40 protein-coding genes, 1 pseudogene and 1 riboswitch (1 of these 42 running past the window's edge) are annotated in these 57,671 nt (G+C 72.6%); of the genes and pseudogenes, 20 read left to right on the top strand and 21 right to left on the bottom strand.

Annotated features, from left to right (window positions below; all coding sequences use genetic code 11):
• Together AB0G74_RS09280 and AB0G74_RS09275 are read right to left on the bottom strand one after the other, a co-directional pair.
• A protein-coding gene (locus AB0G74_RS09280; RefSeq protein WP_361142393.1) for an enhanced serine sensitivity protein SseB crosses the window boundary here: on the bottom strand, nucleotides 1-103 show its start. 737 nt of this gene lie to the left of the window's left edge; 103 of the gene's 840 nt are visible here — the first part of the coding sequence; its start codon is at nucleotides 101-103; its stop codon lies off the left edge, out of view.
• 142 nt (nucleotides 104-245) lie between these two features.
• Nucleotides 246-917: an AAA family ATPase gene (locus AB0G74_RS09275; protein ID WP_361142390.1), complete on the bottom strand. Its 672-nt coding sequence runs from the start codon at nucleotides 915-917 to the stop codon at nucleotides 246-248.
• A gap of 394 nt (nucleotides 918-1,311) precedes the next feature.
• Nucleotides 1,312-1,405: riboswitch (glycine riboswitch) on the top strand.
• A gap of 172 nt (nucleotides 1,406-1,577) precedes the next feature.
• On the opposite strand from AB0G74_RS09275, the gene gcvT reads away from it, so the two are divergent.
• The 8 genes from gcvT (at nucleotide 1,578) to AB0G74_RS09235 (ending at nucleotide 10,207) form a co-directional block, all read left to right on the top strand.
• Nucleotides 1,578-2,693: a glycine cleavage system aminomethyltransferase GcvT gene (gene gcvT / locus AB0G74_RS09270; RefSeq protein ID WP_361142387.1), complete on the top strand. Its 1,116-nt coding sequence runs from the start codon at nucleotides 1,578-1,580 to the stop codon at nucleotides 2,691-2,693.
• Between the two features lie 133 nt (nucleotides 2,694-2,826).
• The gene (gene gcvH / locus AB0G74_RS09265) at nucleotides 2,827-3,204 is read left to right on the top strand and encodes a glycine cleavage system protein GcvH (RefSeq protein WP_358826251.1); all 378 of its coding nucleotides are present in this window, start codon (nucleotides 2,827-2,829) and stop codon (nucleotides 3,202-3,204) included.
• Between the two features lie 20 nt (nucleotides 3,205-3,224).
• Complete coding sequence (gene glyA, locus AB0G74_RS09260) at nucleotides 3,225-4,499, top strand: serine hydroxymethyltransferase (protein ID WP_361142384.1); 1,275 nt, start codon at nucleotides 3,225-3,227, stop codon at nucleotides 4,497-4,499.
• 224 nt (nucleotides 4,500-4,723) lie between these two features.
• Nucleotides 4,724-6,091: an L-serine ammonia-lyase gene (locus AB0G74_RS09255; RefSeq protein WP_361142382.1), complete on the top strand. Its 1,368-nt coding sequence runs from the start codon at nucleotides 4,724-4,726 to the stop codon at nucleotides 6,089-6,091.
• Between the two features lie 284 nt (nucleotides 6,092-6,375).
• Nucleotides 6,376-6,648 carry a hypothetical protein gene (locus tag AB0G74_RS09250; protein WP_361142379.1) on the top strand — a complete coding sequence of 91 codons (273 nt, stop codon included), beginning with the start codon at nucleotides 6,376-6,378 and terminating at the stop codon, nucleotides 6,646-6,648.
• Nucleotides 6,645-7,037, top strand: coding sequence for a PIN domain-containing protein (locus AB0G74_RS09245; protein ID WP_361142376.1), 393 nt, complete (start codon nucleotides 6,645-6,647; stop codon nucleotides 7,035-7,037). Before AB0G74_RS09250 ends, AB0G74_RS09245 begins: the two co-directional genes overlap by 4 nt.
• Before the next feature lie 523 nt (nucleotides 7,038-7,560).
• Nucleotides 7,561-8,766, top strand: a complete 1,206-nt coding sequence (locus tag AB0G74_RS09240; RefSeq protein WP_361142374.1) for a cytochrome P450 — start codon at nucleotides 7,561-7,563, stop codon at nucleotides 8,764-8,766.
• Between the two features lie 49 nt (nucleotides 8,767-8,815).
• The gene (locus tag AB0G74_RS09235) at nucleotides 8,816-10,207 is read left to right on the top strand and encodes a glutamine synthetase (protein WP_361142371.1); all 1,392 of its coding nucleotides are present in this window, start codon (nucleotides 8,816-8,818) and stop codon (nucleotides 10,205-10,207) included.
• A gap of 36 nt (nucleotides 10,208-10,243) precedes the next feature.
• On the opposite strand, the gene AB0G74_RS09230 is transcribed toward AB0G74_RS09235, so the two are convergent.
• Nucleotides 10,244-11,740: a cytochrome P450 gene (locus tag AB0G74_RS09230; RefSeq protein WP_361142368.1), complete on the bottom strand. Its 1,497-nt coding sequence runs from the start codon at nucleotides 11,738-11,740 to the stop codon at nucleotides 10,244-10,246.
• Between the two features lie 372 nt (nucleotides 11,741-12,112).
• Nucleotides 12,113-12,328 carry an EF-hand domain-containing protein gene (locus AB0G74_RS09225; protein ID WP_361142365.1) on the bottom strand — a complete coding sequence of 72 codons (216 nt, stop codon included), beginning with the start codon at nucleotides 12,326-12,328 and terminating at the stop codon, nucleotides 12,113-12,115.
• A gap of 104 nt (nucleotides 12,329-12,432) precedes the next feature.
• Between AB0G74_RS09225 and AB0G74_RS09220 the strand changes: the two genes are divergently transcribed.
• Nucleotides 12,433-13,083 (top strand): GNAT family N-acetyltransferase, encoded by a 651-nt coding sequence (locus AB0G74_RS09220; protein WP_361142362.1) that lies wholly within the window; start codon nucleotides 12,433-12,435, stop codon nucleotides 13,081-13,083.
• A gap of 145 nt (nucleotides 13,084-13,228) precedes the next feature.
• Here the strand turns inward: AB0G74_RS09220 and AB0G74_RS09215 are convergent.
• The 3 genes and pseudogenes from AB0G74_RS09215 to AB0G74_RS09205 form a co-directional block, all read right to left on the bottom strand.
• Nucleotides 13,229-13,885, bottom strand: a pseudogene (locus AB0G74_RS09215) (ADP-ribosyltransferase); the annotation flags it as partial.
• Between the two features lie 153 nt (nucleotides 13,886-14,038).
• Nucleotides 14,039-15,229, bottom strand: coding sequence for a M20/M25/M40 family metallo-hydrolase (locus AB0G74_RS09210; RefSeq protein WP_361142359.1), 1,191 nt, complete (start codon nucleotides 15,227-15,229; stop codon nucleotides 14,039-14,041).
• Nucleotides 15,230-15,394: 165 nt separating this feature from the next.
• A complete protein-coding gene (locus AB0G74_RS09205; RefSeq protein ID WP_361142356.1) occupies nucleotides 15,395-16,948 on the bottom strand; it encodes an AbgT family transporter in 1,554 nt (517 codons plus the stop codon).
• Between the two features lie 115 nt (nucleotides 16,949-17,063).
• On the opposite strand from AB0G74_RS09205, the gene AB0G74_RS09200 reads away from it, so the two are divergent.
• A complete protein-coding gene (locus AB0G74_RS09200) occupies nucleotides 17,064-18,095 on the top strand; it encodes an Lrp/AsnC family transcriptional regulator (protein ID WP_361142353.1) in 1,032 nt (343 codons plus the stop codon).
• A gap of 96 nt (nucleotides 18,096-18,191) precedes the next feature.
• Here AB0G74_RS09200 and AB0G74_RS09195 read toward each other — a convergent pair whose 3' ends face one another.
• From AB0G74_RS09195 to AB0G74_RS09160, 8 genes are all read right to left on the bottom strand, one after another.
• Complete coding sequence (locus AB0G74_RS09195) at nucleotides 18,192-19,430, bottom strand: YncE family protein (RefSeq protein ID WP_361142350.1); 1,239 nt, start codon at nucleotides 19,428-19,430, stop codon at nucleotides 18,192-18,194.
• The gene (locus tag AB0G74_RS09190) at nucleotides 19,430-20,272 is read right to left on the bottom strand and encodes a polysaccharide deacetylase family protein (protein WP_361142347.1); all 843 of its coding nucleotides are present in this window, start codon (nucleotides 20,270-20,272) and stop codon (nucleotides 19,430-19,432) included. Before AB0G74_RS09190 ends, AB0G74_RS09195 begins: the two co-directional genes overlap by 1 nt.
• Before the next feature lie 442 nt (nucleotides 20,273-20,714).
• Nucleotides 20,715-21,233 (bottom strand): ATP-binding protein, encoded by a 519-nt coding sequence (locus AB0G74_RS09185; RefSeq protein WP_361142344.1) that lies wholly within the window; start codon nucleotides 21,231-21,233, stop codon nucleotides 20,715-20,717.
• Nucleotides 21,234-21,451: 218 nt separating this feature from the next.
• Complete coding sequence (locus tag AB0G74_RS09180) at nucleotides 21,452-22,276, bottom strand: enoyl-CoA hydratase/isomerase family protein (protein ID WP_361142341.1); 825 nt, start codon at nucleotides 22,274-22,276, stop codon at nucleotides 21,452-21,454.
• A gap of 76 nt (nucleotides 22,277-22,352) precedes the next feature.
• Nucleotides 22,353-23,588 (bottom strand): Ig-like domain-containing protein, encoded by a 1,236-nt coding sequence (locus AB0G74_RS09175; protein ID WP_361142339.1) that lies wholly within the window; start codon nucleotides 23,586-23,588, stop codon nucleotides 22,353-22,355.
• 133 nt (nucleotides 23,589-23,721) lie between these two features.
• Nucleotides 23,722-24,429 carry a response regulator transcription factor gene (locus tag AB0G74_RS09170; protein WP_361142336.1) on the bottom strand — a complete coding sequence of 236 codons (708 nt, stop codon included), beginning with the start codon at nucleotides 24,427-24,429 and terminating at the stop codon, nucleotides 23,722-23,724.
• Entirely contained in the window at nucleotides 24,422-25,801 is a 1,380-nt protein-coding gene (locus AB0G74_RS09165; protein WP_361142333.1) for a sensor histidine kinase, read from the bottom strand. The genes AB0G74_RS09170 and AB0G74_RS09165 overlap by 8 nt, the downstream gene beginning before the upstream one ends.
• Nucleotides 25,802-26,055: 254 nt before the next feature.
• Complete coding sequence (locus AB0G74_RS09160) at nucleotides 26,056-27,066, bottom strand: ATP-binding cassette domain-containing protein (protein ID WP_361142330.1); 1,011 nt, start codon at nucleotides 27,064-27,066, stop codon at nucleotides 26,056-26,058.
• A 563-nt stretch (nucleotides 27,067-27,629) separates the two neighbouring features.
• On the opposite strand from AB0G74_RS09160, the gene AB0G74_RS09155 reads away from it, so the two are divergent.
• From AB0G74_RS09155 to AB0G74_RS09135, 5 genes are all read left to right on the top strand, one after another.
• The gene (locus AB0G74_RS09155) at nucleotides 27,630-29,570 is read left to right on the top strand and encodes an ABC transporter ATP-binding protein (protein ID WP_361142328.1); all 1,941 of its coding nucleotides are present in this window, start codon (nucleotides 27,630-27,632) and stop codon (nucleotides 29,568-29,570) included.
• A gap of 95 nt (nucleotides 29,571-29,665) precedes the next feature.
• The gene (locus AB0G74_RS09150; RefSeq protein WP_361142573.1) at nucleotides 29,666-31,519 is read left to right on the top strand and encodes an ABC transporter ATP-binding protein; all 1,854 of its coding nucleotides are present in this window, start codon (nucleotides 29,666-29,668) and stop codon (nucleotides 31,517-31,519) included.
• Between the two features lie 674 nt (nucleotides 31,520-32,193).
• Nucleotides 32,194-34,227, top strand: coding sequence for a M4 family metallopeptidase (locus AB0G74_RS09145; RefSeq protein ID WP_361142326.1), 2,034 nt, complete (start codon nucleotides 32,194-32,196; stop codon nucleotides 34,225-34,227).
• Nucleotides 34,228-34,327: 100 nt separating this feature from the next.
• On the top strand, nucleotides 34,328-35,029 hold the full coding sequence (locus AB0G74_RS09140) for a response regulator transcription factor (RefSeq protein ID WP_361142323.1): 702 nt from the start codon (nucleotides 34,328-34,330) through the stop codon (nucleotides 35,027-35,029).
• Between the two features lie 332 nt (nucleotides 35,030-35,361).
• Nucleotides 35,362-37,098: a histidine kinase gene (locus AB0G74_RS09135; RefSeq protein WP_361142320.1), complete on the top strand. Its 1,737-nt coding sequence runs from the start codon at nucleotides 35,362-35,364 to the stop codon at nucleotides 37,096-37,098.
• A gap of 16 nt (nucleotides 37,099-37,114) precedes the next feature.
• Here the strand turns inward: AB0G74_RS09135 and glgP are convergent, their stop codons facing one another.
• The 6 genes from glgP to AB0G74_RS09105 all read right to left on the bottom strand — a co-directional run bounded on the left by glgP (nucleotide 37,115) and on the right by AB0G74_RS09105 (nucleotide 47,876).
• Nucleotides 37,115-39,727, bottom strand: a complete 2,613-nt coding sequence (gene glgP, locus AB0G74_RS09130) for an alpha-glucan family phosphorylase (RefSeq protein ID WP_361142317.1) — start codon at nucleotides 39,725-39,727, stop codon at nucleotides 37,115-37,117.
• Nucleotides 39,728-40,344: 617 nt separating this feature from the next.
• Entirely contained in the window at nucleotides 40,345-41,643 is a 1,299-nt protein-coding gene (locus AB0G74_RS09125) for a flavin-dependent oxidoreductase (RefSeq protein WP_361142314.1), read from the bottom strand.
• Nucleotides 41,640-42,911 (bottom strand): monodechloroaminopyrrolnitrin synthase PrnB family protein, encoded by a 1,272-nt coding sequence (locus AB0G74_RS09120; RefSeq protein WP_361142311.1) that lies wholly within the window; start codon nucleotides 42,909-42,911, stop codon nucleotides 41,640-41,642. Before AB0G74_RS09120 ends, AB0G74_RS09125 begins: the two co-directional genes overlap by 4 nt.
• A gap of 133 nt (nucleotides 42,912-43,044) precedes the next feature.
• The gene (locus AB0G74_RS09115; protein WP_361142308.1) at nucleotides 43,045-45,048 is read right to left on the bottom strand and encodes an MFS transporter; all 2,004 of its coding nucleotides are present in this window, start codon (nucleotides 45,046-45,048) and stop codon (nucleotides 43,045-43,047) included.
• A gap of 224 nt (nucleotides 45,049-45,272) precedes the next feature.
• Nucleotides 45,273-46,799 carry a 4-hydroxyphenylacetate 3-hydroxylase N-terminal domain-containing protein gene (locus AB0G74_RS09110; protein ID WP_361142305.1) on the bottom strand — a complete coding sequence of 509 codons (1,527 nt, stop codon included), beginning with the start codon at nucleotides 46,797-46,799 and terminating at the stop codon, nucleotides 45,273-45,275.
• A 90-nt stretch (nucleotides 46,800-46,889) separates the two neighbouring features.
• Nucleotides 46,890-47,876 (bottom strand): AraC family transcriptional regulator, encoded by a 987-nt coding sequence (locus AB0G74_RS09105; protein WP_358826276.1) that lies wholly within the window; start codon nucleotides 47,874-47,876, stop codon nucleotides 46,890-46,892.
• Between the two features lie 119 nt (nucleotides 47,877-47,995).
• On the opposite strand from AB0G74_RS09105, the gene AB0G74_RS09100 reads away from it, so the two are divergent.
• The 5 genes from AB0G74_RS09100 to glgB all read left to right on the top strand — a co-directional run bounded on the left by AB0G74_RS09100 (nucleotide 47,996) and on the right by glgB (nucleotide 57,497).
• Nucleotides 47,996-49,036, top strand: a complete 1,041-nt coding sequence (locus tag AB0G74_RS09100; protein WP_361142302.1) for an NmrA family NAD(P)-binding protein — start codon at nucleotides 47,996-47,998, stop codon at nucleotides 49,034-49,036.
• Nucleotides 49,037-49,508: 472 nt separating this feature from the next.
• Nucleotides 49,509-51,497 carry an alpha-1,4-glucan--maltose-1-phosphate maltosyltransferase gene (locus AB0G74_RS09095; RefSeq protein WP_361142299.1) on the top strand — a complete coding sequence of 663 codons (1,989 nt, stop codon included), beginning with the start codon at nucleotides 49,509-49,511 and terminating at the stop codon, nucleotides 51,495-51,497.
• Complete coding sequence (treS, locus tag AB0G74_RS09090) at nucleotides 51,494-53,230, top strand: maltose alpha-D-glucosyltransferase (protein ID WP_361142296.1); 1,737 nt, start codon at nucleotides 51,494-51,496, stop codon at nucleotides 53,228-53,230. The genes AB0G74_RS09095 and treS overlap by 4 nt, the downstream gene beginning before the upstream one ends.
• Nucleotides 53,231-53,498: 268 nt before the next feature.
• Nucleotides 53,499-54,899: a maltokinase gene (locus AB0G74_RS09085; protein ID WP_361142293.1), complete on the top strand. Its 1,401-nt coding sequence runs from the start codon at nucleotides 53,499-53,501 to the stop codon at nucleotides 54,897-54,899.
• A gap of 312 nt (nucleotides 54,900-55,211) precedes the next feature.
• Nucleotides 55,212-57,497 (top strand): 1,4-alpha-glucan branching enzyme, encoded by a 2,286-nt coding sequence (gene glgB, locus AB0G74_RS09080; RefSeq protein ID WP_361142570.1) that lies wholly within the window; start codon nucleotides 55,212-55,214, stop codon nucleotides 57,495-57,497.
• Nucleotides 57,498-57,671 lie beyond the last annotated feature (174 nt).

The following is a 57,671-nucleotide window of genomic DNA, read 5'->3' as shown; positions in this document are numbered from 1 at the left end:
TGTCGGGCTGTTCGGCGGGCGGGCCGCCGGTGGGTGCGCCGTACGGCTCGGGGTTGGTCCCGTCGTACTGCTGCCGCGCGTCCAGTCGCTCCGGCGTGTTCATCCCTGTTCGCCCTCTCCCCCGGACCGCCCGGGTCCCCTTTTGTGGTCCGGGACGACAATAGGGCCTGCGGTACGGATCGGTTCGGGGCGGCGGGTTTTGCCTCCGGGCCGGTCCGGCGGTCCGCCGGGGGTGTTGTGGGGTGTTATCGGGGGGTGAAGCCGATCCGGGCGAGGGCTCCGGCGGCCGGGCGGTCGAGCAGGATCACGGAGGCGCAGCCGGTCGGGGCGCGGCCCGCCTCGGCGTCGGAGATCAGCCGTCCGGCGGCTCTGCGGTGCCGGGCGAAGGCGTAGCCGGAGACGCCTCGGCCGCGTTCGCGCTGGCCCTGGCGGGCGACGGCGGGTGGGACGTCGAGCAGGATGAGGTGGAGGCCGGTGCCCCGGCGGCGGGCTTCGCGGGCGAGCCAGCGGCGGACCCAGGTCTGGGTGCCGCAGTCGTGGACGACGACGCTTTCGCCGGAGCGGAGGGCGCGGCGGAGGCCGGTGTAGTGGGCGAGGCGGACGAAGGGCCGGTAGAGCGCGTAGGGCAGCAGCCGGGGCATGTCGGCGTCCCAGCGGTCGCGGGTGTCCTGGGAGTCTATGGCGGCGGCCGCGGCGGTCCGTTTGATCAGGGTGGACTTTCCGCTTCCGGGCAGTCCGGAGACGACCACGAGGTCGCCCGCGGCGAAGGTGAGTCCGCGCGGGCCTCGCCCTTCGCGGGCTCGCAGATCCCGCAGTACCGGCGGCGCGGCCGCTCGGAGCCGTTCGCGCGTGGGCGCCTGTGGCTGGGCCGGCACCCCCGCGGTCGTGGCGTAGGCGCCGGAGCGCTGCAACGTCATCACACCCTCCTCCCCCATGTCGGGTCACCCACACCTATGCCCATGGAGCGTCAACGGACCGTAAAGAAATGGTAATGAGATCCGAGCGTTTTTTCCGGCATTTCCCTTCTGTTTCCGGCCATTGCGTCGTGCGCCCCGGGCGTGCGCCGGGTACGTGCCTCCCCCTGGAGGACCCCTTCGGCCGGGGCCGCGGTTCCCCCGGGCCGCCCGGAGCGGTCCGCCGGCGGTCGGCGCCCGGCCCCCTGTCCGGCCCGGCAGTCGGCCTCTCCCCCGTTTCCCCCGTTCTCGTACGCGACCGTGACCAGGTGTCCACGCAGGGGAACAACGCCGCCGGGGCTCCCGTACTTCCCGGTCCGCGTGTAATGATGTGGCCGCCAACTTCATACCGGCCGTTTGAATCCGCGCGGGAGAGACCCGGACTCCGCTCCGGGCGCCGAAGGAGCAAGCTCCTCCCTTGAATCTCTCAGGCCCCGTACCGCGCGCGATGAGGCAGATCTGAAAAGCGGGCCGGTTTCCACCGGCTCCACCCAAGGTGCAAGTCACGACCGTCCGTACGGCCATCCGTGCGACGCTCGCGACGAACCTCTCAGGTTCCGATGACAGATGGGGAGGAACGTCCTCGTCGTCATGTCTTCCGCCATGCCCTGGGAGTAACCGTCCATGAGCACCGTCCCCCGCCGTACCGCCCTCGACGCCCTGCACCGCTCCCTGGGTGCGACGATGACCGATTTCGCGGGCTGGGACATGCCGCTGCGGTACGCCAGCGAGCGGGAGGAGCACCAGGCCGTCCGGACCCGGGCGGGCCTCTTCGACCTCTCCCACATGGGTGAGATCACCGTCTCCGGCCCCGGGGCCGCGGCCCTGCTGGACCACGCCCTGGTCGGCAATATCTCCACCATCGGCCCCGGCCGGGCCCGCTACACCATGATCTGCCGTGAGGACGGCGGAATCCTGGACGACCTGATCGTCTACCGCACCGGCGGCAACGAGTACCTGGTGGTCGCCAACGCGGGCAACGCGCAGATCGTGCTGGACGCGCTGATCGAGCAGGCCGCGGGCTTCGAGGCCGAGGTCCGCGATGACCGGGACGCCTACGCCCTGCTGGCGATCCAGGGCCCCGAGTCGCCCGGGATCCTGGCCTCGGTCACGGATGCCGACCTCGAAGGACTGAAGTACTACGCGGGCCTGCCGGGCACGGTCGCGGGGGTCCCGGCGCTGATCGCCAGGACCGGCTACACCGGCGAGGACGGCTTCGAACTCTTCGTCGCCCCGGAGCACGCCGAAGGGCTGTGGCGGGCGCTGACCGAGGCGGGCGCGTCCGCCGGTCTGGTGCCGTGCGGCCTGTCCTGCCGCGACACGCTCCGGCTCGAAGCGGGCATGCCGCTCTACGGGAACGAGCTGACCACGGCGCTCACCCCGTTCGACGCCGGTCTCGGCCGGGTGGTGAAGTTCGAGAAGGAGGGCGACTTCGTCGGCCGCAAGGCGCTGGAGGCCGCCGCCGAGCGGGCCGCGGACAGCCCGCCGCGGGTTCTGGTGGGCCTGGTCGCCGCGGGCCGCCGGGTGCCGCGGGCCGGGTATCCGGTGCTCGCGGACGGCGCGGTGATCGGCGAGGTCACCTCCGGCGCCCCCTCTCCCACCCTCGGCAAGCCGATCGCCATGGCGTACGTCGACGCGGCCCACGCCGGGCCCGGCACGCCGGGGGTCGCGGTCGACATCCGGGGCGCCCAGGAGTCGTACGAGGTCGTGGCGCTGCCGTTCTACCGGCGGCGGAAGTAGCCCGGCGGCTGCCCACCGGCCCGCCGCTCCCTTCCTCTCCCCAACCCGTTTCCCCGCCTGACGTGACCAGACGCACGTCCCGGCGTACCCCGTCCGTTCATCCGCACCGTCCGCGTACAGGAGAATTCATCCCATGAGCAACCCCCAGCAGCTGCGCTACAGCAAGGAGCACGAGTGGCTGACGGCCGCCGAGAACGGCGTGTCGACGGTCGGGATCACCGAGTTCGCCGCCAACGCGCTCGGTGACGTCGTCTTCGCCCAGCTCCCCGAGGTGGGTGCGACGGTCACCGCCGGTGAGTCCTGCGGCGAGCTGGAGTCCACCAAGTCGGTGAGCGATCTGTACTCCCCGGTGACGGGTGAGGTCACCGAGACCAACCAGGGCGTCGTGGACGACCCCTCCCTGGTGAACAGCGCACCCTTCGAGGGCGGCTGGCTGTTCAAGGTGCGGGTGGCGGAGGAGCCGGACGATCTGCTCTCCGCCGACGAGTACGCCGAGTTCACCAAGAGCTGACGACAGGAATATCTGCCGATATGTCGCTTCTCAATTCCTCTCTCCACGAGCTGGACCCCGATGTCGCCGCCGCCGTCGACGCCGAGCTCCACCGCCAGCAGTCCACCCTCGAAATGATCGCCTCCGAGAACTTCGCCCCGGTGGCGGTCATGGAGGCCCAGGGGTCGGTCCTCACCAACAAGTACGCCGAGGGCTACCCCGGCCGCCGTTACTACGGCGGCTGTGAGCACGTCGACGTGGTCGAGCAGATCGCCATCGACCGGGTCAAGGACCTCTTCGGCGCCGAGCACGCCAATGTCCAGCCGCACTCGGGCGCCCAGGCCAACGCGGCGGCGATGTTCGCCCTGCTGAAGCCGGGCGACACGATCATGGGTCTGAACCTCGCCCACGGCGGGCACCTGACCCACGGCATGAAGATCAACTTCTCCGGCAAGCTCTACAACGTGGTCGCCTACCACGTGGACGACGCCACCGGCCAGGTCGACATGGCCGAGGTCGAGAAGCTGGCCAAGGAGTCCCGGCCGAAGCTGATCGTCGCGGGCTGGTCCGCCTACCCGCGTCAGCTCGACTTCGCCGCCTTCCGCCGGATCGCGGACGAGGTCGGCGCGTACCTCATGGTCGATATGGCCCACTTCGCGGGCCTGGTCGCGGCCGGGCTGCACCCCAACCCGGTGCCGCACGCCCATGTCGTCACCACCACCACGCACAAGACCCTGGGCGGTCCGCGCGGCGGCGTGATCCTCTCCACCGCCGAACTGGCGAAGAAGATCAACTCCGCGGTCTTCCCCGGCCAGCAGGGCGGCCCGCTGGAGCATGTGGTCGCGGCCAAGGCGGTCTCCTTCAAGGTCGCCGCGTCCGAGGAGTTCAAGGAGCGCCAGCGGCGCACCCTGGAGGGCGCGAAGATCCTGGCCGAGCGCCTGGTCAAGGACGATGTCACCGAGCACGGCGTCTCGGTGCTCTCCGGCGGTACCGATGTCCATCTGGTGCTGGTCGACCTCCGCCACTCGGAGCTGGACGGCCAGCAGGCCGAGGACCGGCTGCACGAGGTCGGGATCACGGTCAACCGGAACGCGATCCCGAACGACCCCCGGCCGCCGATGGTCACCTCGGGTCTGCGGATCGGTACGCCGGCCCTGGCCACCCGCGGCTTCGGCGCCGATGACTTCCGCGAGGTCGCGGATGTGATCGCGGAGGCGCTCAAGCCGTCGTACGACGCGGCGGCGCTGCGGGCCCGGGTCACGGCCCTGGCCGATAAGCACCCGCTGTACCCGGGCCTCACGCCCACCCAGCCGTAACCGTACATTCGTACGATTAACACGCTGGTGTCCTGGTACGGACCCCGGGGGCATCGCGCACACTGAGAAGTGAGCCGGTGCCCCCGCCGTACGCCCGGGATCCACCGGATCCCGCCCTCCGCCCCCGTTCGCCCTTCGTCGTCACCATCGGTCCACAACACCGGTCCCACCCGCACCACCCCACGCGGCAGACAACGGCGTCTCCCCACCCTCAGGAGTTTCTCGTGGCCATCTCGGTCTTCGACCTGTTCTCGGTCGGCATCGGCCCGTCCAGCTCGCATACGGTCGGCCCCATGCGGGCGGCGCGGATGTTCGCCCGGCGGCTGAAGAACGAGGGACTGCTGGCCCCCACCGCCGCGATACGGGCCGAGCTGTACGGCTCCCTCGGCGCCACCGGCCACGGCCACGGCACGCCCAAGGCGGTCCTGCTCGGCCTGGAGGGCGACTCGCCCCGTACCGTCGACGTGGAGTCCGCCGACGAGCGGGTCGAGCGGATCAAGGAGTCCGGCCGGATCTCCCTGCTGGGCGCCCACGAGATCGCCTTCGACTTCGACGAGGACCTGGTCCTGCACCGCCGGGAGACCCTGCCGTACCACGCCAACGGAATGACGATCCGGGCGTACGACGCCGACGGCGGCACGGTCCTGGAGAAGACGTACTACTCCGTCGGCGGCGGCTTCGTGGTCGACGAGGACGCGATCGGCGAGGACCGGATCAAACTAGACGACACCGTACTGAAGTACCCCTTCCGCACCGGCGACGAACTGCTCCGGCTCACCTCCGAGACCGGCCTCTCCATCTCGTCCCTGATGCTGGAGAACGAGAAGGCATGGCGGACCGAGGACGAGATCCGGACCGGGCTGCTGGAGATCTGGCGGGTGATGCAGGCATGCGTGGCCCGCGGACTCTCCCGCGAGGGCATCCTCCCCGGCGGGCTGAAGGTACGCCGCCGGGCCGCGAAGACCGCCCGCCAGCTCCGCGCCGAGGGCGACCCTGCGGCCCGCGCCATGGAGTGGATCACCCTCTACGCGATGGCCGTCAACGAGGAGAACGCGGCGGGCGGCCGGGTCGTCACCGCCCCCACCAACGGCGCAGCGGGCATCATCCCGGCCGTACTCCACCACTACATGAACTTCGTCCCCGGCGCCGACGAGGACGGCATCGTCCGCTTCCTGCTGGCGGCGGGCGCGATCGGCATGCTCTTCAAGGAGAACGCCTCCATCTCCGGCGCCGAGGTCGGCTGCCAGGGCGAGGTGGGCTCCGCCTGCTCGATGGCCGCCGGAGCGCTGGCCGAGGTACTCGGCGGCACACCGGCACAGGTGGAGAACGCGGCCGAGATCGGCATGGAGCACAACCTCGGCCTGACCTGCGACCCGGTCGGCGGCCTGGTGCAGATCCCGTGCATCGAACGGAACGGCATGGCGGCGGTCAAGGCCGTCACGGCGGCGAAGATGGCGATGCGCGGCGACGGCAGCCATCTGGTCTCCCTCGACAAGGTCATCAAGACCATGAAGGAGACCGGCGCGGACATGTCGGTGAAGTACAAGGAGACGGCCCGGGGCGGGCTCGCGGTGAACATCATCGAGTGCTGAGGCTCTCGTGATGAGCAGGCCCTGAACAGCGCTGTTGTTTCTTTCGGCGCTGTCAGGGCCTGCCCTCCTCGCACGGCGGAAAGTCCCTGGATCGGCCCTGGGACGGACGTGAAAGTCCCTGGGAAATCCTTCATGGATCGGCGTCTGACCTGGGGTTCCTCGCATCTGCTCGACGTCGACCCCTCCCCTTGACACCGTTCGAGCAGTTCGGCAGGCGATACCTGCACTGGGGGCCGGGCCCGGACGGCGCCTCTGAATAACAAGAGTTTTGTTAAAGTGGCCGCATGGTTACCCCCGCCGCCCCCGGCGAAGGCCCCGTCCGTCCGGTCTCCGTCTCCCTCCACGAAGGCACGATCGCCGCCCTGAAGGCACGTACCGGCAGGCGAGGCATGTCCGCCTACGTCGAAGCGCTCATCCAGCGCCAGCTTGAGCGGGACCTGCTGCGCGAACTCATCGAGGACGCGGAAGCCGAACACGGCCCGGTGGACCGGGCAGCGGTCGAGTCCAAGCGAGCAATCCTCCGCGGTGACACGGCCGAATCGGCGGACGCGGCGTGAGCGGGACGCTCGTCCTGGACTGTGAGGGATTGTCCAAACTCGTACGACGCTCCCCTGAAGTCACCGAGTGGCTGGCCGCAGCCGAGGACGAGGACATCCGCGTGGTCACCAGCTCCGTCACGCTGGTCGAAGCACGCGACCCCAAGATCAACCAGGCCCGCTTCGACTACGCCGTCTCCCGCGTGAACATCGTCCCGCCCACCGAAACCATCGCCCGCCAGGCGAGCAAGCTCCTCGCCGCTGCCGGTCTGCACGGCCACAAGTACGCCCTCGACGCCATCGTGGCCGCCACCGCACTCGCCTCGCCCTCCCCCGTGACCGTACTGACGTCGGACCCCGAGGATCTCCTCGCACTGTGCCGCCCCGGCATCCGGATCGTCAAGGTCTGACCTGCGAGGCCGCGCCTCGGCTCGCCCACTACCGCCGGGCAACCCGCCATCCCGGCCAGCACGACGCAGGGCCGTGCGGATTGGGAACGTCTTCTTCTGTCCGGGGTGACAGCTGCGGCAGGAGCGATGGACCAGTGTCCGCTCCTTGCCCTGACCACTGGACACGAGGAACCGCAGGGGGAGACGTCAGGCCCTGAACAGCGCTGTTGTTTCTTTCGGCGCTGTCAGGGCCTTCCCTGCTCGCACGCGGCGAAAAGTTCCCGGATCGACCACCGCCCCGGCGGGGACGTACCGGCCGAGGCGGTACGTCCCCGTACGTCCCCGTGGCGCGGCCCGTATGTCCCCGGCGCGCCCGGCCCGGTCGGGGACACGACCCGGCGCGGCACGGCCGGGGCCGCCGTGCCGGGCGTACGGCGGGATATCACTCCTTCCGGCGGGATCAGGCCGCCGGTACTTGACGTGCCGTCGCCCGGCTCCGGAGTCTGTGGCTTCCACCACCCGCTCCCCCGAGCCGGAGGTTCCCATGACGGTCACCGAACCCGCCGACGGCGTCCCGTGGTTCGACACCACCCGCCCGGATTTCTCCCTCACCTCCGCCGAGGTACGCGCGGCCCGGGAACGGTCCTGGTACGCCCGGACCCCGTACGGATTGGCCGTACTGCGCTACGCGGAGACCGCTGAGCTGCTGGCGCACCCGATGCTCCGCCAGGGGAGTGTGTCCTGGCTCGCCCGTAACGGGGTGACCGAGGGGCCGCTGGCCGACTGGTGGCGGAGCTGGATCCTGCACCAGGAGGGGGAGGCTCATCTGCGGCTGCGGCGGCTGATGAATCCGGCCTTCTCGGCCCGGCTCACCTCGACGCTGCGGGCCCGGTTCCGGGCGGTGGCGGTCGAGTTGGCGGACGCGTTCAAGGACCGGGGCCGGTGCGAGTTCGTCGGCGAGTTCGCGGAGCCGTACGCGGCCCGGGTGATCGCGCTGCTGCTCGGCCTGCCGCAGTCCGACTGGCCGTTCATCGCCCGGCACTCCGCCGACCTGGGGCTCGCTCTCGGGGTGACCGTCCGGCGGGACCTGCCCCGGATCGAGGCGGCGCTCGCCGCGCTCCACGGCTATGCCGACGAGCTGATCGCCGTCCGGCGCGGCCGGGAGCACGGCGACTTCGTCTCCCGGCTGGTCCGGGCCAACCGGGACACCGACGCGCTGAGCGACGACGAACTCCGCGACGGTCTGGTGCTGCTGATCTTCGGCGGCTTCGACACCACCCGCAACCAGCTCGGGCTCGCCATCCGGACCTTCGTCCGGCATCCCGGCCAGTGGCGGCTGCTGGCGGAGCGGCCCGGACTGGGCGCCAAGGCGGTCGAGGAGGTGATGCGGGTCGATCCGACGGTCCGCTGGATCACCCGGCAGGCGGTGGCGGACTTCTCCTTCCGGGGGCTGGACATCCCGGCCGGGTCCACGATCCAGCTGTGGAGCCAGTCCGCCGGTACCGATCCGCTGGTGTACGGACCGTACTCCTTCGACATCACCGCCGAACGGGAACCGCACTTCGGTTTCGGCGGCGGCGTCCATCACTGTCTCGGCCATTTCGTGGCCCGCGGCGATATGACCGAGGCACTGCCGGTACTGGCCCGCAGGCTGCGGGACCCCTGGATCACCCGGGACGCGGTCTGGCTCCCCGACTCCGGCAACACCGGCCCCGTACGGCTCCCCCTGGTCTTCACACCCGGTCCCTGACCGGAGCAGTACACACCACCCGCCACTCCGATTCCGCTACGAGGTGTCCATGACCGACCGTTCCCCGGGTGCCACCGCACTCGACCGCCATCGCGAGCGGAACACCGACCGGGAGGCGGTGGACGCCGTCCGGAAGCGGATCGCCGAGGCGGGCGTGGAGTACGTGTACTACCAGTCGGTCACCCTCGGCGGCCGGGTGGTGGGGAAGGTGGTGCCCGCCGGTCATCTGCTCCGCAGCCTGGAGCACGGTGTCCGGCTGCACCGGAGCGTCGCCGCCGATATCCAGACCGACCGGCACGGCACCCTCCTGGGCGGCGGCGCCCGGGCGGCCGAGTTCGTCGCCCTGCCCGAAGTGGACACCTTCGCCGTACTGCCCTGGGACCGGAGCGTCGGACGGTTCTTCTGCCTCCTCTACGAGCCCGAGCACCGGCCGGACATCGGCGGCGCCCCGTTCGCCGCCGATGCCCGGGGCCATCTCGCCCGGCGGCACCGGGAGTTCACCGAACGGACCGGGCTCGTCCTGCGCTCCGGCTGCGAACCCGAGACGACCTGGACCGGGCCCGGTCTGGCGGCTCCCCAGCGGCCCGACTCGTGCCCGGCGTACCGGGTCGATCTGCTGGAACGCTGCCGCCCCGTCTATCAGAAGGTGATCGGCTACGGCCGGGCGCTGGGGCTCGACATGATCGAGGGCGACTACGAGGACCCCGGCCAGCTCGAACTGAACTGGATGTACGACCGGGCCGAACTCACCGCCGACCGGCTGATCGTCTTCCGCCAGATCTGCCGTCAGGTCGCCCGGGAGCTGGGTCTGTCGGCCAGTTTCATGCCGAAGCCCGCGACCGGGGTGATGGGCAACGGCTGCCATCACAACCTCAGCCTCTGGGACGGCGAGCGGAATGTGCTGGCCGACCCCGGCCGCCGGGAACTCCATCTCTCCGAGACCGGGCGGTACGCCCTCGGCGGCATCCTGACCCACGCCGCGGGCGCGATGGCCGTCATGGGGTCGACCGTCAACTCCTACAAGCGGTACTGGGACGCGGGCCTCTTCGCCCCCGAACGCATCGACTGGGGCATGGACGACAAGACCTGCACGGTACGGCTGCCCGCCAACGGCCGGCTCGAATGCAAGCTCCCCGACGCCATGGTCAATCCCTATCTCTCCCATGCCGTCCTGCTCGGCGCCATCGCGGACGGCCTGGCGCACCGGACCGATCCGGGTCCCCCGCAGGGCGCCCCGGACGGCCCCGCGCCCCGCTTCCCCGCCCTGCCCGCCACCCTGGGCGAGGCCCTGACCGCCTTCGCGGCGGACCCGGTGGTCAGGGACTCGCTCACACCGGAGATCGCCGACCTCTATCTCGCCGCCAAAAAGGACGAATGGGCCCGTTTCTGTGCGGTGGTCACCGACTGGGAGCACATGATGTACGGGGAGGCCACTCCCTGAACCAGGGGCGGCGGGGCGGGGAACGGGACCGGAGGGTCAGGAGGCGGCCGACGGGCGGGCTTCGGTACGCAGCCGGAGGCCGACCGGGCCGAGGATCGCGCCGTGGGCCGGGCGGACGGCGGCGGGATCGACGGGGCGCAGCCGCCAGCGGGCGGCGATATCGGCCAGTGCCAGGGTGATCTCGTTCATCGCGAAGACGTCGCCCATGCACTTCCGGGGGCCCGCGCCGAACGGGATGATCCCGTTCTCGACGTGGTCGCGGACGCGTCCCAGCGCCTTGCCCTCCCAGCGGGACGGATCGAAGCGTTCCGGGTCCGCGTAGGTCGCGGTCGAGTGGTGCAGCACATAGGGGCTGATCACCAGATTGGTTCCGGCCCGCAGGTGGTGTCCGGCCAGCGGGGTGTCGGTGGTGACCTCACGGGTGAAGATCCAGATCGGTGGATACATCCGCAGGGTCTCGGTGATGATCCGCTTGGTGAGGGTGAGGTGTTCGAGGTCGTCGTGGCCCGCGGCCCGGCCCGCGAGGACGGTGTCGACCTCGGTGTGCAGGGCCGATTCCAGCTCCGGGTCCGTGGAGAGCCGGTGCAGCGCCCAGGAGATGGTGATGGCGATGGTGTCGGTGGCGCCGAAGAAGAAGGTGATCGCGGCGTCGTTGAGTTCGGTGTCGGTGAGCTTGTCGCCGGTGGTGGCCAGCAGCATCGACAGCAGATCGCCGTGGTCCTCGCCGGTCCGCCGGTAGTCGGCGATCACGGCGTCGATGGTGCCGCGCAGCCGGGCCCGGCTGCGGTCGTAGCGCCGTTTGCCCGGGGTCGGTATCCGGTCGAGGGGTGCGGGGAGGGCCATTCGCCGGAAGACGCCGTCGCTGACGGTGGCGAGGTCCCCGGGTGTCTTCGACAGTTCGGGGGAGGCCAGATGCCCGGCGAAGAAGGCGGCCACCCCGGTCCGGGCGGCGACGGTGGTCATATCGGCCAGGATGTCGATCTCCCGGCCGTGGGACCAGGCCCCGGTCACCCGGGTGATCTGTTCGCTCATCAGCCTGGTGTACGCCTGCTGGCGTACGGTGCCGAAGGCGGGCTGGGCCACTCGCCGCAGTCGGCGGTGGTCCTTGTAGGGGCAGGTCACCACCCCGTCGCCGAGGACCTCGCGGGTCCGTTCGTAGATCAGGCCGCCCTTGTCGAAGGTGCGGTCGTCCTTCAGGACCTCGTAGGTCAGTTCGGCGGTGGTGACGACGGTCGCCTTGAACGGGCCGATGCCGATGTCGACGAGTTCGCCGTGGGCGGGCAGCGAGCCGAAGAAGCCGTACGGGTCCCTGAGCATGCTGACGGCGTGCCCGATGAGGGGCAGGGCACCGGGCGCGCGGACCCGGCCCGGGGTGCGGGGTCTTCCGGTCGGGGTCGGTATCCGGGGTCTTCCTGATAAGGACACGGTGTCTCCTGGTGGGTGATCGGCGATGCCGGGCCCCGGGAACCCGTCGGCCGTTCCTGCCGTTCCTGCCGTCCCTGTTGGCGCTGTTGGCGGCCTTGTCGCTGTCATCCCTTGCCCCGGGGACCGGCGGGGCGCCGGGGGTGTCGTGGCGGAACGGCACCGGGTACGCGCGGGCCGCGCCGGTACGACGGCCGGGAGTCGGGCGGCGGGACGGAGGGGCGGGCCGAAGGGGGGCCGGGCTGGTCACCGGGGACCTGTCGGAGCCGCGTGGGCGGCGGCGTACGGTCCTACCGGCTGGTACTCGGCACCACCATAGGGACATTCACCCCCGTGCGGAACGTGGTGAACCGTACATCCGTGGCGTATTCGAGAATTCATGCCCTTTCGGTCCGCCCCGGACGGGTGAACCGGTACGGAAACGGGCGGGGCCGGGGCCCGGGTCGCGTGGACCGGGCCCCGGCCCCCGGCCGGTGCGCCGCGTCAGCTCTTGGCGAAGGACGCCCAGAACTCCTCGAACGTCAGCATGCCGTCGCCGTTGGCGTCCTTCGACTTGATGACCGCCTGGGCGACCGTCTCGGTGACGTTGAAGTCCCCCAGCTGCGCCATGACGCTCTTGTACTCCGCCGCCGTGATGAGTCCGTCGCCGTCGACGTCGTACCGGTCGAACGCCTTGCGGGCCTCTTCGATGTCCGCCACTGCTTCCGCCCCTCCTGGGTGCTCTGTTGACGGGATCAGATTATCGGTGCGGGGCTGTGGACGACGCGAAGGGCCTGTCGGGGGGTCTCGTGGATCATGGCGGGATGAGCGATGAACTGAGCCGGATCCTCGACGACGCGTCACGCGGACGGTTTCCCGCGCCCGACGGGCGGATCACGGTGGTCGGGCAGCCCTCGGCCCGGGACGCGGGGGTGGTGGCCTTCACGGCCCATGCCGTCGTCTTCACGGACGAGGACCCGGGGTGGGTACGCGAGCAGGTGGCGTCGGCGCCCTCGGATCCGCTGTCCGCGCCGATGAACCCGGTGTTCCTGGCGGCGCTGCTGGCGCGGACGGGCCGCTGGATGAGCACGATCGACCAACTGGCCGTCGCCGGGGCGCTGCCGGGCGCGCCGGAGATACCGCTGCGGGAGATCGACGATCCGGCGCATCCCCGGGTGGCGTGGGCGCTGGCGCACCGGGACGAGGTGCGGGTCTGGGCCGCCGACGGCGGGGTGGTGATGCTGGGGCGCGGGGTGGCGGGGCGCTGGGAGTGCGCGATCGAGCTGGACGAGCGGGCGCGGGGCCGGGGGCTGGGGGCGGTCCTGGCCCGGGCGGCCCGGCAGTTGGTGCCGGGGGACGCGGTGTGGGCGCAGATAGCGCCGGGGAACGCCCGCAGTGTGCGGGCGTTCCGGTCGGCGGGGTTCGTCCCGGTGGGTTCGGAGGCGCTGTTCTCGGTCAGCCGACGGCCGGAATAGCGGGGCCGCCGGTCGCTCCGGCCGGGGTGGTGGCGGGGCGCCGGCCGGGGACGGCCGGGGAGGTCGCGCCGGGCGCCGGGGCGGGTGCTCCGGCCGTGGTGGCGGCCGGGGTCTGCTGGACGGACGCGGCGGGGTATCCGGCGCGCCACGGGACGTAGTACGGGTTGTCCCGGCAGCCGTCCATGATCTCGGTCTTCTTCTCCTTGTCGACGGGGCAGACGCCGACGATGAACTCCCGGGCCACACCGCCGGGGAAGGCCACCTCGACCTGGTCGGCGTACTTGTGGGTGTCGCCGATGGTCTTGTTCACATCGACTCCGCCAGGGGCGTCGATGTAGTAGTTCCAGCCGTTTTTCCACGACTTGTACAGATCGTGGTTGTAGGTGGTGGAGACATACGGGGAGGGCTGGTTGACCAGGACGTACTGCTCGATGTCGTACTGGCCGTCGAGCGGGGCCTTGGGGTGGAAGCCCTGTTCGAAGACGATTTCGGGGCCGCGCCCGTCGGTCCGGTAGAGCTGGAGGCAGTTGGCGCGCCAGGCGGGGGTGGGGGTGATGCGGTTGATGTCGACCCGGCGGTCGGCGGCGGCGTAGAGCCGGTCCTCGACGGCGGGACAGGAGTTGGCGGGCGCGGCGGCCCGAACCGCGGCGGCGGGGACGGTCGCGGGTGCCGTGCCGGTGGGCGCGGCGGAGGCGGGGGCGACGGTGGTCGCGGCGGCCGGGAGGAGCGCGGCGGAGAGGGCGAGGACGAAGAGGGCGGCCCGGCGGCGCGGGCGGTTGCTGATGACCATGATGATCACCATCCCGGTCCGGCGGCACCGCCCCGGGCAACGTCACCCCCGGGTGGGCGGGTCGGCGCCGGGAGTTGACCGGCAGGGGCGTCGGGGCGGCGAGGTGTGGTGTCCGCCCGGACGGCGGGGTGGTCCGGCGCCGTCCGGGCGGGGTGGTGGGGCCGGTCAGGCCGGGGTGCCGGGCAGCGGGTCGGCCAGGCGGCGCAGCATGCCCGCGACGAGGGCGGTCTGGGCGGGCACGGTGTCGGGGTAGACGAACTCGGTCCTGGCGTGGGCTCCGTCGCCGACCGCGCCCATGCCGCAGAGGACGGGGCGGCCGAGGGCGGCGACGAAGTTGGCGTCGCTGGCGCCGCCGACGGCGGTGTCGGGGAGTTCGTCCCGGCCCTGTTCGCGGGCGACCTCGCGGGCGAGGGCGAGCAGGGGCGCGGAGGCGGCGTCGAGGGTCATGGGGGGCCGGTTCCAGGCGTGGTCGATCTCCACCCGGACCCGGGGGTCGCTGACCCGGACGGCGTCCAGTTCCCGGTCGACGCGGTCCTGTTCGGCCCGGCTGGTGACCCGGATGTCGACACTGGCGGTGGCCCGTCCGGCGACGACGTTGGTGGCGGAGCCGCCCTGGACGAGGCCGGTGTTGATGGTGGTGCCCCGTTCGGGGGCGGCGACCTTCGCCGCGGCGACCACGAACTCGGAGAGCGCGGTGATGGCGCTCGCCCCGTCCTGGGGGGCGAGTCCGGCGTGGGCCTCGACGCCGGTGACCGTGATCCGGAAGATGCCGGAGCCCTTGCGGGAGGTCTTGACGGCGCCGTGCGCGGAGGGCTCCAGGACCAGGGTGGCGTCCACCCGGCGGGCGAGTTCCTCGATCAGGGGCCGGGACGAGAGGGAGCCGATCTCCTCGTCGCCGTTGAAGAGGAAGGTGACGGTGGGGAGGGGCGCGCCGCTCTCCCGGGCGAGGGCGAGGGCCCAGACGCCCTGGATCAGTCCGGTCTTCATATCGAAGATGCCGGGGCCGCCGAGCTTCTCGCGGCCGTCGGCGTCGGGCGCCGGGGGTTCCCAGCCGGCCAGGGTGCCGGTCGGCCAGACGGTGTCGTAGTGGCCGATCAGTGCCACGTGTCCGGGGCCGGTTCCGGTGTAGGTGAGGGTGAGGGTGTCGCCGTACTCGCCGCCGGGGTGGCGCTCCTCGCGGTCGGGCGGGCCGAGCCGGCTGACGGTGAGTTCGCGCAGATGGTCCAGGCCGGCCGCGAGGCCGGGCAGATCGTCGCTGCCGGTCTCGTGGTGGACGAGGGAGAGGATGTCGGCGACGATCCGGGCCGATGCCTCGTGGGCTCGGGCGGTGAGATCGTCGGCGGGCACTGCGGTCATGGTCTGCTTTCTCGTTCGAGGACGTCCCGTACGGGAGCCGGTGCGGTTCCGGTACGGAGGGACCCCTCGTACGGGTTCGCACGGGGGTGCGTACGAGGCGCGTACGGGGTGCGTAGGGAAGGGGTACGGGGCGGGTGACGGGCCGCCCGGGCGGGCCGCCGGGGCTCAGCTGATGCCGAAGGGGATGCCGAGCAGGTACCAGGCGACGAAGAACGCCATCCAGGCGACCCAGACGACGGCGGCGATCGGGATGGTGAAGGAGGCGAGGGTGCCGATTCCGGCGGACTTGCGGTACTGCTGGATGAAGCCCAGGGCCATCACGAAGTACGGGCTCATCGGGGTGACGCAGTTGGTGACGGAGTCGGCGACCCGGTAGACGGCCTGGGTGGTCTCGGGCTCGATGCCGATGAGCATCAGCATGGGGACGAGTACCGGCGCGGCCAGGGCCCAAAGGGCGGAGCCGCTGGTGATGACCAGGTTCATGATGGTGATCAGTACGGCGATGCCGACCAGCACGGTCCATCCCGACAGATCGAGGTCGCGCAGGGTCTCGGCGCCCTTGACGGCGAGGATGTCGCCGATGTTCGTCCACTTGAAGTAGGCGAGGAACTGGGAGATCGCGAAGAAGAGGACGAGGATCGGCGCCATCGACTTCGTACCGGCGACCATCGCGTCGATGATGTCGCGGGCGGCGGTGAAGGTGCCGGTCATCCGGCCGTAGACGGTTCCGACGACGGCGAAGAAGAGGCCGAGGACGAGCGCCATCCCGCCGATCACCGGGGAGTTGACGATGCCGCCGCCCTCGCCGCGGAGCGGGGAGGAGACCGGGGTCATGGCCGCGATCAGCAGGACGACGAAGCCGAGGGCGACCAGACCGGTGGCGCGCAGGGCGCGCCGCTGGATCCCGGTGACCTCGATGGTCTCGCGCTCCTCGGCGCTGGGGGCGGCGACCGGCTCGTCGGGTTCGAGGTCGGTCCGGCGGGCGATGACCTTGTCGACGACGAGGGTGATGGCGAGGGCGACCAGGATCGAGGAGCCGACGCCGAAGAAGTAGTTGCCGACGGGGGTGACGACGTAGTCGGCGTCGATGGTCTGGGCGGCGGCGGTGGAGATACCGGAGAGCAGGACGTCGGTGGTGGTGAGCGACGGCGAGGCGTTGTATCCGGCGGAGATCGAGACATAGGCGACGATGCAGCCGAGTACGGGGCTGCGCCCGGCGGCGCGGAAGATCAGGGCGCCGATCGGGACGAGGGTGAAGTAGGCGGCGTCACCGGCGACATGACTGACCATCGCGGTCAGCGAGAGGGCGAAGGTGAGGTACTTGCCGGGGACCCGTTCGACCATCCGGCGGAGCAGGGCGGAGAAGAGTCCGCTCTTCTCGGCGACGACGATGCCGAACATCACGGTGAGGATCGTGGCCAGCGGCGGGAAGGCGGCGAAGTTGTCGACGGCGCCCTCGATGGCCATGGTGAGGCCCTCATGGCTGAGCAGGCTCTTGACCGTGATGGCCTCGCCCTTGGCGGGGTGGACGGCGGTGACGTCGACGGCGGCCAGTACGGCGCTGAGGACGGCGACGACTCCGGCGAGTATCCAGAACAGCCAGAACGGGTGGGGAAGTTTGTTGCCGACCTTCTCGATCGCGGCGAATCCCCGGAACGCGGTGCGCAGGGCTCTCGACTGCGGCTCGGACGGCCGAGGCTCGGCGGAGGTGGCGCTCATCGGTACCTCTTCGTACAAGTGAAGGATGTTCCTGCGAACAATGGCACCTGAGTGAGCGATTCTCTAGACCTCGAAGGTAACAGTGGGATTAACCGGCGGGCTAAGGTTGGGCGCCATGACCCGCCCTTTCCTTGACGAGCTGGACCGCCGACTGATCGGCGCGCTGCATCTGGCACCCCGGGCCACCTGGGACGATCTGGGCGGGATCCTGGCCGCCGACGCCAGTACGCTCAAACGCCGCTACGACCGGCTCCAGGAGGCCCGGATGGTCCGGGTGATCGGCCAGGCGGACTGGGGTGTGCACTCCGCGGCGATGCCGGTCCATGTCTTCCTCGACGTCACCGGCGACACCCCGCTGGCCGTACTGGACCGGCTGCGCGGACTGCCCCACCTGCCGGTACTGGCCCAGCTCTCCGGCGACTACCCCGTCTACGCGGTCGTCCACGCCCCCTCGGACGCGGAGACCAGCCGGGCCATCGACCGGATGTTCTCCGTGCCGGGGGTCCGCCGGGTGAAGGCCCTCCCGGCCCTGAGCACCCTGCGCCGGGGCATCACCTGGGATCCCCGGTTCCTCGGCGACGGCGAGCGGGCCGAACTGCTGGCGCTGATCGGGGTACGGCCGGGGGCCACCGCGACCGCGACCGTGACGCCCCCGGCCAAGCCGCTCAACGACGCCGAGCGGACCGTGGTCGCCCTGCTGATCCAGGACGGCCGGGCGTCGGCGGCGAGTATCGCCAGGTCGGCCGGGCTCGCCACGTCGACCGCGCACCGGGTGGTCCGCCGGGTGCTGGACGAGGGCTGGGTCAGGCCCCGGCTGGAGATCGTCTCGGAGTGGCTGGGCTTCGAGACGCCGTTCGTACTGCGGCTGCGGGTGGCCCCCGGGGACACGCCGGAGGTGATGCGGCGGATCGATCAGCTGCCGCAGACCCGGCTGGTGGCCCATGTGGCGAGTGATCTGTCGGTCCTCGCCGCGGGGCTGGTCACGGACCGGTCGGCGGTGGCGCGCTTCGTCGACGACGAGCTGGCGGCCATTCCGGGGATCCTCGGGGTGGGCGTCGACGTGATGCTGACCGAGCCGCGCCGCTACTGGCTGGACCGCGATATCGGCTCCGGTCTGGGGACGTTCCACGCGCCCGCCCTGCTGTGAACCGCGAGAGCCGCGCCGCGGGCCCGGGGGCTCACAGCGCGGCTCCTACGGCCGCCCGCCGGACGGGGGGGCGCCGTCGCCGGGTCAGTCGCCGGGTCAGCGGAAGACGCCGGTATGACCCAGGGAGTAGCGGCCCGGCTGGGGGTAGAAGGCCAGCCCGTGGGGGCCGTCGCCGACCGGGATCCGGGCCAGCTCCTTGCCGGTGGCGGTATCGATGGCGTAGACCTCGGAGTCGTACCGTCCGGAGAGCCAGAGGACCTTTCCGTCGGCGGAGACCCCGCCCATGTCGGGGCTGCCGCCGCCCGGGAGCCACCATTTCTTCGTCAGCTCGTTCCGGGCGAAGTCGAACACGGACACGGAGCCCTCACCCCGGTTGGGGATGTACATCTCCCTGGAGTCGCGGCTGATGTAGAGGCCGTGGGCGCCCTCGCCGGTGTGCAGCAGGGTGGGGGTGGTGAACTTCTCGCCGTCGAGTACCCAGACGCCGTGGGCCATCATGTCGGCGACGTAGAAGGTCTTGCCGTCCGGGGAGATCTTCACGTCCTGGGGCATCGCGCCCTTCAGGGGAAGCTTCTGCTGCCCGACGACCTCCATCTTCTCGGTGTCGACCTTGAGCAGTTCGCCGGAGAACTCGCAGGAGACGATGAAGTACCGGCCGTCGGCGGAGAAGTCGGCGTGATTGACCCCGTAGCAGGTCACCGGGGTGGTCTTCTTCCGTTCCATGGTGTGCGGGTCGCGGAAGACGAGTTCGCGGTCCATGGACGCCATCACGACGGCGTACTTGCCGTTCGGGGTGAAGTAGAGGTTGTACGGGTCGTGGACCTCGACCTCCTTGCCCGCCTTGCCGGTCGCGGGGTCGATGGGGGTGAGGGTGTGGCCCCGGTTGTTGTTCACCCAGAGGGTCTTGAGATCCCAGGACGGTACGACGTGCTGCGGCTGGACGCCGACCGGGATCGTCTCGACGACCTTGTAGGTGGCCGGGTCGATCACGGAGACCGTGTTGGAGTTGGTGTTGGGGACGTAGACCTTGGTGGGGAAGTCCTTCACGACGGGCGAGAGCCGGTTGGGGCGGTCGGCGGCGTAGAGGTCCTTCGGATCGAGCACGGGCGGCATTCCGGGCAGTCCGGGCGGGGCCGCGGGGGCGGCCGGTTTACGGGCCGCGGCGGCCTTGGTCCGCTCGGCGGATCCGGCCGGTCCGGACTCGGTGCCGCAGCCCGCGACCAGGGCGACCAGGGCCCCGGCGAGCAGCAGACGGCTCCGGCGGACGGGCCGCCGGGTCCCGGGGCGGGCCGGGGCGGGGATCGGGAGGAGGGCGGGGCGGGGGGCGGGACGCATCAGCTCAGCAGCTCCGTGGTGGTCACCGCGCGCAGTCCGCGCCGGTGGAGGTCGTCGAGGAGGACGGGCAGTGCGGCGACCGTGTCCGCATAGCCGAAGTGGAGACTGACCACCGATCCGGGGCGGATCCGCTCGGCGACCGCGCGGGTGACGGCCGGGGCGCCGGGCGAGGTGGAGTCGAGGGAGTCGAGGTCGTAGGAGAGGACGTGCGGATATCCGGCGCGGCGGGCGAGCCGGACGACGAGCGGGGTGGCGGTCTGCGTCCGGGAGGCCCTGAACCAGGTACCGATGGATCCGGTGAGCCGCCGCAGCCGGTCGGCGCAGGCGGTGATCTCGGTGTACGCCTCGGCCTCGGGCAGGCCGTTGACGGCGAGATGGCGCATGGTGTGGTTGCCCAGGTCGTGGCCGCCGTCGAGGATCCGGCGGGCCAGCCGGGGATGGGCGTCGAGCCATTCGCCGACGGCCAGGACGGTGATCCGGGCCCCGGCCCGCTCGGCTTCGGCGAGTACGGCGTCCGCGGTGGCGGGGTCGCCGCCGCCGTGGAAGGTGAGGGCGACCCGGTCGCGGTCCCCGGGGCCGTGGGTGATCTGGTCGGGCCGTCCCGGGTAGCGGCGGGGCGCGGGGGCGGCGGGCGGCCGTCCGGCGGGTCGGGCGACCGGGGTGCCCGGGCCCGTACCGGGGCCGGGGGACGCGGTACGGCCGGGGAGGGCGCGGTCCGGGGCGGCACGGTCGGCCGGGGGCCGCGCGGGGCCGCCGCCGTCGGCGCAGCTCGTGGCGAGAGCGCCGGCGACGGCGGCCCCCGCTGCGGTCCGCAGGGCGCGACGGCGGTCGATCGGGGTCACGGAAGAGGACGCTAGGCAAAAAATACGAAGAAAGTAATGATTGGTCCGATTCAGGTCGTTTCGCGAGTGACGGGCGATATCACTCCACCGTAAGAATCCAACCATCCGACCGGAATTCAGCAGGATTTATGAGGTGAGTGCGCCACCTCACCTGAGATTCTCACGCGAACTGACCGTTTTGATGCCTTATGGGTGATTCACGAGTTTGGGAGTTGATTCCCGATCTGCCATAGTCGGGGACACGACCTCCCCCCGACCCGGGCTCGGTCGTCCCGGCGGCCGTGGAAACACCCCCCTGTCCACGCCGCTCCCGAGAAGCCCCCGCCGCCGTACACCGGCGCCCTGGGGGCTTCCGGCTTTCCGCCGGCCCCTCCCCCGCCTCCCCGGCTCTCACTCTTCGGCCGCCTTCCACGCTTCCGCCGCCGCGGATCAGGGAGGGGGATCAGGAGGGGGTGCCGCTCCGCTGGGGCACCCGGGTCTCGAACCAGGTGGTCTTGCCGCGCGGCAGCAGATCCACGCCCCACCGGTCGGAGAGCCGGTCGACCAGGAAGAGCCCCCGCCCGCTGACGTCCAGCGGCTGGACCGGCAGCAGACAGGGCAGCCCCCGGGAGGGATCGCGGACCTCGATCCTGATCCAGCCGGGGCGGCGGGTCATCCGTAAGCCGAATTCCCGGGCGCCGGTGTGCCGGACGGCGTTCCCGACGAGTTCGGAGACGAGCAGTACGGCGGGCTCGGCGATCTGCCCGGAGAGACCCCACTGGCGGACGATCACGGAGTGGGTCAGCCGCCGGGCGGTGGCCGCGGATTCCGCGCGGGACGGCAACCTGACCTCGGCCCGCGCCGGATCGCCGAACTTCTCCAGAACCTTCAGGCCCCGCTCGTCCTCGATGGCGGTCGTCCACCGGGTCGCGGTCGCGCCTTCGCGCTGCCGCGGTTGTTCCACACCTTCGAGGCCCGCCATGCCCCCATCATGGCCGCTGGGGGCGGTTTCCGTGGCGGTTCCAGCGGAATAGGGCCCCCGGAACCCGTCGCTCCGGGAGCCCGCTTCGGCATATGTCACTGGCCTCACGGAACCAGATGTGCCCATCCCGAACCGCGTTGACACCCTGTCAACAGGGCGGTTCCCGCCGGGCGGCCAGGGAGCCCGGCGACCGTACGGAAGCCGGGCGCCGGGTCGGGTCAGGAACCGGAGCCGGAGCCGGGGGCGGTCTCCCCCGCCCTCAGCTCCTCCGTCCCGGTGAAGACGGCCTTGCCCGGCCCCTCGGTGACGAAGCCGCGCATCCCGCGTTCCTTGTCCTCCGTGGCGAACAGCCCGGCGAACCAGTTCCGTTCGATCGCGAGACCCGTCTCGATATCGGTCTCCAGACCGGCGTCCACGGACTCCTTCGCCGCCCGCAGCGCCAGCGCCGGGCCCCGGGCCAGCCGGGCGGCCCAGGCCAGCGCCGCCTCGTACACCTCACCCGCCGGTACGACCCGGTCCACCAGGCCGATCGCCAGCGCCTCGGGCGCCTTCACCTGACGCCCGGTGAAGATCAGGTCCTTGGCCCGGGACGGCCCCACCAGCCGGGCGAGCCGCTGGGTGCCGCCCGCGCCCGGGATCAGCCCGAGCAGGATCTCGGGCTGGCCGAGCCGGGCGTCGTCGGCGGCGATCCGGTAGTCGGCGCAGAGCGCGAGTTCGCAGCCGCCGCCGAGGGCGTAGCCGGTGATCGCGGCGACCACCGGCTTGGGGATCCTGGCGACGGCCGTGAACGCCTCCTGGAGCGCCCGGGAGCGGGCGACCATCGCGGGGTGGTCGATCGCCAGCATCTCCTTGATGTCGGCGCCCGCGGCGAAGACCTTCTCACCGCCGTAGAGGATCACGGCCCGGACGTCGTCGCGCCGCCCGGCCTCATCGGCCAGCTCCCGCAGCCGGTCCTGGAGGGCGATGTCCAGCGCGTTCATCGGAGGGCGGTCGAGCCGGATGGTGCCGACGCCGCCGGAGACTTCGAGGGAGACAGTGCTCATGGCGGCAGGTTAACCGGCGCTAACGGGGGCCCGCTCCCGTGCGTTCGGTCACACGGGCCACCGCTCGCCGTCCGGACTACCGCTTCCACTCCTCCCAGGACATGTTCCAGCCGCTGAGTCCGTTGTCGGGCGCGACCGTCTTGTCGTGCGAGTTGACCACCTCGACCACATCGCCGATCAGGGTCCGGTCGAAGAACCAGCCCGCGGGCGTCTCCCCGCTGCCGCCCTTCACATCGCGCAGCCCGATACAGCCGTGGCTGACGTTGGCCGAGCCGAAGGTGTCGGCCGACGCCCAGTAATTGCCGTGCAGGAAGGTGCCGGAGCGGGTGAGCCGCATGGCGTGCGGTACGTCCTCGATGTCGTACTCGCCCTTGCCGTCGGCGTCGGTGAAGCCGACCGTGGCGCCGTTCATCCGGGTCACGTCGTGCATCTCGCTCACGACCATCCTGCCGTTGTACGTCATCGCGTCGGGCGCCCCCGCGGTGATCGGCAGGGTGGCGACCAGCGCCCCGTCCTTCCGTACCTCCATCGTCTTGGCCTCGGCGTCGACCACGGACGTCTGGGAGCGGCCGATGGTGAAGGCGACGGTCTTGTCCTGGATGCCGTAGGCGCCGGGCGCGGCCTCCACGTCCCGGAGCCGGATCCGGACGGTGACCTTGGTACCGGGCGTCCAGTACCGCTCGGGCCGGAAGTCGAGCCGCTGGTCGCCGAACCAGTGCCCGACGACCTCGACCGGCGGGTCCGTGGTGATCCGGATCGCCTCCCGGACGGCCTTCCGGTCCTCGATCTTCCGGTTGAAGTCGAAGGAGACGATCATCCCGGTGCCGACGGTGGAGCGGTGTTCGGGCTTGAAGTAGCCGATGAACCGGCTCTCGGGGACCTTGGTGGTGAAGGTGGTGTGGCGGGCCGTGCGGCGGCCGTGGCCGTCGAGGGCGAGGACGTCGACGGAGTATTTGGCGGCGACTCCCAGCCGGGTGCCCTCGGCCGGCCGCCAGCGCAGTCCGTCCGCGGAGATCGCGCCGGGGACGACGGACGGCGCCTCGTTCTCGATCCGGTTGACCGTGACGCGTTCCAGCCGCCCGCTGGTGAGCCGTACTTCGAGCCTGCTCTTGGGGTCGACCCCCTCGGCGCCGTCCGCCGGGGTCACCCGGATCACCTCCTCCGACGCCTGCCGTACGGGGGCCCCGCCGGGGTCTCCGCCGCCGTCCCCGCCCGGGGTGCACCCGGAGAGCCCCGCCAACAGTGCGGCCAGTCCGGCCGAGGCCAGGGCGGTCAGCGCGCCCCGGCCGGTCCGCTTCAGTAGGTGTCTCACGTCCACCCAACGACCACGCCCCCATGGGGGAAACGTCGGCCGGTGGGCGGTGTGTCCCGGTACGGCGCGCGAGCGGGCCGTACCGGACTGTCGAGCGGGTCCGGGGGGCAAGGGGTCAGGCGGGCCGGGCCGGTCAGGCGTCGCCGAGGATGCCGTGGTCGTACGCCCGTGCCACCGCCGCCGCCCGGTCCTTGGCGCCGAGCTTGGCGAAGAGATGGGTGAGATGGGTCTTCACCGTGGCCTTGCTGATGAAGAGTTCGGCCGCGATCTCCTCGTTCGACATCCCCCGGGCGACCAGGGCCACCACCTCCCGCTCGCGCGCCGACAGCAGTTCGCCGCCGGTGGGGCGGGGCGCGCGGACGTGCGACACCAGCCGGGAGGCGATCGCCGGGGAGAGCACGGTCCGCCCGTCGGCGGCGGCCCGGACGGCGGCGAACAGCTCCTCGCGCGGGGCGTCCTTGAGGAGGTAGCCGGTCGCGCCCGCCTCGATCGCGGGCACGGTGTCGCTGTCGGTGTCGTACGTGGTGAGGACCAGCACTTCGGCCCTGGCCCCGATCCTGGTCAGCTCGGCGATGGCCGCGACGCCGCCCTGGCCGGGCATCCGGAGGTCCATCAGGACGATGTCCGGATCGAGCCGGAGGACGGCGGCGACGGCGTCCTCGCCGTTGTCGGCCTCGCCGACGACGGCGAAGCCGGGGGACGAGTCGAACATGCCGCGCAGTCCGTCCCGGACGACGGGGTGGTCGTCGGCCACGAGCAGGGTGATCGTCCGGCCGGCGGGCGTGCCGTCGCCCGCCGGTACGGCCGAAGGGACGGGCGCGGTCCGGGAGATGTCAGCCATGGGGTACCAACGGTACGCGAGCGGAGACCGCGGTACCCCGGCCGGGCTCCGACTCCACCTCCACCCGGCCCGCGACGCGTTCGGCCCTGGCCCGCATGGCCCGCAGCCCGAAGCCACCGCCCCCGCGCGGGGCGGGGACGGCGAGCGGGTCGAAGCCCGTACCGTCGTCGCGGACGTCGGCGACGACCTCGCCGCCGAGGAAGGTGAGGGTGACCCCGGCCCGGCCGGCCCCGGCGTGCCGGGCGGTGTTGGCGAGGGCTTCCTGCACGATGCGCAGCAGGGCCGCGGCGACCTCGCCGTGCAGCGGCTCCTCGGTCCCGGTGACGGTGAACCCGGCGGGTATCCCGGTCCGTTCCGACCAGTCGGCGACGGTCTTCTCCAGCGCCAGGCTCAGACAGTCGTGTTCGAGGGCGGGGGGCGCCAGGTCGTGGACGGAGCGCCGGGCCTCCCCGAGACCGGCCCTGGCGAGTTCGGCGGCCCGGGACATATGGGTCCGGGCGGTCTCCGGTTCGGCGGCCCCGGCGGCGGCCTGGAGCTGGGTGACGACCCCGGCCAGGGCCTGGGCGATGGTGTCGTGGATCTCGGCGGCGAGCCGCTGCCGTTCACCCGCGACGCCCGCCTCCCGGGCCTGGACCAGCAACTGGGCCTGGAGGTGGGCGTTCTCCGCCAGGGCGCGGGTGAGCCGGGCGTTGGTGCGCTCCAGTTCGGCGATGGTGGCGATCTTCTCCCGGGCCGCCTTCTGTTCGTGTTCGGTGATCCGGGCGAAGACGAAGCAGAGGGCGGAGTTGAGCAGGAACAGCGCCCCGAACGCGGTCCAGTTCGACGCCGTGGCCGGTGGCAGCCCGCCGGACTGGGCACCGGCTCCGGCGATCGCGTTGAGCACCAGCCCGGCCCGCAGCCGCCGGGCGCCGGGCAGCAGATGGGGGGCGGCGAAGAAGCCGACGACGGAGTAGAGGGCGAAGGACGGATTGGTGACGGTCAGTCCGATGGTGAGCAGGGCGCGCAGCACGAAGTGGAGCTGTCCGGCGGGGTCGTGGCCGTGCAGCAGGGGGAGTACGGGGGCGCCCGCGCGCAGGGTCAGCGGGGCGACGAGACCGGATCCGGCAGCGGCCCGCCGGGCGCGGCTGTGCCGGATCTCCAGCCCGAGGACCAGCGGGACCATGACCGCGGCGGCGTACACGTCGGCACGGCTCATCAGGGAGCGGCCCGACAGGACGGCGACGAAGGTGGCCAGGGCGAGGACGGCGTACGGGCCGCAGCGGTGAAATCGGTCCCAGAGGACGTCGGCGAGCGCCGGGAGCGGGGCGGTCGCGGACGGCGGGGCGGTGTCCGGGGAGTCGCCGTCGGGGGCGGGTCGGGTCGCGGCGGTCATGGCGGCAGTGTTCCGTACCGCGTTCGGATTCGGGCCGTTCAGGGGGCTCGGGGGCGGGGTCGGGGGCGTACGGGACGACGGCCCCGCCGATCCCGTACCCGCCCGGCGGAACACCGGGTGGTGTGCCGCCGGTACGGGTCGTACGGGATCGGCGGGGCGACGTGGAACACGGCCGGAGCGGTCGGTCGCGTCCCTGGGTGCCGACCGGATACGCGGTCCCCCCTCCGGTCGGTCCCCTGCCGGGCGGCGCTCCGTCAAGCGCCGTCCGGACGTCGGTGTGCGGGCGGGGTGTGCGGGCCGGGTGCTCCGGACGGTTCGTCGTCGGCCGCCGCCGGGTGCGTCGCGGTGAGTCCCCCGGGCGTACGGGACGCTTCGGCGGAGCACGGGGCGGCTCCCCGTAACGCCCGGACCGCGGTACGGGACGTCCGGCCGGTCCGGGGCGCGAGGGCGCACCGGCCCCGGTACGCCGGGCCGTCGCGGCCGTCGCGTGGACCGGTTCGGGCGTCCGTGACCCGCAGCCCGTGGGCGATGATCCGCCGCCGGACCAGCAGGGCGATCAGCGCGTCGACGGTCTCGTCGGTACCCCGGACGGTGATCCGGCCGCCACCCGCGCCGCGCACCGGGCCGCGCGCCGTGTCGACAGTGACGGACCGGGCCCCCGGCAGAGCCGTCAGTTCGCGTCCGTCCAGCGGTGCCGACGGCCGGAAGGAGACGGCCGTCGCGGGGCGGCCGACGGCGGACGCCGGTACGGCGGGAACCCCGACGGCCGTGATCCGCCCCCGGTCCACGACGGCGATCCGGTCGCAGAGCCCCTGAACGGCCTCCGGGTGGGGGCCGGTCAGCAGCACACAGCCGCCGCCGGAGACGAAGTCCGCCACCAGCCGCCCCACGAGCCGCCGGGCGCGGGCGTCGAGTCCGGTGACGGGTTCGTCCAGGACCACCGCGCGCTCCCCGCCGAGCAGGGCGAGCATCACGAGGAGGAGCCGCCGGTCGGTGCCGGAGGAGACGCCGGGCGGCTCGGCACGTCCGACCCGTCCGCCCCGTCCGGCCTGGTCGGCGGCCGGGTCGAGCCCGTCGACGAGGACCCGGCCGGAGTCGGGGGTCCGCAGTCCGCCGACGCACTCGGCGACGGTGGTCTTTCCCGCACCCGGGGGCCCGACGAGACCGAGGACCTCACCCGCGCCGACGGTGAAGCTCACCCCGTCGACGACGGTCCGGCCGTCGTACGCCTTGTGGAGGTCCGTGACCTCGATGATCGCCGCCATGGCTCTAGGTTGGCGGTGGTACGGCGCGGGCGGCATCGGCCGTCGCGCTCGACCGGACATCATCCGATCGGCCGACCCCGAGGTACGACTCCGGCTCCCTGGAGCACCGCCCCTCGCCCACCCGGGCCCGCCCGGCGACCTGATCTTGTCAGCGGTCTGCGGACCGTGGCTGGCTTGTCGCGCAGTTCCCCGCGCCCCTGGTTGCCCTTCTCACCGCCCCAGCCGAGAGAACAGGTCCCTCCTACAGAGGCGGTGCTCGGGAGAGCATTTAGGGGCTCGGGGAACTGCGAGACAAGGCACGGACGGGCCGCGGACCGCCGACAACGCCCGGTCGCAGGGCGAGACCCGGGTAGTAGGCGGCAACCCGGAGGGCCAAGGCTCTGGGGGTCCCCCCAGCGCCGAAGGCATAGGGGGCGGAACTGCGAGACAAGCCACGGCCGGGCCGCAGACCGGCGACAACGGCAGGCCCCCGGGCGAACCCGGCTCAATGGGCGGCGCCCTCGTGGGCGCGGCGGGGAAAAGGAGGTGAGGAGCGTCAGGGGTGAACCGTAGGCTCGCTGCTGATGCCCATTTATCCGTCACCCCAGGAGAAGCCGCCCCCGGAGTCCGCTCCGGAGCCCAAGCGGTCCGTCGTCCGTATCCTGCTGCGGCTGTGGCCCTACGTCCGGCCGGTCCGGGTGCGGTTGTTCGCGGCGGCGGGGGTGGCGATCGTCGCCTCCTGTCTCGGGCTGGTCTTTCCGCTCGTGCTCAAGTGGATCGTCGACGGCCCCGTCTCCGACCGCGACCCCGGCGGGGTGTGGCTGGGCGCGCTGGCGCTGCTGCTGCTCGGGATCGGGGAGGCGGTGCTCTTCGGGTTCCGGCGGTGGCTGGTCGCCCGGCCGCTGGCGGGGGTCGAGGCCGCGCTGCGGGCCGATCTGTACCACCGGCTGCAGCGCGTTCCGCTCGCCTTCCACGACCGCTGGCCCTCGGGTCAGTTGCTGTCGCGCGGGACGACGGATCTGGGGCTGATCCGGATATTCCTCCAGTTCCCTCTGACGTTCCTGCTGGTCAACGGGGTGACGATCGTCGTCGGGCTGGCGATTCTGCTGGTCCAGGAGTGGACGCTCGGGCTGGTGCTGATGCTGCCGGTCGTCCCGCTGGTCGCGATCTGCTCCTTCTTCGAGGCGCGGTACTCACGGGCGTCCCGGCTCGCCCAGGACCAGGCCGGGGATCTGACGACGGTGACGGAGGAGAGCGTCCTCGGGATCCGGGTCGTCAAGGGCTTCGGCCGCCATCGCGGGCAGGAGCGGGCCTTCGCCGGGCTCGCCGGGGCGCTGCGCGGTACCGAGGTGGTCAAGGCGCGGATGGTGGCGGGGATCTGGTCGGCGGTGACCGTGATCCCGGAGCTGGCGATCGGCGCGGCCCTGGTCCTCGGTACGGTCCAGGTCGCGGACGGCGATCTGTCGGCGGGCACTCTGGTGGCGTTTCTGTCGACGGCGCTGGCGCTGCGCTGGCCGGTGGAGTCCATCGGCTTCCTGCTGGCGCTCTGCCAGGAGGCGGCGACCGCGACCGAGCGGTTCTTCGAGGTGATGGACCAGCCGGAGGAGTCCGGCACGGACCGGCCGGAGCCGGGACAGGGGCCGGGACGGGAGCGGGGTCCGGGAGCGGAATCCGAGTCGGGGAGTACGGTTCCGAGGCCGGTGCCCCAGGGTCGTACGGGGGATGACGGCGGGCTGCGGTTCGAGGGGGTCGTCTTCCGCTATCCCGACGCGCCCGACGGTTCCCGGCCCGTACTCGACGGTGTCGATCTGCATATCCGGCCCGGTGAGACGATGGCCGTCGTCGGGGCCACCGGCAGCGGGAAGACGACTTTGACGGCCCTGGTGCCGAGGCTGCACGAGACGACCGCCGGGCGGATCACCCTGGACGGTACGGACATCACGGCGCTGCCCCGGGAACGGCTGCGGACCCTGGTGTCGGTGGCGTTCGAGGAGCCGACGCTGTTCTCCGCGACGGTCTCCGAGAACGTACTGATGGGCGTCGGCGACGACGGTACGCCCGCGCCGGACGTGCTGGACCGGGCTCTCGGGATCGCCCAGGCCGATTTCGTCGAGGCGCTGCCGCAGGGTGCCGGAACCGAGGTCGGCGAGCAGGGGCTGACGCTCTCGGGCGGGCAGCGGCAGCGGTTGGCGCTGGCCAGGGCGGTGGCGGCCCGCCCCAGGTTCCTGGTGCTCGACGATCCCCTCTCCGCCCTCGACGTTCATACGGAGGCCCGGGTGGAGGCCGCTCTGCGGCACGTACTGAAGGACACCACGGCGCTCGTGGTGGCCCACCGGCCGTCGACGGTACTGCTCGCGGACCGGGTGGCGCTGCTGTCGGACGGCCGGGTCGCCGCCGTCGGTACGCATCAGGAGCTGATGCGGACCAGTGCGGAGTACGCCTGGCTGATGTCGGGTGCCGATGATCCGCCGGGGCCGCGTGACCGGTCCGATGATCTTCTGCCGGAAGGAACGACGACCTCGTGAGCCAGGCGCAGCGGCAGCCCCCGCCCCCGTCTTCCCCGCCGGTCGCACCGGCGGCCGGGGACCCGGCCGGGGCCGTGACCGAGGCCGTTACCACGATCGATCCCGAGCCCGGCACAGGCACGGAAACCAAAACCAAAACCGGCACCGGCACCGGCACCGGGGACCCGTTCGACCAGGACGATCTGCCCACTCCCCCGCACGCCACCCGGACCCTGCTGCGGTCGCTGCTCGCCCCGTACCGGCGCCGGGTCGCGGCCGTCGCCCTGCTGCTCCTGCTCCAGCAGGCCGCCGTCCAGGCCGGTCCGCTGCTGGTGGCGTACGCGATCGACCGGGGCGTTCCGGCGCTCCGCCGCGACGACTACGGGCCACTGGTCGCGGTCGCCTCGGGTTACGCGCTGGCGGCGCTCGGCGCCGGGGTGCTCCAGTACCTCTTCGTCAGTGTCATCGGCCGGCTCAGTCAGGACGTCCTGCTCGATCTGCGGCACCGGATCTTCCGGCACTCGCGGTCGCTGAGCGTCGACTTCCACGAGCGGTACACCTCGGGGCGGCTGATCTCCCGTTCGACGGCGGACGTCGAGTCCCTGCGGGAGCTGCTGGACGAGGGACTCCAGGAGCTGATCAACGTCGTCCTGGCCTTCGTCTACATCTCCGTACTGCTGCTCTGGCTCGACTTCGGGATCGGCGCGGTCGCCGTCGCCACCTTCGCCCCGCTGTTCGTACTGATCCGGGTCTACCGGCGGCGCTGTGCGGTGATCTACGGCCGGCGGTCGACGGCGATGGCGGCCGTGATCGTCCGGTTCACGGAGACCATGAACGGTATCCGTCCGGTCCGGGCGTTCCGCCGGGAGCGGGCGAACGACGAGGTGTTCCGGAAGCTGAACCAGGATCACTGCCGCAGCAACGGCGACGCGATGCTGGAGCTGGCCCTTTTCGTGCTGGGCTCCCGGCTGCTGGCCAATACGGCGATCGCGGGCATGGTGCTCTGGGGCGCCTACCGGGTCGCCGACGGCACCCTCGCGCTCGGTGTGCTGGCCGCCGCCGCCCTCTATCTGCGGCGGCTCTACGACCCGATCGACCGGCTCGGTATGTTCCTCAACTCGTACGAGTCGGCGGCGGCGTCGCTGAAGAAGATCGCCGGGCTGCTGGCGCAGCGGCCGTCGGTCCTGGAGCCGGAGCGGCCGGTGGCCCTGCCGGAGCGGGCCGAGGGCAGGCCCGGCCGTACGGTCGTCTTCGACGGGGTCCGGTTCGCCTACCGCACCGGCGGCGAGGTGCTGCCCCGGTTCGATCTGACGATCCCGGCGGGCCGGACGGTGGCCGTCGTGGGCTCGACGGGCGCGGGCAAGTCGACCCTGGCCAAGCTGCTGGCCCGGTTCTACGACCCCACGGAGGGCCGGATCCTGGTCGACGGCGTGCCCCTGGCGGACCTGGGCTCGGCCGAACTGCGGCGCGGGGTGGTGATGGTGACCCAAGAGGCGTTCCTCTTCTCCGGGACGGTCGCCGAGAACATCGCCATCGGCCGCCCGGACGCCGGCCGGGAGGATATCGAGCGGGCCGCCCGGGCCATCGGCGCCGATGACTTCATCAGGGCGCTGCCCGACGGGTACGACACCGATGTCCGTAAGCGGGGCGGCCGGATCTCCGCCGGTCAGCGCCAGTTGGTCGCCTTCGCCAGGGCGCTGCTGGCCGACCCGGCCGTACTCATCCTGGACGAGGCGACCAGTTCCCTCGACGTGCCGGGCGAGCGGGCGGTGCAGCGGGCGATGGACACCGTGCTGGCGGGCCGTACGGCCCTGGTGATCGCGCATCGGCTCTCGACGGTCGAGGGGGCGGACCGGGTCCTGGTGATGGAGGGCGGCCGGATCGTGGAGGACGGGTCGCCGGGTGAGCTGATCGCGGCGCCGGGGCGGTTCTCGGAGTTGCACCGGGCGTGGCGGGAGAGCCTGGGGTGACCCTTCGGGCGGGGTTCGGCCCGGTGCCGGGCCCCGCCGGAACGGGAATTGGCCACATCCGTACCGCCCGTGAGGGGTGGCGGGGGCGGGTAACGGCGGCGCGTCCGGTCGCCGGGACGTTCCGTACCGCCGTCGCGGACGTCCGGCCGGGGTCCGGCGGGCCCTTGCCGGACGGGCGGCGGATACCCGTACGTTGCCCACGCTTTACCCGTTCATGACAGGATGCCGGGCCCGGCCCCGGCGTCCGATGAGCGGACGAACCCCTTCGGTCAACGAACGCTTTCCGGTCAACCTTTTGACGCGCTCCTGACAGAAACCCGCCATGGCTGCGACTCTTCACCCCGGTTCGCTTTCACGGACCCGCGATTCCCGGACAGCCGCCGATGGTCAGCCACCGGCGGTCACGACGAGTCCGGTGGATCCGGCGGGCCCGCGGCACGCGGACCGGGCGCCGCGCGCCACGACGCGTCCGCCCGTACGGCTCCGCGGTACGCGCCACCCGTTCCACGCACCACGCGTTCCATCGCCTCCCGTGCCCTGCCGCCCCACCCGCCCGGCCGCACCACGCGATTGCCCGCACCACCGCACGCTCCCCGCACCGTCCGTTCCGCCGCCCACCTTCGTCCGGACGGCGTCACCCCGCCGCTCCGTACCCCCTCGCAGAAGGAGTCCGCGTGAGACCCACGCCCCGACGCACCACGGCGACCGGCGCACTGCTCGCCACCGCCGCACTGCTCGCCCTCGGCCTCCAGACCACCAGCTCCACCGCCGCGCCCGCCGGAGCCGACCGCGCCCCCGCCGCGGCCACCGCCGGAAAGGCCGACCCCGGCGCCCTGCCCAAGACCCTGTCGCCCACCCAGCGGGCCGCCCTGATCGCCGCGAGCGACGCCGGGACCGCCGCCACCGCGAAGGAACTCGGGCTCACGGCGGACGAGAAACTGCTGGTCCGCGATGTCGCCCAGGACCGGGACGGCACCACGCACACCCGCTACGAGCGCACCTACCGCGGCCTCCCCGTCCTCGGCGGCGACCTCGTCGTCTCCGAAACGCCCTCCGGCGCCACCGAGGCCGTCGCCAGGGCGTCCCGGCTCTCCGTCGGCACGGTCGCCACCACCGCCAGGACCGCCCCCGCCGCCGCCGAACGGCAGGCGCTGGCCCGGGCCGAGGCCGAGGGCGCCGAGAACGCCGACGTCACCCGCGCGCCCCGCAAGGTCGTCTGGCTCGCCCAGGGCAACCGGCCCGTCCTCGCGTACGAGACCGTCGTCGGCGGCCTCCAGCACGACGGCACCCCCAGCGAACTCCATGTCGTCACCGACGCTGGCACCGGCGCCGAGCTGTACCGGTGGCAGGCCGTCCACACCGGGACCGGCAACACCATGTACAGCGGGCAGGTCACCGTCGGCTCCGTCCAGTCCGGCGGCTCGTACCAGCTCACCGACTCCGGCCGGGGCAACCACCGCACCACCAACCTCAACCGGGGCACCAGCGGCACCGGCACCGTCTTCAGCGGCCCCGACGACATCTGGGGCAACGGCCAGCCCTCCGACCTCGAAACGGCGGGCGCGGACGCCGCCTACGGCGCCGGACTGACCTGGGACTACTTCAAGAACGTGCACGGCCGCTCCGGGATCCGCGGCGACGGCGTCGGCGCCACCTCCCGGGTCCACTACGGCAACAACTACGTCAACGCCTTCTGGCAGGACTCCTGCTTCTGCATGACGTACGGCGACGGCGCGGGCAACGCCAAGCCGCTGACCTCCATCGACGTCGCCGCCCACGAGATGACCCACGGCGTCACCTCCAACACCGCGCGGCTCGTCTACAGCGGCGAGTCCGGCGGCCTCAACGAGGCCACGTCCGACATCTTCGCCGCCGCCGTCGAGTTCCACGCGGGCAACCCCAACGATCCCGGTGACTACCTCGTCGGCGAGGAGATCGACATCCGGGGCAACGGCACCCCGCTGCGGTACATGGACCGGCCCAGCCGGGACGGCTCCTCCAAGGACGCCTGGTACTCCGGCATCGGCGGCATCGACGTCCACTACTCCTCCGGACCGGCGAACCACTGGTTCTATCTGCTCTCCGAGGGCAGCGGGCCCAAGACCGTCAACGGCGTCTCCTACGACTCCCCGACCTCCGACGGGCTGCCCGTCACCGGCATCGGCCGCGAGAAGGCCGCACTGATCTGGTACAAGGCGCTCACCACCAAGTTCACCTCCACCACCAACTACGCGGGCGCCCGCACCGGCACCCTCGCGGTCGCGACCGAGCTGTACGGCGCGACCAGCCCCGAGGTGAAGGCCGTCACCGACGCCTGGGCCGGAGTCAACGTCGGCGGCCGTCCCGGCGGCAACCCCGGCGGCCCCTCCTTCGAGAACGCCACCGATGTCGCGATCCCCGACAACGGGGTGCCCGTGGTCTCGCCCGTCACCGTCTCCGGCGTCGCGGGCAACGCGCCGACCGCGCTCCAGGTCGAGGTCGACATCATCCACACCTGGCGCGGTGACCTCGTCGTCGACCTGGTCGCCCCCGACGGCTCGGTCTACCCGCTGAAGCCGTTCAGCGGAAGCGACTCCGCGGACAACGTCCAGGAGACCTACACCGTCAACGCGTCCTCCGAGGTCGCCAACGGCGAGTGGCGGCTCCGGGTCCAGGACCGGGCCGCACAGGACACCGGCTACATCAACCGGGTCAAGCTCCAGTTCTGACCCTGCGGCGCCGGGCACCCGCCCGGCCCCCGCGGACCCGCGCCCGGGAGGATGCTCCACGCCCTCCCGGGCGCGCCCGCCGTCGGCCTAAGGTGGAGCGGTGACCACGCCCGCCGCCGCCGACACCGTCCCGCCGATCCCGCCGCCGCCCGTACGGGTGCTCGTCGCCGACGACGAGGCGATGATCCGCGCGGGCGTACGGGCCGTACTCGCCGCCGACCCCGGGATCGAGGTCGTCGCCGAGGCCGCCGACGGCCGTACCGCCGTCGCGCTCGCCCTCCGGCACCGGCCCGACGTCGCTCTCCTCGACATCCGCATGCCCGGCCTCGACGGCCTCCGCGCCGCCGAGGAACTCCGCCGGGCCGCGCCCGGTGTCGCGCTCATCGTGCTCACCACCTTCTCCGAGGACGAGTACATCGCCCGCGCCCTGGCCGCCGGGGCGAGCGGCTTCCTGCTGAAGTCCGGCGACCCCCGGGAACTCCTCACCGGCGTACGGGCGGTCGCCGAGGGCGCGGCGTTCCTCTCCCCCGCCGTCGCCCGCCGGGTCATCGACCGCTTCGACGGCGGCCGGGTCACCCGCGCCGCCGAAGCCCGCCGCCGCCTCGCGCCGCTCACGGAACGCGAATCCCAAGTCGTCGCCCTGGTCGGCGCGGGCCTCTCCAACGCGGAGATCGCGGCACGGCTCCATGTCGTCGAGGGCACGGTGAAATCCCACGTCAGCGCGGTCCTGGCGAGACTGGGCCTACGCAACCGGGTGGAGCTGGCGATCCTCGCGCACGAGGGGGACCTCGCCCGGCGGTAGCGTCGGCGGGGTTCCGCCCCGAATACCCGGGCCGCGCGCCGGGCGGCCTGATGTTGTTCGCGGCCCGCGGCACGGTGGGTGGCTGGTCTCGCAGTTCCCCGAGCCCCTGGGTTGCTCTCCTCATCGCCCTCGTAGGGAGACGGGCTCCTTTCCCAGGGGCGGCGCTGGGGAGGGCATTTAGGGGCTCGGGGAACTGCGAGACAAGCCACCCACCGGGCCGCAGGCGCGAGGGATACCCCGGCCCGGCAGGGCAGACGGCCCGGCCCGGCGCGGGAGGGCAGACGGCGCGGGCCGGGGAACCCCGGCGGGAGGCGCTCCGGCAGAGTGGGGGGATGGAACCCCGGACCCGTCGCATATCGGCCGATCTCGGCGTATGGGCGCTCGTCGCCCTGCCGCTGCTGCTCAACGGCGGGGGCGGGGGCGGGGGCGTCACCTCGGGGTGGGCGCGGACGTGGACCGAGGGGTGGGCGGGGAGCGGCTGGGCGACCGCCGCCGGGGCGGGGCTGCTGGGGGTCGCCGTCGCCTCCGGGCGCCGTCGTCCCCTCGTGCCGCTCGGTACGGCGCTCGGTCTCAGCGCCCTGTACAGCACCCAGCTGATCACACCGCAGTACAGCGTGGCGCTGGCCGTGTTCGCCTATCTGACCGGGCGGCGCGCGCACCGGGACCGGCCGGTGCTCGATCTGCTCGGCGGTGTCACGGTGCTCGGCCTGGCGGGGACGGTGGCGCTCGGGGAGCCGTTGTGGACCTGGTTCGTGCAGGTCGCGGCGTTGCTGCTGGCCGTTGTCGTGCCCTGGCTGCTGGGCCGTTACGTACGGCGGTACGCGGAGCTGGTCGGCGCGGGCTGGCGGCTGGCGGACCGGCTGGAGCGGGAGCAGCGGGCGGTCGCGGACCGGGAGCGGCTGCGGGAGCGGTCCCGGATCGCGGGCGATATGCACGATTCGCTGGGGCACGATCTGTCGTTGATCGCGCTGCGCGCGGCGGCTCTGGAGGTGGACCGGGGGCTGGGGGATCCGCAGCGCGCGGCGGCCCGGGAGCTGCGGCTGGCGGCGGCCGGTGCGACGGAGCGGCTGCGGGAGGTCGTGGGGGTGCTGCGGGGCGACGGGGAGGCCGCGCCGACGGCGCCCCGGGACGAGACGGTCCGGGCACTGGTGGAGCGGGCCCGTGATTCGGGTCTCGCGGTCCGGCTGGAGGAGGAGTACGAGGAGCACACCGGGGCGGGCGGCGGGCCGTTGCCGGAGATGACGGACCGGGCGGTGCACCGGGTGGTGCAGGAGTCGCTGACCAATGCGGCGAAGCACGCGCCGGGGGCCGAGGTCGTGGTCCGGGTGGTCCGGGCCGGAGGTTCGGTGGCGGTGACCGTCGGCAACGGCCGGGCGCCGCGCGCCGCCGGGGCGGCGGCGGGGGCGGGGGCCGTACCGGATCCGGCCGCCGTGACTTCGGGCGGTACGGGCCTGGTGGGGCTGGACGAACGCGTCCGGCTCGCGGGTGGTGTCCTCACCCACGGGCCGGTGGACGGCGGCGGTTTCACGGTGGGCGCCCGGCTGCCGGTCTCCCCCGCGTCCGGCCCCGCCGAGAACACCGGCACCGCAGAACCGACCGGACCGACCGGGCCCGCCGACGCCACCGCGCCCGCCGGTCCCGGCGACCCCGCCGGGCCGGATTCCGCCCGGGAGCTGGAGCTGGCCCGGCGCCGGGTCCGGCGGGGACTGCGGCAGGCGATCGTGGTCCCGGTGACGATCGGTACCGTACTGGCGCTGCTGATGCTCGGCTTCGAGCAGTACACCCTGATCCGGTCGACCGTGCACCGGGCCGACTTCGACGCGATCCGGGTCGGCGACCCCCGCTCCGAGGTACTGAAGCGGCTGCCGGAGCACCGGCTGCCCGGCAGGCCGGCAGGGGTCGACCCGGAACCGCCGGGCGTGGACCGGTGCGTGTACCACCGCGCGGACACCCTGACCGACACACCCGCGTACCGCTTCTGCTTCACGGCGGACCGGCTCTCCTCGAAGGCCGTCGTCACGGACGTGCCGAACGAGGAGCTGCGCTACCGGGGTACGGCTCCGGAGTAGACGGCGGCGCGGCGCGTCAGTCGTTCGCGGGCGCCCCCGAGGGCAGCCGGACGAGTCCCAGGTCCGCCGGGGCGGCGAGCAGCGGATGCGCGGGCAGCACCCGGACCGTGTAGCCGAAGGGGCCGGTACGGTCCAGGGGCAGCGCGCCCTCGTAGAGGACCCGCCCCTCCAGGTCGGGGCCGCCCGCCGGTTTCAGCGGGAACAGCCGGGCGTCGGCGATCGCGTCGTCGGGGTCGACCCGGCCCGCGACGGCCTGGACTTCCACGTCGTCCGGGGTCAGCTCGCCGAGCGCGACCCGGGCCCGCAGTGCGAGGGCCGCGCCCAGTTCGGCGGTTCCGGCGGGGGTGTGTTCGACGGTCTCCACATGGTCGACGGCGATCTTCGGCCAGCCCGCCCGGACTTTGGCCTTCCAGCCCGCCAGTTCGCCCGCCGTGGTGGCGTCCAGTGCCCGGTGGGCGCGGGCGGCGGGGGCGTAGAGCCGTTCCACGTACTCCCGGACCATCCGTCCGGCCAGCACCTTCGGACCGAGGGTGGCGAGGGTGCGGCGGACCATCTCGACCCAGCGGCCGGGGAGGCCGTCCGGGCCCCGGTCGTAGAACCGGGGGGCGACCCGGTTCTCGATCAGCTCGTAGAGCGCCGTGGCCTCCAGGTCGTCCCGCCGGTCCTCGTCGACGGCGGCGCCGTCGGCGGTGGGGATGGCCCAGCCGAAGTCGGGCTCGTACCACTCGTCCCACCAGCCGTCGAGTACGGAGAGGTTGAGGCCCCCGTTGAGCGCCGACTTCATTCCGCTGGTACCGCACGCCTCCAGGGGGCGGAGGGGGTTGTTGAGCCAGACGTCGCAGCCGGGGTAGAGCTTCTGCGCCATGCCCATGCCGTAGTCGGGGAGGAAGACGATCCGGTGCCGTACCCGGGCGTCGTCGGCGAACCGGACCAGCTCCTGCACCAGCCGCTTCCCGCCGTCGTCGGCGGGGTGCGCCTTGCCCGCGACGACGATCTGGACGGGGCGTTCGGGGTGCAGCAGCAGGGCCCGCAGCCGGTCGCGGTCCCGCAGCATCAGGGTGAGCCGTTTGTACGAGGGGACCCGGCGGGCGAAGCCGATGGTGAGGACGTCGGGGTCGAGGACGCCGTCGATCCAGCCCAGCTCCGCCGCGCCCGCGCCGCGCTGCCGCCAGGACGCCCGCAGCCGCCGCCGTACCTCGGTCACCAGCTGTTCGCGGAGTTCGCGGCGAAGCTCCCAGATCTCGGCGTCGGGGATGTCGTTGACGGCGGTCCACAGGTCGGAGCCGCCGACGGCGATCGCGTCCTCGGCGCGTCCGGTACCGATCCGGCGGGCGCCGAGCCGGAACACCTCGGGGGCGACCCAGGTGGGGGCGTGCACACCGTTGGTGACGGAGGTGATGGGCACCTCGTCGGCGTCGAAACCCGGCCAGAGCCCGGCGAACATGGACCGGCTGACGGCGCCGTGGAGGGTGGAGACACCATTGGCGCGCTGGGCGAGCCGCAGCCCCATCACGGCCATATTGAAGATCTGCGGGTCGCCGCCGGGATAGGTCTCGGTGCCCAGCCGCAGGATCCGCTCGACCGGGACACCGGGCAGGGCGCCCCGGTCGCCGAGATGCCGGGCGACCAGCTCGCGGTCGAACCGGTCGATCCCGGCGGGGACGGGGGTGTGGGTGGTGAAGACGGTGCCCGCGCGGACGGCCTCCAGGGCGGCGTCGAAACCGAGGCCGTCCTCGCCGAGTTCGCGGATCCGCTCCAGGCCGAGGAAACCGGCGTGGCCCTCGTTGGTGTGGAAGACCTCGGGCGCGGGATGGCCGGTCAGCCGGCAGTACGTCCGCACCGCGCGGACACCGCCGATACCGAGCAGCATCTCCTGGAGCAGCCGGTGCTCGCTGCCGCCGCCGTAGAGCCGGTCGGTGATGTCCCGCTCGCCGGGCCCGTTCTCCTCGACGTCGGAGTCGAGCATCAGCAGCGGCACCCGGCCGACCCGGGCGACCCGGACATGGGCGCGCAGAGACCGCCCGGCGGGCAGGGCGACGGAGATCTGCGCGGGGGTGCCGTCGTGCTCCCGCAGCAGGGTGACGGGGAGTTCGTCCGGGTCGAGTACCGGATAGTGCTCCTGCTGCCAGCCGTCCCGGGACAGGGACTGCCGGAAATAGCCGTGCCGGTAGAGCAGCCCGACCCCGATCAGCGGGGCACCCAGATCACTGGCGGCCTTCAGATGGTCGCCCGCGAGGATCCCGAGACCGCCGGAGTACTGCGGAAGGGCGGCCGTCACCCCGAACTCCGGCGAGAAGTACGCCACGGCGGCCGGGAACTCGGCGGCCCGGGGACTGGTCTGGTACCAGCGGCGGCCGTGCAGATAGTCGTCGAGATCGTCGGCGGCGGCGGTGAGCCGGCGCAGGAAGCGGCGGTCACCGGCCAGCTCCGCGAGCCGCCCGGCGGACACGGACCCGAGCAGGCGTACGGGATCACCACCGGCGGCGGGCCAGCCGTCGGGGTCGACGGCCTGGAAGAGATCACGGGTCTCGGTATGCCACGACCAGCGCAGATTGCGGGCGAGGTCGCTGAGGGGGCGGAGAGGTTCGGGCAGGACGGGACGGACGGTGAACCGACGGATGGCCTTCACGCGTCCACCTTGACAGGATCCTCCCGTTTTCCCCCGGTACACCCCGCTTCCCGCGCGCCGCGCCGTTCCTTTTTTGGAGGGGGGAAGCCGCCTCTCTCGACGGGCCTCGCGACGGGAGACCCCCAGCGCCTCGGCCCTCCTGGGCACCGCCTACTACCCGGGCCGCGCCCGGCAGCCTGATGTTGTCGGCGGTCCGCACCACCGTCGTGGCTGGTCGCGCAGTTCCCCGCGCCCCTGGTTGCTCCTTCTGACCGCCCTCGGAAAGAGGCGGGCCCTCTTCCCAAGGGTGGGTGCCACTTTTCAGGGGCGGTGCTCGGGAGAGCATTTAGGGGCGCGGGGAACTGCGCGAACGGCCACAGACGGCGTGCAGTCGGCAATGACGGGTGGGACCCCCCACAGACTCCGGGGTAAAGCGGTCAGCCGGAGAGCCAAGGCGCTGGGGGTCCCCCCAGCGCCGAAGGCATAGGGGGCGGAACTGCGCGAACGGCCACAGACGGCGCGCAGTCGGCAATATCGCGTGGACCCCCCACAGGCTCCGGGGTGTGGCGGTCACCCGGGGCCCCGCTACCGACGGCGGGGCGACGCGCGGCCCAAAAAGAGTCGCGGCGCCGTCGAGGCTAGGGCAGGGACGGGGGGCGGCCCGGGGTGTAGGGGGAGCCGCGGTTGACCGTGGGCGGGGCGAACGCGCCCTGCGCCTCGTAGCGGGCCGTGATCCGCGCCCGTTCCTCCGGCGGGATGACCGCGTCGATGTCCGTGAAGCCATCCGGCGCCCGTTCGTGGGCGAGGTTGATGACGATCTCGGGGCCCATGCTCCGGTTGGCCCGCTGGAGTTCCGTCATGGCGGGGCGGCGTTCGGCCTCGTAGGCGGCGAGGGCTTCCGCGGGGTCGCGGTGGACGGAGAGGGCGCGGGCCAGGGCGCGGGCGTCCACGACGGACTGGGTCGCGCCGTTGGAGCCCGCCGGGTACATCGCGTGGGCGGCGTCGCCGACGAGGGTCGTCCGGCCGTGGGACCAGCGGTCGAGCGGTTCCCGGTCCACCATCGGGTACTCGTACGCCTGCTCCGCCGCGGCCACCACGCGTTCGACGCTGACGCCGTCGAACTCCCAGCCCGCGAAGTGCCGGGCGCACCGCTCGGCGGGGATCCGCCGGTTCCAGTCGCCGCGGTAGGCGCCGGGCGGTCCGGCGCCGTCGTCGCCGGGGACGGCGAGGGCCCAGTTCATGAGGACGGTGCCGTTCGAGGGGTCGGGTTCGGCGAGCGGGTAGACGACGGCCTTCTGCCGGTCGTCCCCGGCGATGAACATGAAGGTCCCGGCGTCTTTCGCGGGGACCCGGGAGACTCCGCGCCAGATGACGAGGCCGTTCCACGGGGGTTCGCCCTCGTCGGGGTTGAGCCCGGCGCGGACGGCGGAGCGGATGCCGTCGGCGCCGATGAGGACGTCGGGTTCGAGGGAGCCGCTGCCCCGGTGGACCCCGTCGCGGTGCTGGATCCGTACTCTCGGGCGGCCGTGCGGCTGCTGTTCGATTCCGGCGACCCGGACTCCGGGCACGACGGCCTCGGGGCCGAGCCGTTCGCGGACCGCGTCCGCGAGGGCGACCTGGAGGGCGCCCCGGCCGATGGAGAGCTGGGGCCAGCGGTATCCGGCGGCGATGCCCCGGGGGTCGCTGGAGATCAGTCCGCCGCCCCGGTGGTAGTAGCGGAGTTCGCGGGTGGGCAGGCCGTGCCGGGACAGCGCGTCGAGGAGGCCGAGTTCGTCGAGTTCGCGGACCGCGTTCGGCAGGATGTTGAGCCCCGCCCCGACCGGGCGGATCTCGCGGGCGGCCTCGACGACCGTGACCTTGGTGAATCCGGCGCGGTGGAGCGCGAGGGCCGTCGTCAGACCGGCGATCCCGCCTCCGGCGATCATGAAGTGGGTCATCGGCCCCTCACCCTCTCCCCGGCCTCTCCGTTCTCCTCACGCTCAGCGCTCTCAGCGCCGTCGGTACTCTCCGCGCTCCGCGCGCACCGCACGCCACCGCCACAGCCGTCACCACTCCCCGTTCCGTCCATGTCCTGATCAGCCCGGCCTTCGACCCGGGCCGGTTCGACGGCGCGGCGGACGAAGGTCTCGTTGTCGCGGGTCAGATCGAGCACCGAGCGCAGTAGTTCGATGGGCGCCCCGCCGCTGCCCGCGTCGTACAGCCTTACGTCCTCCGCGTACGCCTTGCGCGCCACGGTGATGTGGCGGGCCCGGAAAGCCTTGAGGATACGCAGCACCCGTACGAGTGAGTAACCGGAGCGCATCAGATGGTCGGCGGGGCCCCGGCCGTCGGCCGCCTCCCAGCAGACGGCGGCGGAGAACTTGGAGACGGCGGAGACCCCGTCGCGGTGGTCGGCGTAGTGGGCCCGCCACGCCGGGAGGGTGTAGCGGACGGACTCGGTGAGGAACTCGTCGTAGGAGCCGGCGCCCCGGTCGCACTGCCAGAGCGACATGTCGACGAGCCAGAGGGGGACCTGGGCGGCGGCGGGGCCGAGGTAGTCGACGCCGTCGACGTCGATCTCCTCGAAGTAGGGGCGGATGTCGGTGGCGAAGACGACCGGCGGGACGTGGGTGATGGTGTAGTCGATGGAGTCGACCATCGACGACACGTCCTCGGCTATCCGGTCGAGCACGGCGGCGAAGGCGGGGTCGTACGGTTCGATCCGCGCCAGGTCGGCGCAGTGGCCGAGGGCGGAGACCAGTCCGGGTATCACCATCCGGACGGCGTCCTGGAGGCGGAGTTCGGCCTGGGAGCCGGTATAGCTGCGGACCCGTTCGCCGGGCGGGTTCCAGGTCGTGTAGTGGTGCACGGTGTCCCGGGGGATCATCGCGGTCAGCCGGCCGAGCCGTTCCAGTACCGGGAGTACGGCCGGTACGGCGGCGACCGGCTGGACGCCGTGGCGTTTCAGCGAGCCCAGCGGTATGCCCAGGTCGCGCATGGCGGCGAGGGCGTCGGTGACGCCGTAGCGGGCGACGTCCTCGGGTTCGGGGACCAGCGCCCGCAGGGTGGCGGTGAGCGCCGGGACGTCGGCCGCCGCGTTCATCGCGGGTATCCGGGCGAGCGGCCCGTCGGCGTGCAGTGGATCGGCCGTCTGGATCTCGGCGATCCGGAAGTACGGCTCGGTACGTGGTGCGAGACCGGGTACGACGAGGTCGTGCAAGGTCATCGGAGGCCCCCCTCGGACACATCGATGAAAGGAAGAAGGAGCGGGTTCGGATGGGACGGTGGTGCCCGGGCGGCCCCCCGCCGCCCACGGCGCCGGGCGCGCGCCGCACGCCGTCTGCCGCGCGCCCGCGCCCTCACTCCGTGGCGCCGCGGCTCTCCTGACGGACGGCCGCAGGGCCGGTTCCGGGTCCGGATAAGGACCCGGGCCGGGGGGTGGTCGGGCCCCCGGTGGCGGTTTCCGGGCCGGTGGGACCGGTCCCGGTGCTGTTGGAGGTGCTGTCGGGGGCGGGGGCGGAGTCCGGTCCGGGCCGGACTTCGGTGCCGCCGCCGGAACCCGTGCCGGACCTGCGGTCCGAACCGGTGCCCGGCGCGGTGTCCCGCACCGTACCGGCGGACGCCGGGCCGGTTCCGGTACTAGTACTGGTATCGGTACCAGTACCGGCGGGACCGGCGGCGTCCCGGCCGGTCGCGCCCGTACCCGTATCGCCGCCGTCCGGCGTACGGCGTCCCGGTCCACCGGGCGCCCCGCCCGGTCCGGGCGCCGTCACGGGGCGGGGGTCGCGTGGCGAGCCGGGTCGCCCCGGCGCGCCGGGGGCGGGAACGGCGGATGTCGGCGGCTCCTCGCGCGCCGGGCCGTTGGGCGGGGGCGGGGGCCCGGACGGCGTTCCGGGCCCAGGGGTTTGGGTACCCGCGACCGCCGTGCGCAGTCGTACGGACAGGAGCGCGGCGAGCGCCGCGATCCCCGCGCCCGCGAGGAGCGCGTTCCGGAAGCCCTCGGTCTGCGCGGACGCGCCGGAGCCGCCGTCGAGACCGGCCGTGGCGATCGCGACCAGTACCGCGAGCCCGAGTACCGAGCCGAACTGCTGACTGGTGTTCACCAGTCCGGAGGCGAGTCCGGTCTCGTCCGGTGCCGCGTCCGCCGTGGCGGCCACATTGGTGGTGACCATGACCAGCGGCAGGGCCACCCCGAGGAGCAGGCTCGGGGCGAAGACCGTGGAGAAGAAGGTGCCGTCGGAGCGCAGGGCGAGGGCGAGCCAGCCGAGACCGGCGCAGAGCAGCCCGAAGCCGAGGGTCATCGTGGGGAGGAGCCCGAGCCGGGCGATCAGCGCGCCGGTCCGGGGCGCGACGGCGACGACGACCAGGGAGAGCGGCAGCAGCCCGAGGCCCCCGGCCAGCGGCGACTGGTCGAGTACGTCCTGGAGATACAGGCTGACCAGGAAGAACATCGGGAAGAGCGCCATCTGGGCGAGCCCGGACAGCAGATTGGCGCCCCGCAGCACGGGCCGTCGCAGCACCTTCGGCGGTACCAGGGGGTGGGCGATCCTCGACTCGATCACGGCGAAGACGGCGAGCAGGGCGAGCCCGGCCCCGGCGGCGCCGAGCGTACGGGCGGCGGTCCAGCCCGTCTCGCCCGCGCCGACCAAGGCGTACGCCAGCAGTCCGAGGCCCGCGGTGGCGGTGAGCGCGCCGCCGGGGTCGAAGCCCCGGGCGGGGCGCCGGTCGCCGGGGGTCAGCAGCCGCAGCGCCCCGGCGGCGAGGGCGAGCCCGACGACGACATTGAGCCAGAACGTGGCCCGCCAGGACAGCAGATCGGTGAGCACCCCGCCGAGTACCGTTCCGGTGACCCCGCCGAGTCCGCCCATCGCGGCGAAGATCCCGAGCGCCCGATGGCGGCCGGGCCCGGCCGGGAAGAGGGTCAGGAGCTGGGCGAAGGCCGCGGCGGCGGCGAGCGCGGCCCCGGCGCCCTGGGCGGCGCGGGCGGCGATCAGGGTCTCCGTACCGCCCGCGACGGCTCCGGCGGCGGAGGCGGCGACGAGGACCCCGAGCCCGGCGAGATAGAGCCGCCGGTGGCCGAGGAGGTCGGCGGTCCGGCCGCCGAGCAGCAGCAGCCCGCCGAAGGTGATCAGAAACGCGTTGGCGACCCAGGAGAGTCCGGCCGAGCCGGAGCCCAGTTCCTTCCCGATGGACGGCAGCGCCACATTGATGATGGCGGTGTCCATGATGAGCAGCAGCTGGGTGGAGGCGAGCAGGGCGAGGGCGGCCCCGGTGCCCGGTCTTCCCGCGCCGGGCGCGGCGGGCGGGGGCGCCGACGGCCCGGACCCGCGGCCGGGCCCGGTCGAACCTGGTATCTCGTCCACCTCGTCCACCCCGGGTCCCGGGGGTCTCTCCGGGTCCCGGGGTGGTCCGTACCCTCCGGGAGCATCCGACACTCCGTCGGTGGCCGCCGAACCGTCGGTCCCGTTCCGCCCGGTGCCCGCGGCGGGCCCGGAACGCGCCGCCCCCGCCGAATATGCGGAATGCGCGGGTTGTCCGGTCGCCGGGGCGTGCTCCGGCGGCTGCCCCGGCCGGGCCGAGGGGTCGGTCACGGGCGCGCCCCGTCGGCCGCGAAGGCGGGTCCGGACCCGGCGGGATCGGCCCCGGCAACCGTACCCGCGCCGCCCGCGCCGCCGGTGGCGCCCGTACCGCCGCCCGTCAGGTCGTAGCCGTCGAAGCAGGCGCGGGCCAGTCGTTCGCACGCGTCGGCACCGCCCGCCATCGTCTGCATCGACAGATAGACGTGCGGCGCCCCGTGGTAGAAGCGTTCGTACTGCTCGTGCCGGGAGGCGAACTCGGAGCCGAGGGCGTCCCACGCCAGCTTCAGCAGCTTCACCCGGTCCTCCGCCGTACTCCCCGGCGCCTTGAGATACCTCGCCACCAGCGGGCCCAGCTCGGGATGGAGCAGATCCTCGCCCGACGCCGGGAGCTGGATGACCGCGCCGCCCGCGAGTCCCTTGATCTCCTGGACGGCCCGGGGGTAGATCTCCCCGGCCATGATGCGCTGCGCCCAGGAGATCTCGGTCCCGGGCGCGACCCCGCCGCAGCCGCCGTCGACCTGCTCGTACGACGCCTCGGCGGCCAGTACGAACGCCTTGGCCTGGGCGACCATGCCGAGCAGCCGGCCGACGGACTGGGTGACGGCGGGCAGTTCGCAGGTGCCGTTGGAGCGGGTCAGCAGGATCGCGAGACCGGTGAGGAACTCCAGTTTGGTCCAGAAGCGGGTGGCGGCCTGGTGGACGAAGTTGAGATAGGCGGGGGTGCCCCACCACATCGCGGCGGTCGACTCCACATTGCGGTACGTCAGCACCCGCTCCCACGGGACGAAGACGTCGTCGCAGATCAGCATCGCGTCGTTCTCGTCGAACCGGGAGGAGAGGGGGTTGTCGAAGACGCCGCGCGCCCGGCCCTCGTACGAGGTGCGGGAGACCAGCCGCAGCCCGGGGGTGTCGATCGGGAGGGAGAAGCAGAGCGCGTGGTCGACGTCGTCGGGCGCCAGCGGTTCTATGGTGCCGACCAGGACCTCGTCGGCGAAGACCGCTCCGGAGCCGATGGTCTTGGCGCCGCGTACCACGATCCCCCCGTCGCGCTCCTCGACCGCCTTGACCAGCAGATCGTCGGCGCCCGTGCCGGAGCTGGGGTTGGTGATGGTGAAGGCGCAGTAGAGGTCGTTCTCGGCGAGCCGCCGGTGGAAGGCGAGAACGTTGCCGGCTCCGTCGAAGGTGTCGGTGGTGAAGAGCCGGGGCAGCGCCGCGAAGCCGGCCGCGCCGCTCGCCATGTAGTCGGGGGTACGTCCCAGGAAGCCGTAGCTGGCCTCCGCCCACACCTTGTACGCCTGGCGGCGGGCGACCAGGTCCGCGTGGGTGCGGGGGACCACGAACGCGCGGTGGACGCCGTCGGCGCCGAGCACCTCGCGGTGGGCGGGGTCATGGGCCAGGTCGTAGAGGCCCGCCAGTGACGCGGCGGTGGCGCGGAAGGCGGGATGCGTGGTCACGTCCTTGACCCGCTCGCCGTCCAGCCAGATCTCCCGGCCGTCGTCCAGCGCGTCCAGATAGTGCCGACCAGACCTGATCAACGTTTCTCCTCAACAGGAACATACCCCCCGCCCGCACCGAGCCTCGCCCTGTCTCCGGCGGGGGAGCAATGAAAGACCGTCCAGCGGTGATTAAGAACCAGCCAGCCGTTCGGGGACGGGCCGGGCCCCGGTCCGGTACTCGCCGGGGGTCACTCCGTACCACTTCCGGAAGGCCAGATGGAAGCCCACGGCGCTCTGGTAGCCGACCCGCTGGGGCACGGCGGACTGGGGCAGTGACGTCTCGCCCAGCAGCCGGGCGGCCTCCTGCATCCGCCGTCCGGCGAGATGGCGGGCCGGGGCCTCCCCGACGAGTTCGCGGAAGGCGGCGGTGAAGGCGGACCTGGACATGCCCACCTCGCGGGCGAGGGACTCGATCGTCCACGGTTCGGCGAACCGGGTGGAGATGATCACCATCGCCTTGCTGATCCCGGGGTGCCGCAGCAGGGGCAGCGTGGCCGGATTGTCGGCCAGCTCGCGCAGCAGCGGCCGGAGCGCCAGGACCAGCGCCATCTCGAAGGTCCGCAGGGTGACCAGCCGGTCACCGGGGCCGACGGGCCGGTCGGTGGTGGCGAGCAGCCGCAGGGTGTCCCGGAGCAGGGGTTCCTGCTCGACCTGGGAGCGGTCCAGGACCAGCGCCCAGGGCAGCGCCTGGTAGAGCCCGCTGGCGGCGGAGGCGTCGTAGTGCAGTCCGGCGCAGAGCAGCCGGGTCACCGGGCCGCCGCCCTCGATCCGGATCTCCCCGGACGTGCCGGGTTCCCGTTCGGGCAGGACGCTGCCGAGGGCGACGCCGCCGCGCCGGTCGGGGTGGTCGGAGAGCCGGTGCTCGGTGCCGGTGGGGAAGACCGCGAGATCGCCCTCGTGCAGCCGGAAGGCGCCCCGGCCGCCCTGGCCGGTGATCCAGCAGTCGCCCTCGATGATGAAGTGGAGGACGGCACAGCTCTCCTCGGCGTCGCCCTCGATGGCCCAGGGTCCGCGGAGATTCCACCGGCTGTCGAACACTCCGGTGAGCCGCAGCGGCCTCATCAGTTCGCTCAGGAGGTCGTCGCCTTCGGTCTGGGCAGTCTCAACAGAGTCCATTGGACGATCCTTCAACCTCCGACCCGGTTTGTTAATTGATCGGCCGAAGCCGCCGCCGCGAGCCTGGAAGAGCCGTACCCGGCAGCGACCTCAACCTTATCGAAGGGCTCTGGAGACACATGTCCGATCACATTCCGATGCGTGTGGCGGTCGTGGGGGCGACCGGCTTCCAGGGGGGTGCCGCGGCGAGACTGCTCGTCGAGCGCGGCCATCGGGTCCGGACCCTGAGCCGCAGACCGGAGGGGGACCGCCCGGATCTGCCCGGGGTCTCGTTCGGCGGCGGTGATCTGGGGCGGTTCGAGGACGTCCGGCAGCTCTTCGAGGGCGCGACCCACGCGGCGGTCGGGATGCCACTGGTCTACCAGGCGGAGAAGGTGCTGCGGTACGCGCAGAACATCGCCAGGGCGGCCCGTGAGTCGGGGGTCCGGCGGCTGGTCTACAACGCGAATACCCGGGTCCCGTCCAGGACCACCAATGTGGCGGGCTTCGAGACCCGGCGGCTGGCGGAGACCGTGTTCCGCGAGGGGCTGGCGCAGAGCGGCGTCGAGCTGGTCGTGATCCGTCCGCCGGTCTATCTGGACAACCTCTTCAGCCCGTGGAACGGCCCGGCGCTGATGACGGAGGGCGTACTGGCCTATCCGCTGCCCGCGGACGCGGAGATCGCCTGGCTCTCCCACCGCGATCTGGCGGAGGCGGTCTTCGCGGCGCTCACGGTCGACGGGATCGCGGGCCGCTGCTTCGACATCGGCGGCCCGGTGGGGCTGACCGGCGAGAGTCTGGCCGCCGCGTTCGGCCGGGGTCTGGGCCGTGACGTGCGGTACGTGGCCCTGGAGCCGACCGTCTTCGAGCAGGGGCTCTCCCATCTGCTGGGCCCGGAGGCGGCGGCCGGGATCTCCGGGATCTACCACTACATGGCGACGGGCATGGAGCCCGGTCTGCTGGCGGCAGACGCCGGGGTGTCGTCCACGGCGCTGTCGGTGAAGCCGGCCCGGGCCGAGGACTGGGTGGCCCGCCAGCCCTGGCACACCTGGACGGAGACCGGCCCCGAGACCGGCCCGGAGCCCGGACCCGAACCCGCGGCGGCGGCAGCCTCCGCGACGACGAGCACCACCAGCACCACCAGCACCAGTACGGAGACGGAGTCCTCCCATGACGTCTGACGCCCACCCACGCGCCACGGCCCTGTTCCCCAGGGAGCCGAGCTGGGAGTACCTCCCGCGATGAACGGACGGCACCACCGGGACGACCGGACGAACTGACACGTACGACACGACTGAGACGGCTCGAACAGCACAGACGGCTCACCCAGCCTCAGACGACTCAGACGGCGAACCCGAGCCCCCCGGACCACCTCCGGGGGGCTCCGCCGTGTCCGGGGCCCCCGGCCCCGCCGGTTCACCGGTCGCCCCGGGCATTGGGCCCCCCGGGTGAACAGGGACGGGCATTGGTACGGACCGCCCGCGTCCCGGAGCCGCTCTCACCGATCGAGCAGTTACAAATATGGGCAACTAACGCTAAAAACAACACTTCAGGCAATTAGCCCGCCCGTCGGCTCCGCCGCCGGGGGCGTCGCCGTTGCCGCCCGCACCCTCGCCGTCGACCCGCCCGCACCACCACCCCACAGGTGAGCCCATGATCGGCCGTATCCCCGTCACGGACGTCCGTCCTCTCGTCGACTGCGGGCACCGGCCCGCCAAGGCCGTGGTGGGTGAGACCTTCGAGGTCACCGCCACGGTCTTCCGGGAGGGCCATGACGCCGTCGCCGCCAATGTCGTACTGCGCGACCCGGGCGGGCAGCCGGGGCCGTGGACCCCGATGCGGGAGCTGGCGCCCGGCAGCGACCGGTGGGGCGCGCGGGTCACCCCGGACGCGCCGGGGATGTGGAGCTATGCCGTGGAGGCGTGGGACGACCCGGTGGCGGGCTGGCTGCGGGAGGCCGGGATCAAGGTCCCGGCCGGGATCGACACCGAACTGGTCCTGGAGGAGGGGGCCCGGCTGTACGAGCGGGCGGCCGGGGGCGTACCGAAGCGGGACGGCCGGGAGGCGGTCCTCGCGGTGGCCGACGCGCTGCGGGACGGCGGGCGGGAGCCCCGGGCCCGGCTGGCCGCCGCCCGCGCCCCGGAGGTGACGGCGGTCCTGGCCCGCCATCCGCTGCGTGAACTGGTCAGTCTCTCCCGGCCGCTGCCGCTGCTGGTGGAGCGCCGCCGGGCGCTCTTCGGCTCCTGGTACGAGCTGTTCCCCCGGTCCGAGGGCGCGGTGCTCGCGCCGGGCCGTCCGCCGGTCTCCGGCACCTTCCGGACGGCGGCCGAGCGGCTGCCCGCGATCGCCGCGATGGGTTTCGACGTGGTGTATCTGCCGCCGGTCCATCCGATCGGCACCACGCACCGCAAGGGCCCGGACAACGCTCTGACGGCCGGGCCGGACGACGTCGGGGTGCCGTGGGCGATCGGCTCGGCGGCCGGCGGGCACGACGCGCTCCACCCCGACCTGGGCACCTTCGCCGACTTCGAGCACTTCGTGGCGACCGCGCGGGCGCTGCGGCTGGAGGTCGCCCTCGACTTCGCGCTCCAGTGCTCGCCGGACCATCCGTGGGTGACGGAGCGTCCGGAGTGGTTCCGGCACCGCGCGGACGGTTCGATCGCGTATGCCGAGAACCCGCCGAAGAAGTACCAGGACATCTATCCGATCCGGTTCGACGCCGACCCCCGGGGTCTGGTCCGGGAGACCGTACGGATCCTGCGGTTCTGGGCGGCGAAGGGGGTGCGGATCTTCCGGGTGGACAATCCGCACACCAAGCCGGTGGACTTCTGGGAGCAGGTACTGGCCGAGATCGGCCGGACCGACCCGGATGTGATCTTCCTGGCGGAGGCGTTCACCCGCCCGGCGATGATGCGGGCGCTGGCGCAGGTCGGCTTCCAGCAGTCGTACACCTACTTCACCTGGCGGAACACCAAGGCGGAGCTGACGGAGTATCTGACCGAGCTGTCCCGGGAGACCTCCGCCTTCCTGCGGCCGAATCTCTTCGTCAACACCCCGGACATCCTTCACGAGACCCTTCAGCGCGGCGGCCGGCCCGCCTTCGAGGTCCGGGCCGTGCTGGCGGCGACGCTCTCCCCGTCCTGGGGGATGTACGCGGGGTACGAGCTGTGCGAGAACACGGCCCTGCGGGAGGGCAGTGAGGAGTATCTGCGCTCGGAGAAGTACGAACTCCGGCCCCGGGACTGGGAGTCCGCCGCCCGCGAGGGCCGGACGATCGCCCCCCTGATCACCGCGCTCAACCGGGTCAGACGCCGCCATCCGGCGCTCCAGCAGCTGCGGGACCTGCATTTCCACGAGACCGACAACGAGGCGCTGATCGCGTATTCGAAACGGGCGGGGCGGGACACCGTACTCGTCGTCGCCAACCTCGACCCCCACCACACCCAGGAGGGGACGGTCTCGTTGGACATGCCGCGACTCGGCCTCGGATGGCACGAGTCGGCCCCGGTGCGCGATCTGCTCACCGGTGAGACCTATCACTGGGGCAGAGCCGCCTTCGTGCGCCTTGAGCCGGGTGTCACGCCCGCGCACGTGGTGGCTCTGCGACCGTCCCCGCCGATCGGAGGGTCACCCACACCATGACCGTCAACGAACCCGTCCACGACCTGTTCGAGGACACCCCCGAGAAGGACCGCGACCCCGACTGGTTCAAGCGGGCCGTCTTCTACGAAGTACTCGTCCGCTCCTTCCAGGACAGCGACGGCGACGGCGTCGGCGACCTGAAGGGTCTGACGCAGCGCCTGGACTACCTCCAGTGGCTGGGCGTGGACTGCCTCTGGCTGCCGCCGTTCTTCAAGTCGCCGCTGCGGGACGGCGGCTACGACGTCGCCGACTACACCTCCGTCCTGCCCGAGTTCGGCGATCTGGCGGACTTCGTCGAGTTCGTGGACGCCGCCCACCAGCGGGGCATGCGGGTCATCATCGACTTCGTGATGAACCACACCAGCGACCAGCACGAGTGGTTCCAGCAGTCCAGGTCGGACCCGGACGGCCCCTACGGCGACTACTACGTCTGGGCCGACGACGACAAGCGCTACCCCGACGCGCGGATCATCTTCGTCGACACCGAGTCGTCCAACTGGACCTTCGACCCGGTCCGCCAGCAGTACTACTGGCACCGGTTCTTCTCCCACCAGCCGGATCTCAACTACGAGAACCCAGCCGTGCAGGAGGAGATCGTCTCGGCCCTGCGGTTCTGGCTGGACCTGGGCATCGACGGCTTCCGGCTGGACGCGGTGCCCTACCTCTACCAGGAGGACGGCACCAACTGCGAGAACCTGCCGCGCACCCATGAATTCCTCAAGCGGGTCCGCAAGGAGATCGACGCGCACTACCCGGACACCGTGCTGCTCGCCGAGGCCAATCAGTGGCCCGAGGACGTGGTGGACTACTTCGGCGACTACGCCGACGGCGGCGACGAGTGCCATATGGCGTTCCACTTCCCGGTGATGCCCCGGATCTTCATGGCGGTCCGCCGCGAGTCCCGCCACCCGGTCTCCGAGATCCTGGCCAAGACCCCGGCGATCCCGGCGAACTGCCAGTGGGGCATCTTCCTCCGCAACCACGACGAGCTGACCCTCGAAATGGTGACGGACGAGGAACGCGACTACATGTACGCGGAGTACGCCAAGGACCCCCGGATGCGGGCGAATATCGGCATCCGGCGGCGGCTCGCGCCGCTGCTCGACAACGACCGCAACCAGATCGAGCTGTTCACCGCGTTGCTGCTCTCCCTGCCGGGGTCGCCGATCCTCTACTACGGCGACGAGATCGGGATGGGCGACAACATCTGGCTCGGCGACCGGGACGCGGTCCGCACCCCGATGCAGTGGACCCCCGACCGGAACGCCGGTTTCTCCTCCAGCGACCCGGGGCGGCTCTATCTGCCGACCATCATGGACCCGGTCTACGGCTATCAGGTCACCAATGTCGAGGCGGCGATGAGCAGCCCCTCGTCGCTGCTGCACTGGACCCGGCGGATGATCGAGATCCGTAAGCAGAACCCGGCGTTCGGCCTGGGCACGTACACCGAACTGGCCTCGTCCAATCCGGCGGTACTGGCCTTCACCCGGGAGTACCGGGACGATCTGGTGCTCTGTGTCCACAACTTCTCCCGGTTCGCCCAGCCGACGGAGCTGGATCTGCGGCAGTTCGAGGGGCGGCGGCCGGTCGAGCTGATCGGGCAGGTCCGGTTCCCGGCGATCGGCGAGTGGCCGTATCTGCTGACGCTGGCGGGCCACGGCTTCTACTGGTTCCGGCTCCGTTCGGGCGCGGTCGCGGAGTCGGGCGCGCCCGTACGGGTGGCCACCGGCTGACGACCGGTACACCGCGCGGGGCCGAAGCCCCGCGCGCCTCCCTCCCCCCGCGCGCGCCGGGCGCGGGGGGCTTCGTCGCCCGCGCCCCGGCACGCCGGCGTACCCGCCCCGGCGCGAGGGGCACGTACGTCCGAACGAACCGGGTATCCGCGCGCCGCCGGACAGTCGGAGGCGGGATCCGGAACACTCTGGGCATTCGTATATTCGAGACATACAAGACATCTAAGACATACGAGCCGGTCAATCCAGAGGGAAAGGGCGCGATGCCATGTCGGAGGCTGCTGCCACCCGGACCCACGTCGGCCGTCTCCCTCTGCTCCCCTCCCTCGCCCCCCTGCTCCGCGCCTGGCTGCCGCGACAACGCTGGTTCGCCGGAAAGGGCCGCCCCGTCACCGGCTTCTCGCTGGTCTCGGCGGCCGAACTGCTGCCGGTGGCCCCGGCGGGCGCCGGGGGCGCGGCGCCGGGTCTGCTCCATCTGCTGGTGACGGTCCACCAGGAGGAGCCGGGCGCCGCGCCCGGCGCCGTACCGGACTGCTATCAGCTGCTGCTCGGCGTACGGCACACCCTCCCGGCCCGGCTCGCCCCCGCCCTGATCGGCCGCCCGTCCGACGGACCGCTGGCCGGGCTCACCGTCTACGAGGCGCTGCGCGATCCCCGGCTGGCCGCCCTCCTCCTGGAGCGGCTGAACACCCCGGGCGGCACCGGCCCCCTGCGGTTCGCCCGCGCCGACGGCGCCGCCCCGCTGCCCGCCGGGCTGACCGCCCGCCCCCTCGACACCGAACAGTCCAATACGTCCCTGGTCTACGGCGACGCCTACATCCTCAAGGTGCTGCGCCGGATCGAACCGGGCCCGCATCCGGACCTGGAACTGCCGCTGGCGATCGCCCGCGCCGGATGCGACCGGGTGCCGGTCCCCGTCGCCTGGTACGAGTCGGCGGCGGACCGGCCGCACACCCTCGGCGTGCTCCAGCCGTTTCTGCCCGGCTCCGAGGACGGCTGGCGGCTCGCCCTGGACGCGCTGGCCGCCGGACGGCCGTTCACCGACGAGGCCCGGGCGCTGGGCCGGGTCACCGCCGAGGTCCACACGGCGCTCGCCGCCGAACTGCCCACGGTGTCCCTGGGCCCGGCCGAGACCCGGCGGCTGGCGGCCGGGATGACCCGGCGGCTGGACGAGGCCGCGCGGGCGGTCCCGCCGCTGCTGCCGTACGTACCCCGGCTGCGGACCGCCTTCGACGCCTTCGCCGCCGCAGTCGGCACCGGCCCGGGCCGCCGTGCCCAGCGGGTCCACGGCGATCTCCACCTCGGCCAGGCGCTGCGCTCCGGCACGTACTGGTCGGTGATCGACTTCGAGGGGGAGCCCGCCCGGCCGCTGGACGAGCGCCGCGCCCCTCAGCCCACGGTCCGCGACATCGCCGGAATGCTCCGCTCCTTCGACTACGCGGCCCGCACCCACCGCCCGTGGAACCCGGACTGGGCCGAACGGTGCCGGATCGCCTACTGCGAGGGGTACGCCGAGGCGTCCGGCCACGATCCGCGCGCCGAACCGGCGTGGCTGCGCGCCTACGAGACCGACAAGGCCGTCTACGAGGTGGTGTACGAGGCCCGGCACCGGCCCGACTGGCTCCCGGTCCCGATGGCGGCGATCGACCGACTGGCCGCCGTCGGCTGACCCCCGCCGACTCCCCCACCGCCGCGCCGACTCCGCGCCACCTCGTCCGCCCATCGCCCACCGCCCCGCCGACGGCATACGCCGACCGCCCGCCCGCCGAAGGAGACCCGTCCCGTGACCGCCGCCCGCCCCCCGTACGAGGAGACCCCCGGCACCGGCGGGCCCCGTACGCCCGCGCCGCAGACCACCACCACGCGCCCGGCCGCCCGCCCGGCGCCCGCCGCGACCCGCCCGGCCGGGCCCGCGCGCCCCACGGCCCGCCCCCGGCCCGCAGCCCCGGCCCCGGCCCCGGCCGCAGCGGCCGACGACAGCGTGCGGCGCCGCCCGGAAGGGACCGGTACACCGCCCGTGCCGGGGCTCTCCGACGACGACCGGGTACGGCTGCTCTCCGGCGGCCATCACGACCCGCACGCCCTGCTCGGCGCCCACGCGGTCCCCGGCGGCGGCGTGGTCTTCCGGGTACTCCGCCCCTACGCCCGGTCCGTCACCGTGGTCGGCGACGGACTGCGGGCCGAGCTGACCGACCACGGCGACGGCCTCTTCTCCGCCGCCCTCCCGCTCCCCGCCGTCCCCGGGTACCGGCTGCTGATCACCTACGACACCCCCGACGGCCGGGGCGTCCACGAGGTCGCCACGGACGATCCGTACCGGCTGCTGCCGTCCCTCGGCGAACTCGACCTCCATCTGATCGCCGAGGGGCGGCACGAGGAGCTGTGGCGGGCCCTCGGCGCGCATCCGATGGTCCATCAGGGGGTGGCCGGGACCCGGTTCACCCTCTGGGCGCCGAACGCGCGCGGTGTGCGGATCGCCGGTGGCTTCAACCACTGGGACGGCGGCGGCTTCCCGATGCGGTCCCTCGGCTCGTCGGGGGTGTGGGAGCTGTTCGTGCCCGGCGTCGGCGAGGGCACCCTCTACAAGTTCGAGATCACGCGCCCGGACGGTACGCACACCCTGCGGGCCGACCCGATGGCCCGGCACACCGAGGTACCGCCCGCCAACGCCTCGGTGGTCACCGTCTCCCGGTACGAGTGGCGGGACGCCGACTGGCTGGCCCGGCGCGCGGACCGCCCCGCCCACGAGTCCCCGTTCTCGGTCTACGAGGTCCATCTGCCGTCCTGGCGGCCGGGACTGAACTACCGGCAGCTCGCCGAACAGCTCCCGTCCTACGTCAAGGACCTCGGCTTCACCCATGTCGAACTGATGCCGCTGGCCGAACACCCCTTCGGCGGCTCCTGGGGCTACCAGGTGACCGGCTTCTACGCGCCCACGTCCCGGCTCGGCACCCCGGACGACTTCCGCCATCTCATCGACGCGCTGCACCGGGCCGGGATCGGCGTCATCATGGACTGGGTCCCGGCGCACTTCCCGCGCGACACCTGGGCCCTGGCCGAATTCGACGGACGGCCGCTCTACGAACACGCCGACCCGGTCCGCGCCGCGCACCCGGACTGGGGAACGCTGGAGTTCGACTACGGCCGCAAGGAAGTCCGCAACTTCCTCGTCGCCAACGCGGTCTACTGGTGCGAGGAGTTCCATATCGACGGCCTCCGGGTGGACGCCGTCGCCTCGATGCTCTACCTCGACTACTCCCGCGAGGAAGGCCGGTGGACCCCGAACGAGCACGGCGGCCGGGAGGACCTGGACGCCGTCGCCTTCCTGAAGGAGATGAACGCCACCGTCTACCGCCGCTGCCCCGGCGTGGTGACGATCGCCGAGGAGTCCACGGCCTGGGACGGGGTCACCCGCCCCACCGAACACGGCGGACTCGGCTTCGGACTGAAGTGGAACATGGGCTGGATGCACGACTCGCTGGAGTACATGGTCCGTGAACCGGTGCACCGCAGGTTCCATCACCACGAGATGACGTTCTCGATGGTCTACGCGTACACCGAGAACTACGTCCTGCCGATCTCCCACGACGAGGTGGTCCACGGCAAGGGCTCCCTCGTCGGCAAGATGCCCGGCGACTGGTGGCAGCGCCGCGCCAACCACCGGGCGTATCTCGGCTTCATGTGGGCCCACCCGGGGAAACAGCTCCTCTTCATGGGCCAGGAGTTCGCCCAGGGCGCCGAATGGTCGGAGACCCACGGCCCCGACTGGTGGCTGCTCGACCCCTCCTACGCGGCCGAGCCCGACCACCGGGGAATCCGGCTGCTGGTCCGCGAACTGAACACCGTCTACGGACGGACCCCGGCGCTCTGGGAACGGGACACCGTGCCCGAGGGCTTCGCCTGGATCGACTGCGACGCCGCCGAGGACAACGTCCTCGCCTTCGTCCGCTTCGACGCGGCCCGGGAGCCGCTGGTCGCGATCTGCAACTTCTCGCCGGTGGTCCGGGAGTCCTACCGGGTCGGGGTCCCCGAATGGGTGCCCGCCTGGGCCGAGGTCCTCAACACCGACGACGAGCGGTACGGCGGCGGAGGCATCCGCAACGGCGACGGCGAGGCGGCCCCGGTCCACCCGGAACCGACACCGTCCCACGGCCGGGGCTCCAGCCTGGTCCTCACGCTCCCCCCACTGGCCACGGTCTGGCTCCGCCGCGCCGCGCTCTCCGAGGGCGCCGCGTCTCCGACTGCCCCGGCCGCGCAGGGCCGCTGACGCCGGTTCGCGGCTTGGCGCCGGGGCCCAGCGCCTCGGCCCTCCGGGTGAGGCTTACAGACCCGGGTCTCGCCCAGCGACCTGGCGTTGTCGGCGGTCCGCGGCCCGCCTGTGGCTGGTCGCGCAGTTCCGCCCCCTATGCCTTCGGCAATGGGGGGACCCCCAGCGCCTTGG

It is taken from the genome of Streptomyces sp. NPDC020875 (assembly GCF_040641415.1).
GTDB lineage: Bacteria > Actinomycetota > Actinomycetes > Streptomycetales > Streptomycetaceae > Streptomyces.
This window is presented reverse-complemented; position numbering and strand designations above follow the sequence as displayed.

Excerpts from the sequence above, each read along its gene's own strand:
- treS (WP_361142296.1), top strand. The coding sequence starts at position 51,494 with ATGACCGTCAACGAACCCGTCCACGACCTGTTCGAGGACACCCCCGAG.
- AB0G74_RS09220 (WP_361142362.1), top strand. The coding sequence starts at position 12,433 with ATGAGCGATGAACTGAGCCGGATCCTCGACGACGCGTCACGCGGACGG.
- AB0G74_RS09200 (WP_361142353.1), top strand. The coding sequence starts at position 17,064 with ATGACCCGCCCTTTCCTTGACGAGCTGGACCGCCGACTGATCGGCGCG.
- gcvH (WP_358826251.1), top strand. The coding sequence starts at position 2,827 with ATGAGCAACCCCCAGCAGCTGCGCTACAGCAAGGAGCACGAGTGGCTG.
- AB0G74_RS09275 (WP_361142390.1), bottom strand. The coding sequence starts at position 917 with ATGACGTTGCAGCGCTCCGGCGCCTACGCCACGACCGCGGGGGTGCCG.
- AB0G74_RS09195 (WP_361142350.1), bottom strand. The coding sequence starts at position 19,430 with ATGCGTCCCGCCCCCCGCCCCGCCCTCCTCCCGATCCCCGCCCCGGCC.
- AB0G74_RS09205 (WP_361142356.1), bottom strand. The coding sequence starts at position 16,948 with ATGAGCGCCACCTCCGCCGAGCCTCGGCCGTCCGAGCCGCAGTCGAGA.
- AB0G74_RS09125 (WP_361142314.1), bottom strand. The coding sequence starts at position 41,643 with ATGACCCACTTCATGATCGCCGGAGGCGGGATCGCCGGTCTGACGACG.
- AB0G74_RS09240 (WP_361142374.1), top strand. The coding sequence starts at position 7,561 with ATGACGGTCACCGAACCCGCCGACGGCGTCCCGTGGTTCGACACCACC.
- gcvT (WP_361142387.1), top strand. The coding sequence starts at position 1,578 with ATGAGCACCGTCCCCCGCCGTACCGCCCTCGACGCCCTGCACCGCTCC.
- AB0G74_RS09085 (WP_361142293.1), top strand. The coding sequence starts at position 53,499 with ATGTCGGAGGCTGCTGCCACCCGGACCCACGTCGGCCGTCTCCCTCTG.
- AB0G74_RS09170 (WP_361142336.1), bottom strand. The coding sequence starts at position 24,429 with ATGGCTGACATCTCCCGGACCGCGCCCGTCCCTTCGGCCGTACCGGCG.
- AB0G74_RS09105 (WP_358826276.1), bottom strand. The coding sequence starts at position 47,876 with ATGGACTCTGTTGAGACTGCCCAGACCGAAGGCGACGACCTCCTGAGC.
- AB0G74_RS09230 (WP_361142368.1), bottom strand. The coding sequence starts at position 11,740 with ATGACAGCGACAAGGCCGCCAACAGCGCCAACAGGGACGGCAGGAACG.
- glyA (WP_361142384.1), top strand. The coding sequence starts at position 3,225 with ATGTCGCTTCTCAATTCCTCTCTCCACGAGCTGGACCCCGATGTCGCC.
- AB0G74_RS09120 (WP_361142311.1), bottom strand. The coding sequence starts at position 42,911 with ATGACCTTGCACGACCTCGTCGTACCCGGTCTCGCACCACGTACCGAG.
- AB0G74_RS09210 (WP_361142359.1), bottom strand. The coding sequence starts at position 15,229 with ATGACCGCAGTGCCCGCCGACGATCTCACCGCCCGAGCCCACGAGGCA.
- AB0G74_RS09180 (WP_361142341.1), bottom strand. The coding sequence starts at position 22,276 with ATGAGCACTGTCTCCCTCGAAGTCTCCGGCGGCGTCGGCACCATCCGG.
- AB0G74_RS09185 (WP_361142344.1), bottom strand. The coding sequence starts at position 21,233 with ATGGCGGGCCTCGAAGGTGTGGAACAACCGCGGCAGCGCGAAGGCGCG.
- AB0G74_RS09165 (WP_361142333.1), bottom strand. The coding sequence starts at position 25,801 with ATGACCGCCGCGACCCGACCCGCCCCCGACGGCGACTCCCCGGACACC.
- AB0G74_RS09155 (WP_361142328.1), top strand. The coding sequence starts at position 27,630 with ATGCCCATTTATCCGTCACCCCAGGAGAAGCCGCCCCCGGAGTCCGCT.
- AB0G74_RS09250 (WP_361142379.1), top strand. The coding sequence starts at position 6,376 with ATGGTTACCCCCGCCGCCCCCGGCGAAGGCCCCGTCCGTCCGGTCTCC.
- AB0G74_RS09100 (WP_361142302.1), top strand. The coding sequence starts at position 47,996 with ATGTCCGATCACATTCCGATGCGTGTGGCGGTCGTGGGGGCGACCGGC.
- AB0G74_RS09235 (WP_361142371.1), top strand. The coding sequence starts at position 8,816 with ATGACCGACCGTTCCCCGGGTGCCACCGCACTCGACCGCCATCGCGAG.
- AB0G74_RS09135 (WP_361142320.1), top strand. The coding sequence starts at position 35,362 with ATGGAACCCCGGACCCGTCGCATATCGGCCGATCTCGGCGTATGGGCG.
- AB0G74_RS09160 (WP_361142330.1), bottom strand. The coding sequence starts at position 27,066 with ATGGCGGCGATCATCGAGGTCACGGACCTCCACAAGGCGTACGACGGC.
- AB0G74_RS09095 (WP_361142299.1), top strand. The coding sequence starts at position 49,509 with ATGATCGGCCGTATCCCCGTCACGGACGTCCGTCCTCTCGTCGACTGC.